This is a genomic window from Halorubrum tibetense, assembly GCF_055396225.1.
This window is the reverse complement of record NZ_AP043742.1, coordinates 563238-616854: the sequence shown is the minus strand read 5'-3', so window position 1 is coordinate 616854 and position 53617 is coordinate 563238. Positions and strand designations below refer to the sequence as shown.

Genomic DNA, 53617 nt, shown 5'->3' with positions numbered 1-53617 from the left:
GAGAAAACCGGCGATCAGCTCGCGGGGGTCGCCGCCGGCTCCGAGTCCGAACGCGTCGCGGCCAAACGGGCCCTCGCGGAAACCAGGCTGGAAACGCTCCGTGAGAACCCGGTGGTCCCCTACGAGGACGACGAGGTGACCCGCGTCATACAGGACGCGGTTCGCGAGCCCATCTACGACCGGATCCGCGACTGGACGGTGGCGGAGTTACGGGAGTTCCTCGTCGACGGGGCGACGACCGACCGGGAGATCAAGGCGATCCGCCCGGGGCTCACGAGCGAGATGATCGCGGCCGTCACGAAGGTCATGACCAACGTGGACCTGGTGTTGGCCACGTCGAAGATGACGGTGACCGCGCGGTGTAACAACACCGTCGGCACCGACGGCTCGCTCTCGTTCCGGCTCCAGCCCAACGACCCCGCGGACGACGTCGACCGGATCCTCGATTCCACCCGTGAAGGGCTCTCCTACGGCGTCGGCGACGCCGTGATCGGGATCAACCCGGTCGAGGACGGTGTCGGGACGGTTACCGACGTCCTGGAGGCGACCCACGAGTTCATCGAAGAGTGGTCTATCCCCACTCAGAACTGCTGTCTCGCGCACGTCACGACACAGATGGAGGCGATCCGTGACGGCGCGCCGGCGGACCTGCTGTTTCAGAGCCTCGCCGGGACGGCGGCGGGAAACGACGAGTTCGGCGTCGACGTCGACCTCCTCGACGAGGCGCACGAGCTCGCCCAGCGACGGTCGACCGCGTCGGGGCCGAACGTCACCTACTTCGAGACGGGACAGGGGTCGGAGCTCTCCGGCGACGCGCACGAGGACGTCGACCAGCTCACGCTTGAAGCCCGGTGTTACGGCCTCGCGAAGCGGTACGACCCGTTCCTCGTCAACACCGTCGTCGGCTTCATCGGCCCGGAGTATCTCTACGACGGCCGGCAGGTGATCCGCGCCGGGCTGGAGGACGTGTTCATGGGCCAGCTTCACGGGATCCCGATGGGGATCGACGCCTGTTACACGAACCACATTCAGGCCGACCAGAACGACATCGAGAACCTCGCGGTCCTTCTCGCCGCCGCGGGCGCGAACTTCTTCATCACGGTCCCGATGGGTGACGACGTGATGTTGAACTATCAGTCCAACAGCTACCACGATGCCGCCGCGCTGTGGGAGGTGTTCGATCTGGGGCCCGCGCCGGAGTTCCGCGAGTGGCTCGCCGACGTCGGGATCTGGGCGGACGGGCAGCTGACCGAACGCGCCGGCGACCCGACGAGGTTCTACTGATGAGCCGGAACGACGCCGGCGGAGACTCCGACACCGACGCCACGATCGAGACTGACGCCACGAAAGACACGGAGCCCCTAACCGACGGAGGAACGGGAGCGAACGGCGGAGCGGACCCGGATCGACGGGACCACGATCCGGATCGCCCGGACCCGCCGAGAGTAGGAGTGAGGGATCCGGTCGACGCGGACGCGCTCGATCGGATCGTCTCACGGAGCCCGTCACGGCTCGGCGTCGGGCGCGCGGGGCCGCGTCCGACGACGGACACCCTCCTCCGGTTCCGCGAGGACCACGGGGTGGCCCGCGACGCGGTCACGAGCCGGGTCGACGAGGGTGTGATCGACGAGCTGGGACTCGTCTCCGTTCGCACCCTCGTCGAGGACCACGAGCAGTTCCTGGCGCGTCCGGACCTCGGCCGGGAGATCGACGACGAGACCGCCGACTACCTCCGCGAACGGTGCCGGGTCGGCCCGCAGGTCCAGCTGATCGCCAGCGACGGGCTGAGTTCGACGGCCGTCGAGGCGAACCTCCCGGACCTCCTGCCGGCGCTGCTCGACGGGTTGGCGGCGCGTGACCTCGACGTCGGCACGCCGGTGTTCGTCGAGTTCGGCCGTGTCGACGTGATGGACGCCATCGGCGAGGTGCTCGACGCCGACTGCTGTGTGATCCTCATCGGGGAGCGGCCGGGGCTCCGCACCGCCGAGAGCCTCAGCGCCTACATGGTGTACGGCCCCGAGCGAGGGACGCCGACCGCGCGCAAGTCCGTGATCTCGAACATCCACGACGGGGGGCTTCCCGCCGCCGAGGCCGGTGCCGCGATCGCGGACCTGCTGGCGGAGATGTGCGAGCAGGAGGCGAGCGGGCTCGACCTCCGTGAGGACGACCGTGACTTCCAGAAGTAGCGTCGAGGAGAGGGGAACGGAAGACGGCGGAACGGGCGAGGCGAACGACGGAGTCAGCCGCCGAACGCGAGCGTCTTGACGACGACGGGGACGGCTTCGCGCCCCGCGAACGGCTTCCCGACGTCCAACCGCACGCCCGCCCGCAGGCGGAGTTCGTCGATCACGGGCACCGGCTCGTCCAAGCGGGCGGCGAGGAGCTGTCCGAGCACGTTCGCGCAGTTCTCCCGGGTAACGACCACGACCGGCACCGACCGTGCCGTCGATCGGTCGAGCGAGCGAAGCGCGGCCGCGATCCCGTCCGCCGTCTCCCCGAGGTCGTCGTACGCGAGCGAGCCGACCTCCGGGAGGTACAGCGCGAGCCCGGACACGTCGTCAACGTCGTAGAGCGCCCGAGCGGACCCGATCGCCCGTTCGAAACGGTTACGGGGAGCCTCCGGCGGCTCCGGCGACTCCGATGAGCGGGTCGCCCCCGGTGGATCCACCACGACGACCGGCACGTCACGCAGCGGGAGCCGGTCGGTCGGAAGCCAGACGGTCCGCCCGCTGAACGTGGTCGATTCGGTGCCGACCCCGACGACGGTCGCCCGTAGGTCCTCCGAGAGCGTCAGCGGCCGGTCGGGGAGGTCGGCGTGCCCGCGGAGCGTTCGCCGAAGCGACGCCGCCAACAGCGGCCCGAGATCGTCGAAACGGAAGGTATCGACGCTCCGGTCGTCAACGGTGTTCGCCAGCGATCCCACGCCGCCCGTGAGGACGACGTCGTCGAGACGGACCGGGCGCTCCGGGAGCGGACCGATCGCGAGCGACTCGACCACGTCGTCGAACGGCGGCCCGACGAGCGCGTCGGCGATGGCGGCCGCGGCGGCGTCGGCGAGCGATTGGAGTCCGGACGGGGTCGCGGGACCGCCGACGGCGACGTCGAGCCCGTCGACCGCGATCAGCCGCTCGGCGGCCGGCGAGAGGTGGGATATCCGGCTCGTGTCCGACCTCGTTCGCTCGCCGTCGTCGGCCGCATTCGCGCCGTCGTCGCCGTCGCCCGCACCGTCGTCCACGTCCGCCTCCCCGCTATCCCCGCCCACGTTCGCCCTCGCCCGCCCCTCGACTCGGACGATCCGCGCCCCCACGTCGATAACGCGGGTGTCGACGAGCGTGTCGCCGGCGAACACGGCGACGTTGGTCGTCCCGCCGCCGACGTCGACGTTGGCGACGACCCGCCCGGTCCGGGCCGCATGGTCGGCCGCACCCGACCCGCGGCCGGCGAGGACCGCCTCTAGGGCTCCGCCGGCGGCCGCGGCCACGAACTCGCCGGCGTCGTCCGCGATCCGGCGGACGAGCGGTTCGGCGTTCCGCCGCTTGGCCGCCTCCCCGGTCACGATCACCGCTCCCGTGTCCACGTCTCCGGGATCGATCCCGGCCGACGCGAAGGCGTCGACGACGATCCCCGCCACGCCGTCGATGTCCACGGTCGCGGCGTCGACGAGGGGGGTCTCGTGGACCCGTCCCCGGTAGACGACTTCGCGGTCGCGGATCTCGGGTGCGGCCGCGCCGTCGTGCGTCGGCGACGACACCCGAAGTCGGCTCACCACGACCTGCGTGGTCGTCGTCCCGACGTCGATCCCGACGCTCGTTATCGGTTCGGGGTCCGGGTTCATACCCGTGGATCGGTGGGAGCCGATAAGTCGCTATCGCCCCGGTGTGACGGCGTCTCTCGCGGGGGAGTGATAAGAAAGGCCTTTGAGTAGTCCGAGTAAGGTATGGGGTATGACCGAGGACGAGTCCGTCGAGACGTTCTACTCCGAGGAGCGGTGGCAGAACTGGCTCGACAGGGTAGCCGAGGAAGAGCTCGACCCCGAAAACGAGGACGCAGCGCGGCTCCTGTTGAACTTACAGGACGATGCGGCCATCGCGGTCGCGAAGGTTCTCGCCGCGCTAGAGGAGGACCGGATCGACGAGGAGCGCGCGGTCGAGGAGATCCGGTCAGTGAGCGATATCGTCCTCGCCGAGGTCGCGCTGGACGACGAGGACAAGGAGATGCTCATCGACGGCGTCCAGACCTCGCTCGTTCCCGTCTTCTACGCCGCCGAGGAGTACGTCGTCGGCGGCGTCGTCGACGGCGACGTTACGGAGTTCGTCCGGGCCGCGGCCGACGCCGAGGCCGAGGAGGACCTCGACGCCGCGCTCGGCTACGTCGTGCAGGCTGGCACCCGCGTCATCGACGGCGAACGGCTCGATATCGAGCTCGTCGAGGAGATGGAGTACGGACTCGTCTCCGAGTGGGTCAACGGGCTCGACTCCCTGCAGTCGGCCATCGAGGACCCCGAGGTCGTTGAAGAGGACTGAGCGACGACCGGTTCCCGGAGCGAACGACTCCCGTTACGCGGCGACGGAGAACAACACCAGGTTGTGGACGGCCGGCCCGAGCCCAACTGCAGCGACGAACCCCAACAGCAACAGCCCTTCACCCGGCTCCTCACGGACGTACGGCCCGAAGACGTGAACGAGGAGGCCCGCCACCGCTAGTTTGAGCAGGAGGAACGCCCACCCCTCCCCGACCACCGGGAGAGAGGGGAGCCCGCCGAGTTCGAGGATCGCTCTGGAGAGCGGCGTTCGCTCGCCGAACCCGAGCTGTGTCACGCCGACGGCCGTCGAGACCCCGTCGAGCGCGTGCCCGAACACGGCGAGCACGCCGACTCCCCCGGTCACCCCGGCTTCGGGACTGATCCGTCCGAGCACCCACCACACGGCACCCGTGACCGGAACCGACAGGACGAGTGCCACGGCCGACCACCGGACGCCGGCCGTCGAGACGCCGCCGCCACCCGCCGCGACGAGCGTCGGAACGAGGAGGGCCGCTCCGGCGACCGCGAGGACGCCCGGGACGCGATCGGGGGCCACGAGCGAGTCGGCCGCGTCGGCCCCGTCGACCTCGCCGACCGCCGTCCGCCGTCCCGTCGACGCGGCGGCGTCGGCGACGACCCACACCGCGGCGGCGAGCGTCCCGACGACGAGATACACGGTCGGCGATCCGCCGAGCGGGGCGACAAAAGGCGGGAGGGCGTCGACGACGTACAGCACGTGAAATCCCGCGCCGAGCGCGATCCAGGGCACGAGTGCGAGGACGTGTCGGCCGGTGACGCGGGGTCGCTGCCGGCGGACCGCAACGGCGACACTCACTGCCGCGAGGAGCACCGCGACGAGGTACGGCAGCGGAGGGATCGCCGTTCCGTCGGGAACCAACGGGAGGCCGTCGAGCATCACCGAATCGACGGGCCGCTCGGCGTGAAAGCGTTTCGGGTCGCGGCGGGCGACAGTGCCCTACCCGTTCGATCCCTTCGATCCGTTCGATCCCTTCGATCCGCCGCCCGCCCGGCTACCCGCGAGCTCACACCGAAAGCACGGGCTGGCTCGCGTACAGGAGGACGTACTCCGCGGCCTTCTCGAGCACCGCGCCGGGTTCGCCCGTGATCGGTTCGCGGGGGACGACGATGAAGTCGGCCGCGATCTCTTCGGCCGTGTCGAGCACGACGCTCCCCGGGTGGACCGTTTTCACTTTCGTCGAGAACCCGTACGCGATGGAGTTGCTGTGGGCGACCCCGGCCGCCTCCGCTCGGCGCGCGACCGAATCGGTGAACGACTGCGTGTCGTCGGCGACGTCCGCCTCGTCGAGCTCGCCGGACTCCAGCGAACGAACGACGTCCTCGTCGAGGACGTAGAGGGCATGGACTCGCGCGTCGTACTCGCCCGCGATCGCGATCGCGTACTCGACCGCCTCGTGGGAGGCCTCGCTCCCGTCGACCGGGGCGAGGACGAGATCGATATCGTGTGCGGTCATGGAAGGTCCGACGGCGGGGGAGCTCAAAAAGCCCGACGGAACCCGCCGTGGCGATCACGGTCAGGCCCTCGCCCCGCGATCACTCCTCCGTGAGCCCCACCTAGCGATCACTCCTCCGTGAGCCCCACCTAGCGATCACTCTTCGGTGAACGTCGACAGGGAGCGCTGGTCGTCGCCGCGCCGCTCGGACGCCGGGACGCTCGTCGCGATCACCTCGTCGACGGCGTCGCGGTTGTCGGCGTCGCTGTTGATCGCGCGGACCGCGTCCACCGTGTCGACGTCGAGCCCCGCCTCGGTGTACGGTTCGTACATCACGCCGCTGTTGCTCAGGACGACGTGGACGCCGCGGTCGACCAGCGTCGTCGCGGCGTCGAGCAGCCGCCGCTGGTCGTCCCGATCGAACCCCTCGGCGCTGTACTCCGTGAAGTCCGCGGTCGGGCTCAACGGCTCGTACGGGGGGTCGAAGTAGACGAGGTCGCCGGGGTCGGCCGCGTCGAGCACGTACGCGAAATCGCCGTTGCGGATCTCGACGTCGGCGAGCGCCTCGCTCGCGCGGCGGATCCGGTCGCGGTGCACCCAGTCCGGGTTCGCGTACCGGCCGATCGGGACGTTGAACCCTCCGTCGGCGTTCTCGCGGTAGAGCCCGTTGTAGCAGGTCCGATTGAGGTAGACGAACAGGGCGGCCTCTTCTAGCGGATCGAACGACCCGGTGTACGGACGGTCGTTGAACCGCGCGCGCTGCTGGTAGTAGTAGGCGTCAACGTCGCGGCCGCGTTGGGTCGTCTCGGCGTACGGGAGCGACGGGTCGGGGTCGGCGTCGGGGTCGTCGAACCGCTCCAACCGGTCGATGAGTCCCTCCGGATCGTCGCGAACCGTCTCGTACAGCGAGACGAGCCGCGGGTTCGCGTCGTTGATCGTGGCGGCGTCGGGCTCCAGATCGAAGAAGAGCGCGCCGCCGCCGACGAACGGTTCGTGGTACCGGTCGTACGACTCGGGGAACCGGGCGTACAGCGCGTCGAGCAGCTGCCGTTTGCCGCCGGCCCACTTGAGGATCGGCTCCGCCATTCGATGTCGGCCGTCGACCGCCGCCGCGTATAAACGTCCCGGGACTCCGTCCCGACGCCTGGGTCCGCCCGTCCCGACGTTCGAGCGCATTCGTTCGGACGCCTATGCGGATCCCCTCGGACGCCTCGTTCGTGCGCATCGGTTCGTGCGCAGCTTCATACACTCGGGACGCGTTGAGTCGGTATGACACGCAAAGTCGAGCTGAACCGGGTCGACACCGTCCTCTCCACGCTGGAGTACCCCATCACCCCCGCCGAAGTCGAACACGACTGTGGCGACGTGACGATACAGCTGGCCGACGGCGAGGTGAACCTCGGCGAGACGGTCGGCGATTCGACCGCGACGCGGCTGGCCTCGGTCGAGGAGCTGCGGACGGAACTGTTGAGCCTGCTCCCGCGTCGAGCGGTCGGCGAGCCGTTCCAGTCCGACGGCGACGCCTGAGTCGTTCCTTTTCTACGCTCGCGGTGGATCGGGTGTCGGTTACGCCCGCTAACCGACCGGTCTACCGGTCGACCGCTCGCGAGTAGATCGTCGTCGGGTACGACTCGCCGACGACCTCGTGGCTCCCGCGTCCCGTCGCCTCGAACCCGCGCCGTTCGTAGAACCGCGCGCCCACGTCGTTGTCGGCGAACGCCTCCAACCGGACGACGTCGACGGCGTCGGGGAGGAGCGTTAGTCCACGCTCCAGTAGGCTGGTCCCGATCCCCTCCCCCCACCGGTCGGGGTCGACGTAGATCGCTTTCAGGTCTGCCTCGCCCTCGCCGACGAACGGCTTCGTCTCCGCGTCCCCCCAGCGGAGGTCGACGAACCCGCACACCCTCCCGTCGTCGACCGCGATGCGGACGCCCTCGCGGTTCTCGCGGAGCCCGGCCTCCCACCCGTCGACGGTCTCCGGGTCCGGATCGATCGGCTGGCGCTCCAGTACGTCCGGCGGGAGGATCCCGTCGTACGCCGCGCGCCAGGCGCGGCCGTGTGCCCGGATCACTCCGCGGACGTCGCTCCGGTCTTCGATCCGGCGTAGCTCCATGTCTCCGGCCTCCCGTGCCGAGTGCAAGACTCTTTGGGGGGTTCGTTACTCCGTCAGCGTCGCCTCCGTTAGCGCCACGCCGTCAGCATCACTCCGTCAGCGTCGCCTCCGTATCGATCCCGTAGGCCGCCGCGGGCGTCTCTACGTGCGCTCGGCGGACGGCGTCGTCGTACCCCTCCTCCAGCAGCCAGCGGACCCGTCGGGGAACGGTTTTCGGGCCGAGCACCATCCCCGGCTTCTCCGGGTCGTCGACGAAGTCCGTCTCCATCAGGAACGGCGCTCCCGTGTCGGCGGCGCGTTCGAGGCGGTCCTTCTCGCTCATCACGCTCGGGACCGGACCCTCCAGCCGCCCGGCCGCGTAGTGTTTCACGACGCGACCGCGGTCGAGGCCGACCGACTCCGCGAGCGCCGCGAGATCGGTCAGGTCCTCGCTCGCCTCGGTGTGTAGCTGGACCGCACAGCCGACTTCGGCCGCGCGCTCGAAGGCGGTCCGAGTCACCGCGTTCGACGCCTCCCACACCGCCTCGGTCACGTCGTAATGGGGGCGACCCGATTTCAACGCGAGCGCGCGGCCATCGGCGACGTACTCGCTTGCGACCTCGATCCCGCCGGCCATCAGCTCCCGGGCCGCGTCGGGGTCGAACCCTCGCTCGTCGACGAGCCGACTGATCAGGCCGGGATGGACGCCGAGCACGGGCCAGGCACGGCCCGGGAGCAGCTCGGTCGCGTCGGTGACCGCCCCGAGCGTCTCCTCGAACACCGCCCGGAAGTCGGCGGGGTCGTCAGCCTCAACGCCGAGGTGCCAGGAGGGTTTGTTGACGACGAGCAGGTGCGTGCCGCCGAGTCGAACGAACTCCTCGACGGCGTCCATCCCGCGACCGTGACGCGGGTCGAGGTGCATGTGGTTGTCCAACACTGGGGTGTCGAGCTCCGCGGCCATGGATCGGATCCCGGCTTCCCGTCGCATATGCGTTCCGAGCGCCAGCGGGCACGCGGTGAATCCGTGTGGCGGTCCTGGCTTCTAGTCGGTGAGATCGTCACCGGCTCCGGTCGTGATCGTCCCCGACCCGCGGCGGAAAGCCTCTTGCCGGTGGTGGTCGAACCCCCGATATGCGCCGGTTCCCCCTCGTGGTCGGGCTCCTCGTCGTCGGCGGGGTGTTGATGGCGAACCCGCTCTACCTCCCGGTGGCGTTCGACGACACGACGACCGGCTACTCCCACGCGGTCCAGCCGATCGACCGGGGGGCGATCGCCGCCGACGCCGAGGTGGTCGACCGCGCCGACTTGGAGCCCGACGCCCGGGAGGCGTTCGACCGCGCCCGCGACGCCCCCGAAGGCGGGTTCACCGTCGAGGACCCCGACGACCGGGTCGACTCCCTCCCGTACCCGGCGGAGCCGACGACCGGCGACGGGATCCTCGTCGTCACTGACGGTGACCGACACTACGAGTTCTGGACCCGAGCGGTCGACCGCGAGCCGGCGACGACAGTCCTCCAGCGGCTCGTCGTCCAGCCGGCCGGGTTCCTCCTCGGGTTCTTCGCCGTCGTCGCCGCCGTCGCAGTCACGATCCGGGGGCGGGAGGAGCGACGGGAACGGGCTCCCGGTTCTGCCAACGACTCGGCTCCCAGTGACGATCCGGCTCCCAGTGACGATCCGGCTCCCAGTGACGATCCGGCTCCCAGTGACGATCCGGCTCCCAGTGACGATCCGGCTCCCGGTGACAACCGAGGTCGGCGTTGAACACGCCCGCTTCCGCCTATCGCACTCCCGTCATCTACCCTGGCACTATCGCCCGCCCCACCTGCCCGATCCGCCCCATCGGTCCCGCCGGACACAACACCTATGACTACCGGGTCACGACGGGACGATATCGATGGGGATCCCGAAACGGTCGAGCGATCTCCGGCGGGTTCTCGCCGCGATCGTCCGCCGGGTCGCCGCCGGGACGCGCGAGCGGGTTCGGATCGATACCCGATCGCTCGCGGTGTTTCGGATCGCGCTCGGACTCCTGATCGTCGCCGACCTCCTCCTCCGATCGCGGAACCTGACGCGGTTCTACACGGATCAAGGAGTGGTCCCGGTGGAGCTAGCGGTCGCCGCCGAACCCGCCGCTGCCTACTCGGTGTACGCGTTCGTCACCTCGCCGGCGGGGGTGGCCGGCCTGTTCGCGCTCACCGCGCTCGTCGGTCTCGCCCTGGCGGTCGGCTACTACACCCGGCCGATGACGGTCGTCGCGTTCGTCCTCGTCGTCTCGCTCGACGTGCGCAACCCGTTCGTGTTGAGCTTCGCCGACGTACTGTTCGCCACGCTGCTCGCGATCGCGGTCCTCCTCCCGCTTGGGGAGCGCTGGTCGGTGGACGCGGTCGCGTCCGACCGCCCCCGCCGCGAGTCGACCGCTGGCGTCGCGACCGCCCTCCTGCTTGGCCAGGTGGTCGTGATGTACGTCGTCAACGGGTACCACAAGACGACCTCGGAGCTGTGGCGGTCCGGGGAGGCGGCGGTGCTCGTCCTCGGCATCGACGAGATAACGTTCCTGTTCGGCGACACGCTGCGGCGGGTTCCCGAGCTCCTCCAGCTCTCCGGGCTCGTCTGGGTGGGGATGCTGTGTCTCGCGTGGCTCCTCCTCGTTTTTCGGGGACGGGCGCGGTATCTGTTCGTCGCGGCGTTCGCAGTCGCGCACCTCTCGATGGCGCTCACCGTCCGCATCGGCGCGTTCTCGTACGTCTGTCTCGCCGGCCTGGTAGTGTTCGTGCAGGGCTCCGGCTGGGACGACCTCGGGCGGATCGGTCGGTGGACGCGCGCCCGACTCGACGGGCTCGCCCTCCCGCTCCACCCCCCCACCGTCCGTTTCGAAACCGTCCGGGACCGACTCGCGTCGATCGCGCAACGATTCCCTCGCCCGACCGCCACGGCCCCCTCGCGAACGCTCGCCGCCGTCCGGAGGCGGCTCCCCGATCCGCTCGCGCCGCACGCGCTCGTCGTCGTCGCGGTCGCCGGCGTCGTCGGGGTTCTCGTCGTCGCCGGTGGGCTCTCCGCCGCGGGCGTTCTCGACGACGACACGCCCCGCTCCGAAGTCGAAAGCGGGACCGCCGCGCTCGTCGAGTTCCAGACCGACTGGTCGATATTCGCGCCGGTCCCCAGGACGACGGACCGCTACTACGTGTTCCCCGCACGGGCCGCCGACGGAACCCTCGTCGACGCGTACTCCGACCGGGCGCTCTCCTACGAGCGCCCCCACGACGAACTCCAGCGGCAGCACGCGACGTACCGCGAGCGGTTCTACATGGTGTCGCTGTTCGATGACGGCGAGGTGTCGGAGCGCCTCGCGGGGCGACTCGCGGAACACACCTGTGCGACGTATCGGACCGAGGCGGGCGCGACGCTCACTCGTATCGAAATGTACCGCGTCACCGAGGAAATAACGCGGGAGACGATCGACGAGCCCGCCGCCCGTGACCGGTCCGCTTCGAGACTGTTCGAACACGACTGTGCAGGCGACGGCAACCGCGAGCCGCTCCCGCCGCCCTCCTTTGACTGACTCCGCTCCCGCCGCCCTCCTTTGACTGACCCCGCTCCCGGCCCGGGAGGGCCGGTTGGCTACTTTCCGGTCTCGTCCGAGTCGTCCGTGTCGTCGTCGCTGTCGTCGTCCGAGCCCTCACCGACGACCTCGTCTAACTGTTCTTCGACGGTTTCGTCAACTGTCTCCTCGACAGTCTTCTCAACAGTCTCCTCGACCGTATCCTCAACTGTCTCTTCAACCGTTTCCTCGACCGTATCCTCAACTGTCTCTTCAACCGTTTCCTCGACCGTTTCTTCGACCGTTTCGTCGACAGTCTCTTCGACGGTTTTCTTGACCGTCTCCCCGACTGTTTCGTCGACGGTCTCTTTGACGGTCTCTTCGACGGTTTCCCCGACTGTTTCGTCGACGGTTTCCTTGACAGTCTCGTCGACGGTTTCCTTGACAGTCTCGTCGACCGTCTCCTCGACCGTGCGCTCGACGTTCTCCGACACCTGCTCGACGGTCTCCTCGACGTCTTTCGTCACTTGGCCGACCTTCTCTTCGACCGTCTCCTCGACCTCCTCGGACACCTTGCCGACGCTCTCGTCGACGGCCTCCTCGACTTCCTCGGCGCGCGGCCGACGATCGACCCGCTCGTTCACCGCTTCGAGCCGGTCGATCACCTCTTCGACCTCAGTCCGGAGGGTCTCCTCGACGTTCTCGGTGACCTCCTCGGTCATCCACTCCGGATCGAACCGTGCCATCTTCCACGTCACGTGGACGACGTACGACACCAGTACGCCCAGCCCGAACGCGCCACCGACCTCGCTCCCGACGACTGCAAACAGAACGATAGAGACGAATATCAACAGCCCGTACGTCACGTCGACGAGGAAGTCGACCCGATTCGGATTCACTACAGATCCCCCGCGCGTCCGCTAGTAGTTCGGATCATCACGTACCCGCTATTTACGCCCCAGCCGCTAATACCGATCGTTTTCGATTCGCGATCACTCGGCGTCAGTGGGTCGGCTACTCCTCCCCGACCACGAGCCCGAGCGACGGGACCCCTGTGCTTCGATCGCTCGCTGGGTCGACTCGTCGACGCGCACGAGGTGACACAGCGGATTGCCGGGGTAGACGACCGGGTTCTCCAAGACGCCGATGAGCAGCCCGGTGAACGGGGCTTTCACGCCGATCGCGTCCTCCTTGAACGGGTTGGTGATCGTCGCGATCCGGTCCCCGTCGCGGACCAGTGAGCCGCTCTCGAAGTGAGTGTCGACGATCCCCCCTGCGTCCGCCCGCAGCCACGTCTTCTCGCTCGACCCGGCGACGATCGTCCGCCACCCGGGCCAGCGGACCGACTCCGTCTCCAGTAAGCCGTACTCGGCGAACACGGAGCGGACTCCCGCCAGCGCGTCGTCGATGAGGCCGCGCTGGAACCGGTGTGCCTCCCCCATCTCGATGGTTATCGTCGGGATCCTGTCGGCGGTCGCCTCGCCCCTGAGGGTGCCGCTCGGTCCCTCGCTGTCGATGACGACGCTCGACCCGAACGCCATCGCGAGCCGGTGGACCCCCTCGTCCGTCATGTCGCCGCGGACGTGGAGCATGTTCGTCCGCCCGCGGGTGGAGGTGTGGAAGTCGAGCCCGAGATCACACGGCTCGATGAAGTTCGCGTAGATCCGGTGAGCCATCCGGTTCGAGCTCGTCGACCCCGGTTTCCCCGGGAACGAGCGGTTCAGGTCCCTGTCGTACACCGGGAGGTACCGCTGTTGAGCGAGGAACCCGGGAACGTTGAGCACGGGGAGACACACGAGCGTGCCGGCCAGCGCTGAGAGGTCCCACTCGTGGGCGACTTCGCGGACCACTTCGATCCCGTTGAGCTCGTCGCCGTGGGACGCCGCGGTGAGGAAGACGGTCGGGCCGTCGCGCTCGCCGTTGACGATCGTCACGGGGATCCGGACGGGGTCGCCGAGATACGTCTCGCTGATCCCGTACCTGATGTTCTGTGTCTCGCCGGGGGCGACCGCGCCGCCGTTGTACGTGAAGGCCCGGTCGTCGTCCATGTCACACGCCAGCAGTGGCGGGGATTTATACGTGACGGCACGCCGGTGGCCGCGACGCGGACCGCCCGTCTCACGGCCTCAGATCGACTCGATCAGCTCCATCTGCATCGCCATCTTCCGCTCCTTGTAGTTCACGTCCACCGTGTCGAACTCGCCCACGTCCTCGGGCCGGAAGACGAACGTGATGTCCTCAGCGTACACGTCGCCGATCACGGCATCGTCGTCGGGTTTGAGCCGCGAGCGCTTGTCCTCGTCCTCGAACACCGCATACGAGAGGAGGCCGATGGCGTCGGCCTGGCCGAGCAGGTAGAAGTCGGCGGGGTTCGGGAGCGCCTCCTGGTTGCCGCTCCCGAGGCTGTTGTACAGCCGGGGGTTCGGGTCGCGTTCGTTGCCTCGGGCGGGCGTGAACAGCATGTCCGTCTCGTATTTGAACTCGATGTCGTAGCCGTACTCCGTGTCGACGAAGTCGCGGCCCTCGTCGTCGACCCACTTCAGTCGGCCGTCCGTGTACACCTCCAGACACCGCTCGATGAGGTCGGACTTGTCGAACCGGTCCTTCCGGCCGTTGAGCTGGTCGCCGACCGACCCGACGAGCGTCGCGTACCGGTCGATGTCTATCGCGCCGGCCAGGTCGGCGGCGTACTCCCGATCGCTGTGCATTTGTCGACCATAGAGTGATAGCGGGAATACGTCTTCCGGTCGGCGGGGTCGGCGTCGGGGTAACTATCTTCCGGGAGCGTCGTGTTTCAGTATTTATGAGTGACGAGCTAGAAGAAGAATATCCGGAGGTCGCGCCCTTCATCCGCAAAGCCGTCGAGAAACACAGCGAGGAATGGGTCATCGAGAACTATTCTCCCCAGATCACGAACTTGGGGGTGGTGATGAACGTGCCACCCGTGGAGGAACTCCCCTTCTACGACGAAGAGAAACACGATGTCCTGACTGATGAAGAGAAACGCGAACGGGCAGCGGCGTACCAAGAGTACCGAGAGAACCTCCGTGAGGGGACCAAGCCTGACGACCAGTAGCGGAGCGTACACTCGGTTCTCCGTGTGTCGGTGCTCGTCTACTCTCCCGTCGCCTCACTCCGACTGTTTTCCGAATCGGGTCGCTCGCTGTGCTCGCGACCGCTCACGGAAAACTCTCGACGGAAAAGCGCGAACTCGCTTCGTTCGTTCGCGTTCGACGACTACTCCCCCACCGCCTCCTCGGCAATCTCGATCTTCGCGCCGATCTCCTCGGCGCGCTTCTTCGTCTCCGGATAGCTTTCCAAGTCGTCGGCCACGTCGTCGACGTCGGGCAACTCGATCGCCTTCAGCCGGTCGACGAGCGAGTTCCTCTTCGTCGCCGTCTCGCGGAAGTTCGCGAAGTCGTCTGCCTCGTCGACGGCGATCAGAACACGACACTCAGACCCGTCGCTCTCGCTCGTCGTTGCGAAATGCGGGAGAAGTGGGCCGGCACGAATTTGAATCGTGGTTACGGCCACCCGAAGGCCGAAGGATACCAAGCTACCCCACCGGCCCGCATCTGAAGGAAGGCCGTTCGTTCTTTTAATCCTTCCGAAAACGGGGGCGACCGTCCCCACCGACGGCGCCGCCCTCACTCGAAGTACCGATCGCGGTGTCGACGACAGCCGGGGTTGAACGCGGCCCCGCAGTGCGGACAGGCGTCGTCGCCGTCGAGATACTCCCGAGCGGTTAGCGTTTCGCGACAGACCCCACACAGGACCGCCGGCTCGTCGAACCGGTCGCGGGGCCACGGCTCCGCCTCGTGACCGGCCACGGCGTCGTGACACGACGCACAGGGGTAGTACGTCTCACAGCAGCCGAACCGGAGGGCGACCACGTCGACCGGCGACGCCCAGTGGGCACACCGCGTCTCGGGGTCCACGTCGACCCCGCGAAGGGGGACGCGGTAGCGGTCGTCACGCCCGGGCTCGCGGCTCGTCACCCGGTCGTCGTCGGCGTCACCCATGGCTCAGTACGACGTGTAGCCGTCCGTGTCGAGCCAGTTGTGGACGACGGAGACGGTGTGGTCGGCGTGGAGGCGCTTCGGGCCGACCCGGACCCGGCGGTCGGCCGCGTCGGCGAGCAGCGACGACTCCGCGTCGGTGAAGTCGTTGTGATCCGAGAGGACGAACACCGGATCCGACGGGGGTTCGGCCTCGACGAGGGGATCCCCGTCCTCGTGGAGGTGAACGAGCGCCCCCGTGTCGGCGAGTCGGTCGAGCGTGGCGGACAGCCCCATTCGCCGCAGCTCCACGCCAGGGGAGACGTCCGCAGGCATGTGGCCGATCGCCTCGTCGCGCGCGGCGAGCGCGTCGCGGATCCGGGCGGCGACGTTCCGCTCGTCCGGATGGAGGTGGCGGAGCCGGGCGGCGTCGAAGGTGACCGTCACTTCGTCGGCACAGACCAGGTGGACACGAGCGTCCTCGCGGATCCCGTGTGAGAGGAAGACGCCGGTCGCGACGCACCGACAGAGGAGGTCGAGCCGGCCCGCACCGGGGAGATCCGACAACGAGACCGCGTCCGGGTCGGTCGGAACGTCGTGACCGACGACGACGAACTGGCGCATACGAACCCCTCCGCCCGGACGCTTATAATCCGCCCGGGTCGAGAACGCGTCATGAGTCTGACCGGGATCTGCCAGGTGTGTGAGACCGCCCGCGCCGACCACACCTGCCGGACCTGCGGCCGACAGGCGTGTCCCGAGCACTGGAACGACGCCGTCGGGGCCTGTTCCCCGTGCGCCCGCGGCCTCGATGGGGGCGGAGGGACCGACCCGGACAACTCGACCGACCATCGCCGGTAGCGATCCAACCGACGGTTACCGGTAGCGATCTAACCGACGGTTACCGGTAGCGATCCAACCGACGGTTACCGGTAGCGGTTCAGCCGTCGCTTCAGCCGCTTCGCCGCGTCGCCGGCGGCACCGAAGTACGTCTCCTCCTCGCCCGGGCGCGACGACTCCTCGCCGGCGAAGACGATCCCGCGTGAGGAGTTCACCAACCCGACGTCCACGTCGGCGTCGCCGTACGGATACGCCGCGAGACCGTGCTCGACCGCCGCCTCCGCGTCCCCGCCCTGTGCGCCGACACCCGGCACCAGGAAGGGGACCTCGGGGACGATCTCGCGGACGTCACGCAGCTCCTCGGGCGTCGTCGCGCCCACGACGACCCCCACGTCGCCGTCGGCGTTCCAGACGTCCGCGAGCGCCGCGACCCGCTCGTACAGCGGCTCTCCGGAGCCGAGCTCGAGGTCTTGGAGATCGCTTCCACCGGGGTTGGAGGTCCGACAGAGCACGAACACGCCCTTCCCCTCGCGGTCGAGGAACGGTTGGAGGGAGTCACGCCCCATGTACGGGTTCACGGTGATCGCGTCCACCCAGTCGAGGACCTCGGCGTACTGCCGGGTCGTGTTACCGATGTCGGCTCGCTTGGCGTCCAACAGGACGGGGACGTCCTTCCCGGCGGCATACGCCGCGGTCTCCCGCAGCGCCCGCCAGCCGTCGGGGTCCTCATAGAAGGCAGCGTTCGGCTTGTAGCAGGCAGCGTGCTCGTGGGTCGCGTCGATGATCCGGCGGTTGAACGCCCACCGCGGCAGGTCGGCGTCCGCAAGGAACTCGGGGATCCGGCTCGGGTCCGGGTCGAGCCCGACGGAGACGACGCTGTCCGTCCGATCGATCCGGGCCGCGAGCCGCTCGAAGAATCGCATACTCGGGGGTGTGTCGGGAACCCCGCTAAACGTTGTGTTCCGGGTCGAACGGTCGCGTGGGATGGCGTCGTAACCGGCGGAGTCGGCGCCTGTGGTTCCTCGACGGCGTCGAGAGGCGTTACTTCCCCCAGTCGGCTACGCGCTGTGGCCGGTCCGAGACCGCCATCACGTCGAGGTCGTCGCCGGCGTGGTCGATCGCCTCGAGCGCCGCCTTCGCGCTGGCGTGCGTCGAGAAGTAGGTGATCTCCTCCTCGACGGCCACTTCCAGCAGGTCGCGCTGGCGCGAGACGATGAGGTCGATCTCGCCGCGTTTCGCCGCCTCGACGAGGTCGGTCGCCGTCGACAGCTCGAAGTGTTCGGCGAACCCGTCGACCAGCGCTTCGCCCGCCTCGGTCCCGGGATCCGGGAACTCCTCGGCCGAGAGGTCGACGACCGCCGTCCCGGACTCAGGGATCGGTTTGCCGGTCGAGTCCTGCGCCTTGTCGTACGCCTTCCCGAACGACCGCGCCGTTCCCATTACCTCGCCGGTGGACTTCATCTCCGGGCCGAGGCGGGGGTCCGATCCGGGCAGCCGGTCGAACGGTAACACGACCTCCTTCACGCTTCGGTGTTTGGGGATCCGCTCGTCGACATCGAGGTCCGCGAGCGAGAGGTCATCCGTCATGACCTTCGCCGCGAGCTTGGCGATCGGTACGCCGGTCGCCTTCGAGACGAACGGGACCGTCCGCGAGGACCGCGGGTTCGCCTCCAGCACGTACACCTCGGCGTCCGCGTCGGGGTCATGGACGCCGGTCACGGCGAGCTGGACGTTCAACAACCCTTGCGTGTCGAGCGCCCGAGCGATATCCTCCGTCGCCTCGCGGACCCGCGAGAGCGTCGCGTCGTCGAGCGAACGCGGCGGGATCATACATGCGGAGTCACCGGAGTGGACGCCCGCGCTCTCGACGTGCTCCATCACGCCGCCGATCAGGACGTCCTCACCGTCGGCCACCGCGTCCACGTCGAGCTCGACGGCATCGGAGAGGAACTGATCGACGAGGATCGGCTTGTCCGGGGCGACCCGGACCGCCTCCTCGATGTAGCGTTCGAGCTCCTCATCGTCCTCGACGACGCGCATCGCACGACCGCCGAGCACGTAGGAGGGACGAACGAGGACGGGATAGCCGATCCGGTGGGCCATATCGAGCGCTTCCTCTCGGCTCGTCGCCGTGCCACCCTCCGGCTGGGCGACGCCGATCTCGTCCATCAGGACGTTGAACCGATCGCGGTCCTCCGCGAGGTCCATCGCCTCGACGCTCGTCCCCAAGATCGAACAGTCGAGTCCGCGGCGCTCGATCTCGGCTTCCAGCGGCGCGCCGACGTTGACCGAGGTCTGACCGCCGAACTGGACCATCACGCCGTCCGCGCCGGTCGTCTCGATCACGTCCGCGATCTCCTCGGCGGAGATGGGCTCGAAGAAGAGCCCGTCCGACGTGTCGTAATCCGTGGAGACCGTCTCCGGGTTGTTGTTGACGACGTGCGCGTCGATGCCGAGCTCGCGGAGCGCCCGGACCGCGTGCACCGCGCAGTAGTCGAACTCCACGCCCTGGCCGATCCGGATCGGGCCGCCGCCGACGACCACGACGCTCTCGACGTCCCGGTCGACGCGAACCTCGTTCGTTGCCCCCGCCGTGTCGGCACCCGCGAGGAACTCGGGGAGTCGCGCGGAGTAGTAGTACGGCGTCGACGCCTCGAACTCCCCCGCGCAGGTGTCGACCTGTTTGAACGTGCGGTCCGGCACCGCGTCCTCGATCTCGCTCACGCTCGCGTCCACGCCACCGCCCCCGGCGACCGCCGCGATCTCGGCGTTCGTCCGACCGACGGAGGCCGCCGGCGTGAAGTCGCCCGCCGCCGCCGCCGCGGTCGCGTTCGCGACGTTGGCGAAGCGCTCGACGTACCACCGGTGGATATCCGTGAGCTCGACGACGTCCTCGACGGAGTAGCCGCGATCGAACGCCTCGAACATCGCGTACGGCCGATCCGGGCTCGGCCGGACGAGGTACTCCGATTCCAGCTGTTCGTCGGACACCGCCGCGAAGTCGACGGCGGGGTCGTACTCCGAGGAGCGGAGCGCTTTCACCATGCTCTCCTCGAAGGTGCGACCGATGGCCATCGCCTCCCCCGTCGACTTCATCGCCGTGCCGAGCTCGAAGTCGACATCGTCGAACTTGTCGATGGGCCAGCGCGGCACCTTCGTCACCACGTAATCGATCGCGGGCTCGAAGGCGGCGGTCGTCTCACCGGTGATCTCGTTGTCGATCTCGTGGAGGCGCTTGCCGAGCGCGACCTTCGCCGTCACGCGTGCAATGGGGTACCCCGTCGCCTTCGAGGCGAGCGCCGAGGAGCGCGAGACCCGCGGGTTCACCTCGACGACGCGGTACTCCCCGCCGGGTGTGCCGTCGTCGCGCCACGCGAACTGGATGTTACAGCCGCCCTGGATCCCCAGCTCGCGGATCACGCCGAGCGCGGCGTTACGCATCTCCTGATGACCGTCGTCGGGGATCACCTGCGAGGGAGTGACGACGGTTGACTCGCCGGTGTGGATCCCCATCGGGTCGATGTTCTCCATGTTACAGATGATGATACAGGAGTCGTCGGCGTCACGCATCACCTCGTACTCGAGCTCGACCCAGCCGGCGATGGACTCCGTGATGAGCACCTCGCTGTTCCGCGAGAGCCGGAGCCCCTTGCGGACGCGCTCGACGAGCTCCTCGAACTCGTCGACGACGCCGGAGCCGGAGCCACCGAGGGTGTACGTCGTCCGGGCGATGACGGGAAGACCGCCGACCGTGTCGACCGCTTCCTGTACCCGTCCGCGGAACGCCTCCTCATCGAACTCGGTGACCGACTCCCCCTCGTCCAGCGAGATGGTCGTCGACTTCGGAACCGGCTGCCCGATCGCCTCCATGCGCTGGCGGAACAGGTCGCGGTCCTCCGTCGCGTAGATGGTGTCTAGCGGCGTGCCCATCACCTCGACGTCGTACTCCTCTAAGATCCCCTCCTCGGCGAGCTCGGCGGTGACGTTGAGGCCGGTCTGTCCACCCAGCCCGGCGATCACGCCGTCAGGCTCCTCGATCCGGATCACTTCGGCGATCGCCTCGGTGGTGATCGGCTCGATGTACACTCGGTCGGCGGTGTCCGGGTCAGTCATGATAGTCGCCGGGTTCGAGTTCACCAGCACGACACGAGCGCCTTCCTCCTGGAGGGCGCGGCAGGCCTGCGCGCCGGAGTAGTCGAACTCCGCCGCTTGTCCGATCTGGATCGGTCCGCTACCGATGAGCAGAATGGTCCGGTCCTCGGTCATTACCGCGACGGAGTACGCTCATCGTAATAAGGTCGGCGATAGAGTACGAATCTCGCAGCAGTTTTGCGATTTTCGCAAGGCATGCAGTCACGTACCACGCGCTACACCGTCGTGTCACGGACCATGTGCTACGCGCCGCCCGTCGCGTGTCGTTTCACCCACCGTGTGCTGCGTGTCCGCTTATGCGCCGTGCTCACCTTCCGGCTCAGGTGTTGAGCCGATACCGGTACGGCCGCTCCGCGATCACTTCGATATCGCCGCGCTCCGCCCAGCGGCCCAACACGGTCGCGACGCGGTGTGGACTGTCGGGCTCGTCGACGTCATCGAGCAGCGCGAGGATCTCTCGCGCCGTCAGCGGCTCGTCGGCTTCGGCGAGCACACCGCGGATACGCTCGTACTCGTGGGTGTGCATGTGTCTTACACACGTTCCCCGAACGTATATGATTCAGTGAGACAGGAGTCCGACATCCGTCGGACGCCGAGCGGCTGAAACGCTTGATATCGTTACACTCAGGCGTACGGGTCCTCGGCTTCGAGGTCGCGTTCGGCGCGGTACTGGTCGACGAACTCCTCGACGTCGAACCGCATCATCTCCGCTTCGAACCGCGAGAGGGCGTCGCCGTCCTCGGCGTGACTGACGGCGTGTTCCATCAGCTCGACGACGAGCTCGACGATGGTCTCGTGGAGTCGCCGGGAATCGAAGTCGGCCACCCACACCATCGCGTATCCTACGTCGCCGTCGCCGCTAGCGTCGTGTGTGACGACCGCCTCCGGGAACTCCTCCAACACGACGCCGAGCAGGTGAGGGGTGTCGAACTCCGGCATCTCCTCGCTCGTCGTCTCGATCGCCTCGCGGAGCACGTCGACGAGGAACTCCGGGAGGAACCGCTCCGGGGGGTGGACGTCCATCACGACGGCGTGGGTCTCACCGCAGTCACAGTCGAACTCCCGCATCCCGAGGTCGAGCTCGCCGAGACCGACGGTTTCGCCACACGCGAGCTCCAGCGTGTTGTCGTCGCCACCGGGGACGCGTGGCTGAGTCATATCACGTCTTGGCCGTTGGCTCGGTTAAAAGGCGCGGATAGGCCGGAACGCGTTCCGGCGAGACGCTACTCGTAATCCTCGTACCCAGTCTCGTCCCCCTCCAACTCAGTGTCTCCGTCGTTTTCGGTTTCCGACCCTCCGTGATCGACCGCTACCTCCGCTTCGACCTCGATCTCGACCCCACCCGCCTCGTAGGTCGCCTCGATCTCTTCGGCGTCGTCCCGTTCGATCTCGAGCTCGTCCGTGTCGACCTCGACTTCGACCTCCACGTCGACGGTAACGTCCCGGTCGGGTTCTTCGGACATACTGCTTCTGACTACGCGCCAAGCGAACAAAAAACGGCGGTCGAGGTCAGCGCGGCGGTCGAGGTCAGCGCGGCGGTCGATCGGCTACTGGAACCCGACGCGGCCGCCGGCGTCGCGAACCGTGTCGCGGCCGCCGCCCTTGAACTCGCGTTTGACGTCCTCGTAGTAGGACATGAGGTCCTCCGTGATCGTCGGACGCACAGACTCCATCGCCCGACGGAAGTGTTTCATCTCCACGTCCTCGGCCTCGTCGTCGTCGCGAAGCGCCTCGATCGCGGCCTCGCGGGCGATCCCCTCGAGGTCGGAGCCGACGTAGCCGTCCGTGATCTCCGCGACCTCCCGTAGGCTGACGTCGGGCGCGAGCGGAGTGTCCTGCGTGTGGATCTCCAGGATCCGCTCGCGGCCCTCCTGATCGGGCTGGCCGATCATCACGAGCCGGTCGAACCGTCCCGACCGGAGCAGCGCGGGATCGATCATGTCCGGGCGGTTCGTCGCGCCGATCACCATCACGTCGCCCATCTCCTCTAACCCGTCGAGCTCCGTGAGCAGCTGATTGACGACCCGCTCGGAGACGTTGTTACCCATCTCCTGGCCGCGCGAGGGCGCGAGGCTGTCGAGCTCGTCGAAGAAGATGATCGTCGGGCTCACCTGCCGTGCCTTCCGGAACGTCTGGCGGATCGCCTTCTCCGACTCGCCGACCCACTTCGAGAGGAGCTGGGGGCCGCGAACCGAGATGAAGTTCGCGTTCGTCTCGTTGGCGACCGCCTTCGCCATCAGCGTCTTCCCGGTCCCCGGCGGGCCGTACAGCAGGACGCCTTTCGGCGCTTCCACGCCCATCCGTTCGAACTTCTCTGGGGACGTAAGCGGCCACTCGACGGACTCCTGTACCTGCTGTTTCGCGTCCTCCAACCCGCCGACGTCCTCCCAGGACATCTTCGGGAGCTCGACGAGCACCTCTCGCATCGCCGACGGCTCGACCTCGTTCAGCGCGCCGCCGAAGTCGTCGCGTTTGACGATCATGCGGTCGATGAGGCTCGGCGGGATGTCCTCCTCGTCGAGATCGATCTCGGGGAGGTACCGTCGAAGCGCTTTCATCGCCGCCTCCTTGGTGAGGCTCTCGATGTCGGCACCGACGAACCCGTGGGTCTCGTCGGCGAGGTGGTCGAGGCTCACGTCGTCGGACAGCGGCATCCCGCGGGTGTGGATCTGGAGGATCTCCTTGCGACCGACCTCGTCCGGGACGCCGATCTCGATCTCACGGTCGAACCGCCCCGGGCGACGGAGCGCCGGGTCGACGCTGTCGACGCGGTTGGTCGCGCCGATAACGATCACCTGCCCGCGCGTTTCCAGCCCGTCCATCATCGTCAACAGCTGGGCGACGACACGGCGTTCGACCTCGCCGGTGACGTCCTCGCGTTTGGGCGCGATCGAGTCGAGCTCGTCGATGAAGATGATGCTCGGACTCTCCTCTTTGGCGTCCTCGAAGATCTCACGGAGCTGCTGTTCGGACTCCCCGTAGTACTTCGAGATGATCTCCGGGCCCGCGATCGAGAAGAACGACGCGGATGTCTCGTTGGCGACCGCCTTCGCTAACAGCGTTTTCCCGGTCCCCGGGGGGCCGTGTAACAGGACGCCCTGCGGGGGTTCGATCCCGAGCTTCGAGAAGATCTGCGGGTGTTTCATCGGGAGCTCGACCATCTCGCGAACCCGCTGGATCTCGTTTTTGAGCCCGCCGATGTCCTCGTAGGTGATCCCACCGCCGGTTTTCTCGAACCCGGAGATCGGCTCCTCGCGCAGTTCGACCTCGGTGTCCTCCGTGATGAGACAGACGCCGTCGGGCTCCGTCTCCACCGCGATCAACGGGATCGCTTGGCCCGGCGAGCGCATGAACGGGTGGTTCGTCGAGCTCATCACGGGGACGATGTCGCGCTCGACGACAGGCCGCTTGAGGATCTGTCGTTTCACCATTCCGGCGGCGTCCGATCCGAACTGGACGGACGCCTCCTCGGGCGGGGCCAACACCAGCTTGTCGGCCTTCTCGGCTTCCGCTTTCCGGATGGTGACGCGCTCACCGATACCGACGTCGGCGTTCTGCCGGGTGAACCCGTCGACGCGGACCGTGTCGGTGTTCCAGTCTTGCCGGTCCGCACGCCACACCTTTGCGGCAGTCGTCTCCGCACCCTCGATCTCGATGATGTCGCCGGGTGAGAGCTTGAGATGCAACAGCGTGTCGGGGTCGAGCCGGGCGATACCGCGCCCCGAGTCGTTCGGGTACGCTTTCGCCACTTCGAGTTGAACTTCGTTCATGATTCCTCGCGGGGGTTGTCCGTAACTGGACCCGGTTCGGGAATAAGCCTGTTGCCCGGTTCACCGTTGCTACCCGATCGGTCGATTCCGGAGGGCCGTCCGACTGCCCCAGAAATTCGTGTTATCATACAACATGATATCCGTTCGGCGGTTATAACCCCGTCGTAACCGCGGGTATTCTCCGTCGCCGACGGGTGCGTCAGACTGCATTCACTTTCGGGTCCAACACGGCGTACGAGACGTCCTGGACGATATTGCCGAGCACGCCGAACACGATGACGAAGACGGTCCCGCCCAGTAACACCGGGACGTCGCGGGCGTTCACCGCTTCCAGAAGGAGGAGGCCGAACCCTTCGATCCCAAACAACACCTCGATCACGAACACCGCCAGCACGAGGAGTCCGACCGCTTCGGTAAACAGCATCGAAAAGAAGGGGATTGCGGCGTTCCGGACGACGTGTTTCGCGACCCGAACCCGTGTCGCCCCTTTCGCCTCGACCAGCGTGATGAACGTCGCGGGGACGTACTCCAGCGAGTGTGCTCGCGCGTAGCTCACGTATCCCCCGAGAAGCACGGTCGCCGTGAGAACCACCGGAAGGAGCTGCTCGTACAGCAGCGGCGAGTACGCTATCACGGGATCGATCCGGTCGATGTGATCGCCCCACTGTAGCGAGAACACCATCCCGCCGACCCAGAACCCTGGGACGGCGAAGAGGAGGTACGCGATCCCGACGCCGAACCGACCCGTCCAACTACCCCGATTCATCGCGGCGTACAGTCCGATCGACAGACCGGCCCCGAACGCTACCACCAGCGCTGGAAGGACGTACGCCAGCGTCCGCCCGGTCGCACGGAGCAGAAGCGGCGCAACTGCCTCCCCGGTCGAGAGGGAGTACCCCCAGTCGAGGGTAGCCATGTTCCCCATCCAATCGACATACTGCTCGGCGATCGGTCGGTCCAGGCCCCGGGACGCGAGGTACTGCTGTGTCATCTCTTCGACCGCGGCTTCCGCTTGTGCCCCGTCACGGTGAGCGAACCGCAGGAGACCTTCCTGCCCGTCGAGCACCCAGTCGTCCGTCAACGAGAACAGCAGGAACACCGTCGTCAGTACGGTCCACGCCACGACGACGCCCATCGCGACCCGCTTCGCGAGGATCCGAAGGACGTTCACGGTCGAACCACCCTCAGCAATCGGTGTGGAGGAAGGAGCCGGAGCCACGGTCGACACTCCGCGCGATCGCGGTGACGAACGGGGGGTGTCCCGATATCACGGGACGATCTGCCGACTGCGGATGGCATACGACACCCGTGCTCGTCCGCGAACAAAAATCCCTGTGTGTTATTCACACGCGCCGTGTCGATCCGCGGGAGGAACAGCCCGGACCGGTCCTACCTCGTCGTCTCTACCATCGGCTGGCTAACCCAGCGCGTTCACCGAACCGGTCCGCTCGCCATCGCTCGCAGCTGCGCTATCGAGAAATCCCGTTCACGACTCGTCCGCAGCCAATGGGTCGGATTCGAACCGAAACAAGACGTGCTCACTTCGTTGCGCGCGACTTGCAGGGTTCGAATCCTTCCTCCCCATTGTGCGTCATTTCCTCGCTACGCTCGTCGAAAACGCTCATGGGTCGGGGCGGATTCGAACCGCCGACCTGCTCCGTGTGAAGGAGCCGTCATAACCGGACTAGACCACCGACCCGTACGGCTCTGGATTCCGCGCGTCCGAACTTAAGGGTTGCTTTGTCGCCCGGATTCAAGTGCTCTCCCGACGAGACGGGCCGTATGACCCACGAGCTCCGCACGCTCGAACGTTTCAGACGACACGTCGCCAGCGTACTCCACCTCCCCCTCTCGCTCGTCGGGCTGTACGCCGAGCGCGACACGCCTCCCGACCAGTACGCCATGACCCTGCAGGAGCCGTACCCGCACGTCGAGGCGCGGCTCCACCGGCTCGGCTTCGTCCGCAACCTCGTCTCCTCACTGAAACACCGTTCGTACGACGCCCCGCCCGAGACGACCGTCGCGAGCTGGGCGCGGTACCCGGCGGGCGCGCTCCGGAGCAGCCACCAGCTCCATCTCGGGCTGTTCGTCGGTCCCGACGAGTCGACGACGGACGTGTACGCCCACTGGGAACCCTCTTGGATCCGCCACCCGATCCGTCACTATCGGGCACGGGAGGTCGACGCCGAAGAAGGTGTTCGGCGGGTCAGGGACCTGTTCGAACGCGAAGGGGTACCGTTCGCTGTCGTCCCCGCCGAGGAACGCGTCGTCGGGAGCGACGGCGATACGTGATCACTCGGCTCGGACCGGTACGGGCCCGGGTTCGCTCGGCGGACCGACTCGCTACCCGACTCGGCTCGTCGGTCGAGTCGGCTCGCTACTCGCTCGGTTTCTCGTCTTTCCGACCCCGGTACGCCTCGATCCGTTCGCGCGCCGACGTCACGGCTTCGCGGGCCTCGCCCTCGGCGCGCTCCTCGAGCTCCTTGAGGTCGGCTTGCAGCTTGTCGAGCCGGGAGGGTTCGGGCTCCTCCTCGGGCTCGTCGCCGACGAGCTTCGAGACGCGGTCCTGAAGCGGTTCCAGTTCCTCTTTGATCCCCGCTTTCGCGTGTTCCGCCGCTCGACCCAAGTAGTACCGTGCGTCCTCGAAGTGTTTGCTCATATCTGCCCTTTAGCGAAGGACAGATATATGCTTTGCGGGAGATCTCCTCCTCCGCGGCCGTGGCGGCCGAGCTCCGTTAGTACGAGGGCGACTCCTCGGGCTCGCCGTCACGCGCGTTCGCGACCCGTCCGAGCGTGAACAGGAGGTCCGACAGTCGGTTGAGGTACGTGATCACCGACTCGTTGATCGGCTCCGCCCCCGCGAGGTTGACCACGCGCCGTTCCGCCCGCCTGACGACCGTCCGCGCGTGGTGTAACGCCGCGCCCGCCGATCCCCCGCCGGGGAGGACGAACGACTGGAGCGGATCGAGCTCCTCGTCGAACGCGTCGATACGTTCCTCCAGCTCCGTCGTGTGTGTCGGTTCCACCCGGGGATCGTCGGGATCGGGGTCGGGGTTCGCGAGGTCGGCTTGGACGACGTGGAGATGGTTCTGAACCGCTTCCAGCACGTCGTCGATGTCGGCGTACCCCGTCGGTCGCACCGTCCCTATCAGGGCGTTCGCCTCGTCGACCGTGCCGTACGCCTCGATCCGCGGGCTGGACTTCGACACGCGACTCAGGTCCCGTAGGTCGGTCTTCCCCTCGTCGCCGCGCCCGGTGTACACCGTCATGCGAGGGTCCGGTCGACGTACTCCAAGATGTTCGCGCTCTCCGACATCGTCACGCCGCGGTCCGCGTCGACGATGACCGGGACGCCACGCTGCCCACTCACGCGTTTTACCTCGTTCCGGTCGGAGTGGAGGGCGTCGACCCACGTCGTCTCGTACTCGACCTCAGCGTCGTCGAGGGCGTCGCTCACCTTCTCACACCACGGACACCCGTCCAGGGCGTACAGTCGAATGGACATACCCGATCGATCGACGCCCGCGGGCAAGAAGGTACGGCTCCCGGCGTCGTCGCCGGGGACGCTGCCGGTGGGTCGTCTCGTCTGGGTCGCTGGCCATCCGAGCTCGCCTCCCCTTCGATCCGTTCCCGGCCGTCTAAAGCCCGTGATACGACTCGATCGCGGTCCGGTACGCCTCGGGCATCGGCCGCGACGATCCGGTCTCGTCGACCGCCACCTGCACGGACTCGGCCTCGGCGACGACGCCGTCGTCCGTGCGAAGCTCGTAGGTCATCGGCACGCTCGACTCGCCGATCTCGGTGACGTCGATCTCGACATCGACCGAGTCGTCTTCGAGGTGAACCGGTCGGCGGAACGATATCGACAGCGACGCGAGCACCGTCGAGACCGAGGAGAGATCGGCGTCGAGGACGTCACGGAAGTACTCCGTTCGAGCCTGTTCCAGATAGGTGGCGTAGACGGCGTTGTTCACGTGACCCATGGCGTCGACGTCGCGAAACCGGACGGGGACCGTCGTCGTGTACGTGCTCATGGCCGAGTGTCGTCGGGGGGAAGTATGTACGCGTCGGCTTCCGACGGATCCGACGATCCGCCGCGGGTCAGCACGGTCGTTCGTCGTCGTTCTCGACCGTCAGTACAGCAGTTCGTCGTCGTTCTCGATCATGTACAGCGAACGGGCGGCGATGTTGACGGTGTGGTCACCCACTCGCTCGAGGTCACGTACCGTGAGCAACAGGCGGGAGACGTTCTCCATCGTGGCTTCGACGTCGTCGTCGTCCCGGAAGCGGTCCTCCTCGATCAGGTCGCGGACGACCAGATCGCTCGCTGCCTCGCACGCCGTGTCGAGGTCGTCGTCCATCGCGGCGACCTCGTAACACAGCTCCGAGTCGGAGTCGGCGTAGGCGGTCATCGCCGCGTCCAACATCTCCAGGGTCGTATCGCCGATCCGCTGGACGTCGACGTCGGGGAACACTTCCTCCTCAGCTTCGCCGGCGTACCGCCCGAGGTTGGTCGCCAGATCCGCGATTCGCTCGAGATCCGTGATGATCTTGAACGAGGCGGCGATGAACCGGAGGTCGCCCGCGACCGGCTGCTGAAGCGCGATCAGGTCCGTACACTCCCGTTCCAGCTCCAAGTAGAGCTCGTTGACTTCGGCGTCGCCGGTGATGACCTCCTCGCCGAGTTCGCCGTCCTGCCGTTCCAACGCGTCGAGGGCGGTCCGGAGCCGGTCCGCGACGACCTCGCTCATGTAGAGTACGTCCTCGCGGAGCCCTTCCAGTTTCGCTTGGTACTGTTCGCGTGGCATCGTCTCGGTCGTAGACCGACGGCGACGGATAAAAACACGTCGCACGCGGGACGGGTCCCTACTGGGTTCGACGTGACGAAAGGAAGTGGGTTGGGGCGGATTTGAACCGCCGGCCTCCTCCATGTCAAGGAGGTGTCATAACCGGGCTAGACTACCAACCCGCCGGGGCTTACTGACGCGTTTCGTCGTATCCGGGGGACGTAATTGAACCTTTCGGAACGGGGGCCGGCGTGGGGATTCGGCACACGTTCTCCGACTCGCCCAGCCCGTTCCGGTTTGCCCGTCCCGTCATCGGCGATCGACCGCTTTTACTGGGTCGCAGCGAGTTCTCGGGTATGGTTGATCTCGACGCGCGTGCGGACCGGTTGGACGCGTATCTCGCCGATCGCGGGCTCGAAGCCGTCTGGTTCGCGGCGCCGAACGGGTTCGCGTGGCTCGTCGGCGGCGACAACGTCGTCGACGCGGACGCGCCTCACGGCGTCGCCGCCGCCGGCTACGACGGCGACTTCCGCGTGATCACCGACGGGATCGAGGCGGACCGGCTCGCGGCCGAGGAGCTCCCCGACCGGGTCGCCGTCGAGTCGTTCCCCTGGTACGCCGACTCGCTCGCCGAGGCCGTCGCCGAACGCTCGCCGACACCCGCCGCCGCCGACTTCGACGTGCCCGGCTTCGCCGACCTCGACGTGAGCGGGCTTCGACAGCCCCTCACCGACGACGACGTCGAACGGTACCGCGAGCTCGGCCGCGAGGTCGCCGCTGCGGTCGAGACGGTCTGCCGGAACCTCGAACCCGAGGACCCCGAGTACGAGGTGGCCGCCGGGATCGACATCTCGCTGGCCTCCCGGGACGTAAACACCCCCGTCGTGCTCGTGGGCGGGGGCGAGCGCGCCCGGAAGTACCGCCACTTCACGCCGACCGACGCGACGCTGGGCGACTACGCGCTCGTCTCGGTCACGGCCGAACGCGCCGGCCTGTACGCCTCCATCACCCGGACCGTCGCGTTCGACGCCCCCGATTGGCTGGAGGACCGACACCGCGCCGCCGCCCGCGTCGAAGCCACCGCGCTCGCCGCCACCCGCGCGGCCGCGGCCGGCGAGCTCGGTGCCGGCGAGGGACCGGACACCGCCGGCGACGTGTTCGACGCGATCCGCGAGGCGTACGCCGCCGTCGGCTTCGCCGACGAGTGGAAGCGCCACCACCAGGGCGGTGCGGCCGGGTTCGCCGGTCGCGAGTGGATCGCGACCCCCGACAGCGACGAACCGGTGACTCGACCGATGGGCTACGCTTGGAACCCCACGATCCGGGGAGCGAAAAGCGAGGACACGTATCTGGTCGCGAGCGACCGCTTCGAGACGCTGACGAAGACCGGCCAGTGGCCGACTCACGAGGTGGAGTCGGTCGCTCTCGATAGCCTCCCCTCGGCCTCGTTCGAGCGACACGCACCGGTCATTCGCTGAGAGGGATACCCGCTGGAACCGAACGGGTTCACCGTCCGAAAGCCTATGTTCGGCCCCCGTGACCGGATGGGCATGTCCGACACAGCCCTCATCGGCGAGAAGCTCGAGCAGGCGGTCCGCCTGCTCCGTGAGACCGACACCGACTGCTGGCTCACCGTCGCCCGCGAGACGACCGAGATCGACGAGCCCTGTCTCCCGTTTCTGCTCGGGTTCGACGTCGTTTGGCCGACGTTCGTCGTCGTCACCCCCGAGGACGAGCGACACGTCGTTATCGGTCGTCACGACGCCCCGAACGCTGACGCGCTCGGCGAGTACACGGTACACCCGTACGACGAGTCGTTCGAACCGGCGCTCCGAACGGTGATCGATAACGTCGACCCGACGGAGATCGCGGTCAACTACGCCCGCGACGACGTAGTCGCCGACGGCCTCACCCACGGGATGTATCTCCAGCTCACCGACGCGCTCGCCGGAACCGGGTACGAGGACGCGCTCGTGAGCGCCCGTGACGTGGTCGCGCGCCTCCGAAGCGAGAAGTCTTCGATGGAGTACGACCGGGTCGCGCGGGCCGCCGACGTCACGATCGAGCTGTTCGACGAGCTCGCGGCGGCCTGGACGCCGACGTGGACCGAGGCGGACGTCTCGGCGTTCTTCCACGACCGGATGCGGACACGCGGTCTCGAGAGCGCTTGGAGCTGGGAGTACTGTCCGACCGTCCACGCCGGCGGAGACGCACCGGTCGGACACACGACCCCCGGCGACCGCACCCTCCCCCCGGGCGAGGTGCTCCACGTCGACTTCGGGGTGAAACACCGCGGCTACGCCGCGGACATCCAGCGACTCTTCTACCGACCCGCGGACGGCGACGGGGACGACGGCAAGAACGACAGCGATGGCAACGGCGACGACGGCGGCAACGAGAGTGAGGGGGACCCGACGACGCCGCCGGCCGACCTCCGGGCCGCATACGACGACGTCCGAGCGGCGATCGACGCCGCCTTCGAGACCGTTGAGCCGGGAGTACAGGGGTTCGAGGTGGACGCCGCCGCCCGGTCGACGATCACCGACCGGGGCTGGCCGGCGTACGAGCACGCCGCGGGACACAACGTCGGGCGGAACGCTCACGACGGCGGGACGCTGCTCGGTCCGCGATGGGACCGGTACGGGGAGTCGCCGGAGGGGATCGTCCGTGAAGGGGAAATATACACCCTCGAGCTCGGCGTCGACACGCAGTGGGGGTATCTCGGACAGGAGGAGATGATAGAGGTGACGGCCGACGGCGCGGCGTACTTCGTCGAGCCGCAGACCGAGTTGTACACGCTCGTGTCAGAGGAGGGTGTCGGATCCGTGGGGAACGGCCAGTGATCTCCGCTCGGGGCCTCAGTAGACGTATTCGTCCTCGCTGATCGTCACGTAGTCGCGTTTCGTCTTCCGCTTGTTCCACTTGTAGCCGAGCAGGAGCTTCAGCGACTCCCAGCCCGAGCGGTACGGCTGTGCCAGCAGCCCATCACCTGTGTCCGCCGCGAGCATCGCGTCCGCCGCCCCGATCACCCGGTCCCAGTCGGCGGGGCCGTACTCGGCGACCATGTCCGCCATCGTCACGTTCCGGACGACCTCGTCGCCGATCGCCTCCTTCCAGCGGCGGTTGTAGGCGGCGAGATCTCCGCTTGCGGCGAGCTCGCCGGCGATGGCACCCGTCCGGACGGCGACGTGGTCTCCACCCTCGTGGAACGCCGACGTCGTCCCCATCGCCCCGCCGACGACCGCGATCCCCGCCTCGGTCGGCGAGTCGATCGGTCGCGTCGAGGAGATCGGGTACGTCTCGGTTCCGCCGCGTTTGCCCGCCTCCTCGACCAGCGGAAACTCCGTTTCGATGTCGTACTCGTCGCCGAACTGCCACTCCAACAGCCGCCGGATGTACTCGCCGCCGCTCGGGATCGACTCGTCGTCCGCGTCGAGCAGCTCGTACTCCGCGGCGTCGAACGCGTCGATGTCCATCCCGATCGGCATCGTCAGCCCGATCCGACAGAGCCGATCCTCGTTCGGGAAGATCCACGGGTACGCCGTTTCGCCGGGGATAACGCCCCACCAGAAGACGATGGCGTCGTCGAACTCCGCGAACACCTCTTCGGGAACTCGCCGGTACTCCTGATAGGCGATGTGGTTGGCCTCCGGCGGCGCGAGCCGGTCGGACCCACCCGCGCCCTCCGGGAGGTACTCGTCGAGCACCCGGTTCGTCACCGTCCGTTGTGGCCCGTCGGCGAGCACCAGGAAGTCGGCCCCGACAGTCCCGCCCGACGCGAGCTGGAGGACGTGTCGCGGGCCGCTGCTCCCCTCTTCGGCCCGTTCGTTTCCTCCTGTCGGCGTTTCGTTCCCGTCCGTCCCCGTCGCCGCATCGAGGTCCGTCTCCACCCCGCGAACCGACTCGCCGACGCGGTACTCGGCGCCGGCGTTCTCGGCACGCTCGCGCATCCAATCGTCGAACCGAGCCCGCTGGAAAGTGTAGCCGAACGTGTCGTATGAGGAGTCGATCCCCGTCGAGTACAGCGTCGCTGACTCGCTCGGCCCACGGAACTCCGCCCGGTTCAGCTCCCGCTGGACGACGCCCTCGTCGAACTCGTCGGGGTGGATCCCCATAATGTCGACCCAGTAATCGAGGATGCCCGCGGCGTCCGTCGAGTCGGGACCGAGTCCCTCCCGATCCGCCCGCGGGACGCCCTTCTCCAGCAGGAGGGTCTCGGCACCGGCGCTCGCAGCCGCGTGCGCCGCGGCGGAACCGGCGGGGCCGCCACCCACGATAGCGACGTCTACGCGTTCCATGTACCGTGAGGTCGGCTTCCGTCTATTAAATTCACGGTGTTTTCACGCCCCGTGCCCCTCGTCGAGTCCGATGATCGTTCGTTTAATTACATCCGGAATAAGGGGGTTTCGAAAGACATACTTTTGTATCCGCCCCCGAGTTTTCCGACGATCATGGCACGAGAGACGTGGGCGACACGAGTCGGGTTCATCCTCGCCGCCGTCGGAAGCGCGGTGGGGCTCGGAAACATCTGGCGGTTCCCGTTCATCACTGGTCAGGAAGGCGGATCAGCGTTCCTCCTCGTGTATCTCGCCTTCATTCTTCTCATCGGCTTCCCGGCGCTGCTCGTCGAGTTCGTCGTCGGCCGCCGAACGGAGCTCAACCCGGTCGGGGCGATCCGCGAGCTCGGTAGCGGGGCGTGGCAATACGTCGGCTACCTGTTCGTCGTTACCGGCTTCATTATCCTCTCGTACTACAGCGTCGTCGCCGGCTGGTTCCTGCGGTACACCGTCATCGGCGTGACCGACGGCTACGCGGCGGGTGCCGCCAGCCCAGAGGCCGCCGAGGCGCTGTTCGGGGGCGTCGCGACCGGGCTCGATTCGCTGCTGTTCCACGCGCTCTTTATGACGCTCGTGATCGGGATCATCGCTGCGGGGATTCGCAGCGGGATCGAGGTCGCGGTGAAGGTGATGGTGCCGGCCATCGTCGTCCTCCTGATCGGGCTCGCGGCGTACGGGTTCACGCTCGACGCCTCCACGGAGGCGTACGCGTACTACCTCTCGCCCGACTTCGGCGTTATCGCCGAGAACTGGACGAGTATCCTGCCCGCCGCGGCCGGACAGGCCTTCTTCACCCTCTCGCTCGGCATGGGCGTGATGATAACGTACGCCTCCTATCTCGGCGAGGACCGGAACCTCGCGGAGGACGCCGGCGTGATCGTCGGGCTCGATACGCTCATCGCCGTGATCGTCGGCTTCGTCGTCTTCCCGTTCCTCTTCGCCGCGGGGCTGACACCCGGCGACGGCGGTCCCGGCGAGATATTCGTGAGCCTGACGAGCGCGTTCGCGGAGATCCCCGCCGGCCGGGTCATCGGCGTGATCTTCTTCGCGATGGTCGGGATCGCGGCGCTCTCCTCGGCGATCAGTATCCTCGAAGTGCTCGCGTCCTACCTGATCGACGAGTTCGGCATCGAGCGGGTTCCCGCCGCGGCCGGGCTCGGCGTCGCGGTGTTCCTCCTCGGCGTGCCCGTCACCGTAGACCTCGTCTTCCTCGACCTGCTCGACCTGTTCGCCGACAGCATCCTGCTGGTGTTGGGCGCGCTACTGCTCGCGCTGTTCGTCGGCTGGGCCGTTCCCGAGGTCGCCCGCGAGGAGCTCGAAAGAGGGATCGGCGACCTCGGCGGGCTCGGCGACCTCTGGATCTGGGTCGTTCGCATCCCAGTCGTGATCGTCGTCTTCGTCTCGCTGTACCTCGGTGTCGTCGAGTACGCCGAGTTCCTCACCGGGGACTTCGCCGAGTGGCTGGCGGCCCGGTAGGCGAAACCGATCGCCAGTCCTCCAGTCCCGCCGTGACCGACCTTTTAAAGACGGACGCGGACTAACCGTCGACAGTGAGCGATCCGATCCGGACCGGGTGTGACCCGGTCGACGAGCTGTTGGGCGGGGGGTTCGAGCGCGGGGTCGTCACACAGGTGTACGGGCCGCCCGCGGCCGGGAAAACCAACCTCGCACTCACGGCGGCAGTCGAGCTCGCGGCCACCGGCAACCGGTCGCTGTTCATCGACACCGAGGGACTCTCCATCGACCGGTTCGAACAGATCGCGAGCGCTCGGGTCGAACGACCGGACGCCGATAGCGACGTCGAGACGTTGGCCGCTCGACTGGTGATCTCGGAGGCGTACGACTTCGATGACCAGCGCGAGGCCGTTCGCGACGCCGAGGAGCTCGCGGCGGAAATCGACCTGATCGTGCTCGACTCCGCGACCGGCTTCTACCGGCTCGAACGCGCCGGCGACACCGAAGGGGGCCAGTCCCTCCGGAAGGTCGCGAAACAGGTGACGCATCTCCTCTCGCTGGCCCGGCGACACGACCTCGCCGTGGTGATCACCAATCAGGTGTTCACCGACCCCGACAGCGACCGAGACCGTGCGCTCGGCGGCAACACCCTCAACCACTGGACCGGGACGATCTTACGCGTCGACCGCTTCCGCGGCGGGAACCGTCGGGTCACGCTGGAGAAACACCGGTCGAAAGCCGCCGGCGACTCCGCCACGTTCCGGATCGTCGAGGAGGGGTTGGCGGCGGGGATGGACGAGTAGCGGCCGCCGAGTCGCCGCGGTGTTGTACGGAGCGTCGAGGCTGGATATGTGCTCGGACGTCGAAACGAAGGGCGTCGAAACGAAGGTGAATAACAGGGCCCGAACCGCGGTCGCCTTACAGCTCGCCGAGCTTCCGGAGGAGCTGGCCGCGGTACTCCTCGTCGGCGTTGACGCCTTTGATTTCGAGGACGTTGCGTTCGAGCTTGTCGAGCGCGACGTGGAACGCGTGTTCCGCACCGTACCCCTCTCCGGAGCCACCGACCTGACCTTGGTTGGTCCGGAGCCGGATCTGACACTGGATGAGCGGCGTGCCGCGGAGCTTCTCCTTGTGCTCGTGGAGCCGGACGTGTGCGTGCATCACCTGCATCTCGGCGTACTTGTCGGCGACGCCCTCGATGGACTCGACGATGTGCTCGCGGGAGACGCGGTCGAGCAAGTCGACGTTTGTGATCTGGACGTCCATCGAGTCCTCCTCGGTGAACGTGAGCGCTCGGAGCACGTCGGTTTTCGTCACCATCCCCGCGACGGTGTCTGCGCCCTCAGGGGTGACGACCAGTCCGGAGACATCGTTGTCGAACATACGGGAGACGACGGCCTTCGCCGTCTCGTCGCCAGTCGCGGTGACGACGGGGCTCGACATGATGTCGTAGACGGGGAGATCGAGCATCCGATCGATGTCGCCTGCGCGGTCGCCGCTTCCCTGTCGCTCATGATCGCGGACGACGAACTCGACGATGTCGTTCGTGGTGACGACGCCGACGAGCCCACCGTCGTCGTCCAGTACGGGGAGCCGGGAGATCCCGTTCTCGCGGAGCCGGTTGATCGCCTGTCCGACGCTGTCGCCATCGTTGATCCCGATCACGTCGGTCGTGGCGACCTGGTCGACGGTGATGGCGTCGAGGCTGTCGAGGACGGCTTCGAGGATCTGGTCGACCGTGACGATCCCGTAGAGCTTCTCACCCTCGTAGACCGGGGCGATCTTCACGTCACCCTCGACGAGGAGGCGGGCCGTCTCGCGGACGTCTTCGGTCCGCTTGACGGAGGGGGCGGGCTTCATGACGACGGAGACCTTCGTGTCGTCCTCCATGCGCGAGCGCAGGAGCTGCTTCTCGCCGACCACACCGGCGTACTCGCCGTCCTCCGTGACGACGATCCCCTTGGGGTTCTCGCGCTCGAAGATGGACCGGACCTTGGCGAGTCGCTCGTCGGCGGCGACCTCGACGTACTCCGGCACTGCGATATCAGAGATGTTCATGATCCACCCGAAGGTTCGACGCGCCGGGTATTGAAAGTGCGGGAGTCCTCGCGCACCCCCGGAACGCGGGACAACACCCGCATACTGCGACCCTACGGGAACCCGGTCGCCCGTCGAGAGATCGTGTGCGCGCTTGTCGAGAGGCCGTACGTCACCCACCGCGACCTGTATGCCGGCCCGCTCACGACTCCCGACCGTGTGTGAAACCTTTTTGCCCGCTACCGACCAAGGATAGCGAGTGTACGACGCCGTCGTTCTCGACCACGACGGGGTGATCCTCGGGCGAACCCCGTTCGACACCCTCCGCGAGGCCGCCTGGGAGGCCTTCGAGCGGCAGGGCGTGTCGGACCCGGATCTCGCACACGTCGACGACATCGCCGTCGGCGTCGATCCCGCGACCCTGAGCGACATCTGTGAGCGATACGGTCTCGATCCGGCGGCGTTCTGGCGCGTCCGCGAGGAGCTCGCTACCGACGCACAGGCGACGGCGGCTCGCGCCGGCCGCAAGACCCCCTACGAGGACATCGACGCGCTCCGACACGTCGACGCCCCGCTGGCGGTCGTCTCCTCGAACCAACAGGCTACGCTCGACGACCTGCTCGACCACTTCGGGCTCGCCGACCGCTTCGACGTCGTGTACGGTCGCGAGCCCTCGATCGCGAGCCTTTCCCGGAAGAAACCCTCGCCGTACTATCTCGAACGCGTGCTCGAAGACCTCGACGCGACCACCGCGCTGTTCGTCGGCGACAACGAATCCGACATCGAGGCGGCCGACAACGCCGGGATCGACTCGGCGTTCATCCGCCGACCACACCGCCGGTCGTTCGACCTCTCGGTCGAGCCCACGTACGAAATCGACGACCTCCACGATCTGGTCTGTCTGTGCGGCCGACGGCAGACCCCCACCCTCGACGGGTCGTGATCCGTCGGTCGACGGCCCGCGAGTAGCACCTCGATGGGCCGTAGCCGGACTGCGGTCTCCCGTCACTCTCCCGTCGTCCGATGGTATGAAACCTTTAGCGGGTCGCGACCCGACACCCCGACATGCACCTTCCCCCGGTCGGCCTCGGGACGATGGGAATCGACGACCCCGTGCCGGTCACGACCGCGCTCTCGGTCGGCTACCGCCACCTCGACACCGCCCGGATCTACGGCAACGAGAGGGTCGTCGGCGAGGGGCTTGCCGCGAGCGAGGTCGACCGCGACGCGGTGACCGTCGCCACCAAGCTCTGGATCGACGACCTCGCGGACGACGCCGTCGAACCGGCAGCCCGCGAGAGCGCCGCCCGGCTCGGCGTCGAGACGATCGACCTGCTGTACGTCCACCGCCCGCGCGGCGACTACGACCCGGAGACGACGCTCCCGGCGCTCGATCGGCTGGTGGACGACGGCGTCGTCGACGCGGTCGGCGTCTCCAACTTCGAGCCGGCCGAGCTGGACCGCGCGGCCGATGTGCTCGACGCGCCCATTGCCGCCCACCAGACGGAGCTACATCCTCTGTTCCGCCGTTCCGAGCTGGTCGAGCACGCCCGCGAGGGCGGCTACCCGCTCGTCGCCTACTCGCCGCTCGCGGGTGGGCGAGTCCGAGAGGTCGAGCCGGTCGTCGACGCGGCCGCGACGCACGACACGACGCCGGAGGCGGTCGCGCTCGCGTGGGCGCTCTCGAAGGAACCCGTCGTGACGATCCCGAAGGCGTCGAGCGAGCCGCACCTCCGGGCGAACCTCGCGGCCGCCGATCTTGTGCTCGATTCGGAGGCGGTCGCCGCGATCGATGCGATCGACCGGGAGCTGGAGCTGTTTCCCGAGTGAGGCGGGTTTGCTGATCCACGAATGTGGGTATATGCGGATCCAAATGGCGTTCGTATTGGCACCATCCCGTAGTGTTTATGCCGCTTCCGGCACCCAGCTCGGCTATGACCGAGGTCATCGACGGCGAGGCGGTCGCGGCCGACGTCCGGTCGGACGTCGCCGACTGCGTGGAGACGCTCGCGGACGCGGGCGTGGATCCGGGATTGGCGACCGTGTTGATGAGCGACGACCCTGCGAGCGAGACGTACGTCTCGATGAAACAGCGCGACTGCGAGGAGGTCGGGATCGAGGGGATCCACGTCGACGTCGACGTCGACGCCCCCGCCGAGACCCTGTTCGACACCATCGACGAGCTCAACGGTCGGGAGGACGTCCACGGGATCTTAGTCCAGTTGCCCGTACCTGACCACGTCGACACCCGCAGCGTGCTCCGACGGATCGACCCCACGAAGGACGTCGACGGGTTCCACCCGGAGAACGTCGGCCGCCTCGTCGCCGGTGACGCCCGATTCAAACCCTGTACCCCCCACGGCGTCCAGCAGCTGCTCGCGGCGTACGACGTCGAGACCGAGGGCGCGGACGCGGTGGTGGTCGGTCGTTCGGACATCGTCGGTAAACCGATGGCGAACCTGCTGATCCAGAAGTCACCCACTGGAAACGCGACCACGACGGTGTGTCACTCCCGGACCACGGATCTGGCGGCGAAGCTCGCGGACGCGGACATCGTCGTCGCGGCGGCGGGGATCCCGGAGTTCATCGACGGCTCGATGCTGAAGGCGGGCGCGACCGTGATCGACGTGGGGATAAATCGCGTGGAGGCGGACACCGAGAAGGGGTACGAATTGGTGGGGGACGTAGACTACGAGTCGGCGAGCGAGGTGGCGGGAGCGATTACCCCCGTGCCCGGCGGCGTCGGGCCGATGACGCGCGCGATGCTGCTTTATAATACGGTGAAGGCCGCCGCCCACCAGCGCGACGTCGACGTGAGTCTGGACTGAGACCGAGACGCTGCCGGGTTCGTGGGCGCTCGTGGTCTGCGTTTATATATGACCCGGAGTAATTTGTACGCGATCAGTTGCGGATCGGCGGCGAACGCCGTTAAATACCCAACTGCTCGGCGATACGTGACTGGCTCTCGAAGCACCGAGATCACTTCGGTGGGTGGGCTTCGTCCTCGCGGCAGCGACGCGCTTCGCGCCTCTGGCAGGCGGCGGCGAGGTCGCCAGCGACTGCCCCGTTGCGTCCCGCCCCGCTGAGTCCCGGCCTGCCCGACACCGCAACCGCCCCGTGCCTCACGCCTCCCCAGCCTCGCAGCGGTCGCTTATAAGCGACCGCTGCGTCCATTGAGGGGCCGAAGGCCACTCTGGCAGTCGGGCGAAGCCCGACGACCTCGCGCGTGCGACTCGCACCCTTCGGGCGCTCGTCGGCACGCGCCGACGCGTTACGTTCACCACGTTATGTTCACCACGTTACGTTTCGCCGCGTTCGTTTCACCGCGCTACGTTTATAAGCAGTCGTCCGTCGCCGAAGTCGCCCCCTCAGTCGCCGTCGGCCGCGGCGGCGCGATTCCGGATCTCGATCCGGCCCTCGATCGACGGATCGATCCCGTGCTCGCGGGCGTAGGCCGCGAGCACCTCGTACTGGATGTCGGCCTCGCCGATCCGGTGGCGCTGTTCGAGCGTCGGGAACTCGTGGTCGGAGTGGAGTAGGTACTCGGAGGTCGCGACCGTGTACGTCGTCTCCGGATCGATCGGTTCCCCGCCGACGCTCGCTTCGACGAGCGCCTCGCGGTCGGCGTCCCACACCACCCGCGCGTTCGAGACGTGGCCGTGCCACCAGTCGTCCTCGCCGAAGTCGACATCGGGTGCCGCCATCTCCCGGAGCACGCTCCGCAACGCTTCGCCGGTGAGCGAGACGAGCACCACCGGCTCCTCGAACGGGATGAGGCTGATCAGGTCGGCTTTCGTCACGTCGTCGGTCCACGGATCGCCCTGCCGGAGCCCGCCGGCGTTCGAGAGCCCGACGTCGGCGTCGTGCGCCCAGCGGAACGCGTCCGCGACGAAGTTACCGACCCGACACTCGCCGCCGTGGACGACCTCGCCGGTCCGGGGGATCGGGTCCGTCACCTGGCCGACGACCTCGTCGAGGTCGGCTTCGCGCATCCGCGCTTCGAGGGCCGACTGGAGGTCCCCGAGCGGTTCCGCGCCGTCCCGCTCGTGGAGCGTCGCGACCGGGCGAGCGTCGAGCTCGACCTCGACGACGACCTCGCCGTTCACGCCCGGCCGGACGAGCAGGGTCCCGTCGACGTACTCGTTGCGCGGGCTGTGGACGTGCCCGCCGAGCACGGCGTCGACGTCGAGCGCGCGAGCGAGCTCGTCGTCGCCGCTTCCGAGGTGCGAGAGGACGACGCGGTGGTCGACGTTCCCGACCGTGCGGTCGAGGTCGGCGAGCGCCTCCCGTGCGGCCGCCACGGGGTCGTCGAACGAGAGCGGTGCGGCCATGGGATTGAGCGAGTCTGTCGCCGGGTCGGTGACGCCGACGAACCCGACCGTCGCGCCGTCGACCTCGCGCGTCGTCCACGGGACGACTCCCTCCGCCCGGCCGAACGGCTCGCCGTCCTCGTCGCGGACGTTCGCGGAGACGAACTCGGCGGGCGCGTCGGCGACGGTTCCCCGGAGGGCGTCGGGTCCGTAGTCGAACTCGTGGTTCCCGAACGTGTCGAGCGCCGTGTCGGTCGCGGCGTAGAACTCGAGGATCTGCCGTCCGCCCGCGACGAGCGAGAGGACGCCCGGGGCGGTCGTGTCGCCGGTGGCGACGACCGCCGCGTCGGGGCCGTCGAGCGCTCGGATCCGCCCCGCGAGCCGCGCCGCGCGCTCCGGCGCGTCGAAGACGTTCTCGATGTCGGAGTAGTGAACCAGCCTGACCATCTACCGGGGAGGAGTCGACGGAGCCGGTAAAAGGGCTCGGAGTGACCGACCGGCCCCCTCCGCGGGGATCCCATGCGCCCAGCTCGCACGCCCGGGGCGCATTGAAAGCGTTTTTATGACGGCCTAGCCAACCGCAGGGTACAGCCTCTTCGGGGTCGATGATGTGCCGTTCCGATAGGGATCGACCACGGGACGGACACGCGAGCCCACGGGAGGACCATAGGTGAACAACACATGCCAGTTTACGTAGACTACGACACCCCAGCCGACCTCGCCGAGCGATCGCTCGAGGCGTTCGAGGTCGCCCGAGACACAGGAACCGTAAAGAAAGGAACCAACGAGACCACCAAATCCGTCGAGCGCGGCAATGCGAAGCTCGTCCTCGTCGCCGAGGACGTCTCGCCCGAGGAGATCGTGATGCACCTCCCCGAGCTCGCCGAGGAGAAGGGGATCCCGGTCGTCTTCGTCGACACCCAAGACGAGGTCGGCCACGCCGCGGGCCTCGAGGTCGGCTCGGCCGCCGCCGCCGTCGTCGACGCCGGTGACGCCGCCGACGACGTCGAGGACATCGGCGAGAAGGTCGCGGAGCTCCGATAACCACCCATGAGCGCAGAAGAGGGCACCGGCGACTCGACCACCGCCGAGGTGATCGAGGTCGTCGGCAAAACCGGGATGCACGGCGAGGCCATGCAGGTCAAATGCCGCATCCAGGAGGGATCGAACCAGGGACGGATCATCACGCGAAACGTCCTGGGTCCCGTCCGGCTGGGCGACGTGCTTCAGCTGCGGGAGACCCAGCGCGACGCCGACGCCATCGGAGGTCGATAACCCATGGTCGAGAGACGCACCTGTGATTACACCGGCGAGGAGATCGAACCCGGCACGGGCACGATGTTCGTGAAGACGAACGGCCAGATCCTCCACTTCGTCGACTCGAAGGCGGAGAAGAACTACTTCCTCGGCCGCGAGGCGCGCGACCTCGAGTGGACCGAGGAAGGGCGTAAGCAGGGTGGCGAGGAATGAGCCACCACGACGAGCGCACGTTCGTGATGGTCAAACCCGACGGCGTCCAGCGCGGTCTCATCGGCGAGATCGTCTCTCGCTTCGAGGAGCGTGGCCTGAAGCTCGTCGGCGGGAAGTTCATGCGGATCGACGAAGAACTCGCTCACGAGCACTACGGCGAGCACGAGGACAAACCGTTCTTCGACGGGCTCGTCGAGTTCATCACCTCCGGCCCCGTCTTCGCGATGGTGTGGGAGGGCGCTGACGCGACCAGACAGGTCCGTGCGATGGTCGGCGAGACCGACCCCGCCGAATCCGCTCCGGGCACGATCCGCGGCGACTTCGGGCTCGACCTCGGCCACAACGTGATCCACGCATCGGACCACGAGGACGAGGGCGCGAACGAGCGCGAGATCGCCCTGTTCTTCGACGAGGACGAGCTCGTCGACTACGGCCTCGACACCGCGACGTGGGTGTACGAGGACGAGGACCACTAACCGGTCCTACACGAGACGGTTTCGTTTCACGACCGCCGATAGCGGCCGCTCAGTTGACACACCGAGTTTCCGGTGAAAACCTCGCTTATAGCCTCGCTAACTGCCGTATTCAAGGATCTGACCAGACTGGATCTCCGATCGTGACCGCGACCTCACACGTCTAGCACGCGCACGACGCCAGCCTCGTCGACGACGATCACTTCCTCAACGCCGTCCCCACTGACATCGGCGAACAGCGGTCCCGCGTAGACGACGTTCGGGACGCCTCCTCGGAGTGCGCCGTCACCGTTCCGGTTCATCGCGAGCACGTCGCCGCCGCGGTTCACGGTGACGACGTTCGGCGTTCCGTCCCCGGTCACGTCGCCGACGCCGGGGGCGTTCACGCGGGTCTGGCCGCCGTACTGCTGTTTCCAGACGACCTCCCCGTCGAGCAGATCCACCGCCCAGACGTCGCCGACGCCGCCGACGTGGACCCGCCCAGCGTCGACACCGCCCACGGCGACGGGTAGGTCCTGTAATCCCACCTCGTAGCGGGCCGTCCCGTCGGCGGCCTCGAGCGTCTCCAGGTTGCCGTTGGTTCCGCCGAGCGCGAGCACGGGGCCGCGCCGCGTCGCCGCGGCGGTCCAGCTCGTCGCGGTTACGGAGGGGGTGACGCTCCAGCGGGCGTCGCCGGCGGGGTCCAACAGGGTTACCGTCCCGGGGTCGGTGCCGGCGGTCGTCACCGCGATCCCCCCCGCAACGGGGTCGCTCCGACCGTCGGGATCCGGGTCCCCGTTGACGACGAGGGGGCGTCGATCGACGCTTCCCGCCACCGACGTCTCGAACACCGTCTCGCCGGCGGCGTCGACCGCGATGACGCTCCCCGCTTCGGTGACCGCGGCGACGACGGCGGCGGGTTCGTCGCCGGTGCCGTCCGTCGGGTCCCCGATCGCCGGGGCGACGCCACTGGTGTCGCCGAGATCCACCGCGAACCGCTCCGAGCCGTCGGCGGCGTCGAGGACGACCAGCGTCCCGGGCTCGGTCGTCAACGCGACGACCGGGTCGCCGCCGAGCGATCCGGTCGTGAGGGCGCTGATATCGATCGGCCCCGTGTCCCCGTCGGCCGTCCCGTTCGTCTCCGCCGATCCGACCGTCACCGGCGTCGTCCACACGACGCCGCTGCCCGGTTCGACGGCGCGGACGGCGCGCTCGCCGTCGTCGAGAGTGGCCTGAAGGACGAGCGTGTCGCCGTCGACGGTCGCGGTCGCGGCCCCGCTCCCATCGTCGCCGTCGGCGGAGTCCGACTCCCAGATGACGGTCGCGTCGGGAGTCGGATCGTCGAGACCGACGAACGCGAACGTGGCGACGCCGACGCCCGCCGCGCCGCCGGCAAACAGGATGAGGGTCGCGAATAGCACGCGGCGGTCCATTGGGTTCGATTCGGCTCCCGACGCCATACGGCTGTCGGATGCGGATCGGTCGGTGCGGAGGTCACAGCGGTCGCCGCGGCTGTAGTAGCGCGGCGGTCGGGCGGTTGGGGTCGAACGCCCCGCGACTCGGGGCACGTTGCTCGTGGCTTCGGGACTTTCGGCTCCGGGACTTTCGGCTCCGTGGTTCGCGGCTCCGGCGGCTACTCGCCCGCGAGAAGGGTCCCGACGTGATCGGTTCGGTCGGGCCCGACGAGCTCGCGAAGGCTGTCGGGGTCGCGGTCGCCGTTGGCGTTCACGAGGTAGGCCGCGCCGTCGCGTTCGCCGTACGCCCCGTGGAAGTCGTAGACGAAGCCGTACACGTCCGCACCCGCCGCGTCGGGGTCCCCCGTGGCGAACGAGACCTGCTCGTGGACGTTGTACTCGACCAGCCGGTTCCGCAGCGTCGTATCCGCGTCGCCCTCGACGACCGCCGGATCCGTCGTCCCTTCCTCCACGATCGGAACGAGCTCCTCCACGTCGGCCCTGACGCCCGCCTCTGCGGGGTACTCACCCGTTTCAACCGCGTGTAACGCCGCGCCGACCGCGCCGCAACCGGTGTGGCCCACGACCGCGAGGACGTTCGTCTCGGTGTGTCCGAGCGGGTACGCGGCGCTGCCTTCGAGGACGCGCTCGCCGTCCTCGGTGACGTCGATCACGCGGTTACCGATGTTGCCGGCGGTAAAGAGGTAGCCCGGCCCGTCGACGGACCACATCCCCTCCTGAGAGACGCGGGAGTCGGAACAGCAGACGGAGACGACCGGTGGACGCTGAACGTCCCGCTTGTCAGCGAACGCGCCGCGGTCGAGGGCCGCGACGTGGGCGTCGTTGCGGTCGAGCAGCTCCGTGAGTCGATCACGAGTCATATCCGGTTTCCCCGTCGAAGGGGCAAAACCGGATCGCTTCGGGCAACCGGGGAACGACCGTCAGATGACGAGTCCGACCGCCTGATACAACAGGCCGAGGACGAACACGCCGATGAGCGCCGCCGTCGCGACCACGACCGCGGGCGCGAGCATCTCGTCTTTCTCGTCGAGGATGATGCTTTCCATGGAGGTGGGGTGGTCGGGACGGGATTTGAACGCTTCGCTCGGGGCTCACACGCGGCGGGAGGGGAAGCTTCATGTAGCTCTCGCCGGACTCTCGATCCGGATGAGTCACGGAGGGCGACCGACGGCCGACCCCCTGCGAGGTGCCGATGTCGAACCGTGACGCGGCCGACGCCGCCTCACCCGAGGCGAGCGGACAACCGACGGGAGAGGACCCACCTGCCTCCGGATCGGTCCCGGACGAGGCCCCCACGACCGAGGGGCCGATCACGACGGACGGACCACCGGCGACCGAGCCGGACGGACCACCGGCGACCGAGCCGGGCGACGGATCGAAACCGGACGACACACACGGGTCGTCCACACCGTCCGGCTCGGAGGCGGACCCTGGCAAACTCGTCGTCGTTTGCGGGCTCCCGGGCGTCGGTAAAACGACCGTTGCGAAGCGGATCGCCGACCACGTCGACGGCGAGATCCTCCGAACCGACGTGATCCGCAAGGAGCTCTTCCCCGACCCGACGTACGCCGACGAGGAGACCGAAGCGGTGTACGACACGCTGATACAGCGCGCCCGCGAGCGCGTCGTCGACGGCGACGCCGTCGTCCTCGACGCCACCTTCGCGGACGAGCGGTTTCGCCGCGACGTTCGAGGGATGGCCCGGGACGCGGCCGACACCTTCGATCTCGTGAAAGTCGAGTGCGACGAGACGGTCGTGAAACGACGGATCGAACAGCGTGACGGGATAAGTGACGCGGACTTCGATATCCACCTCCGGTTCAAGAAGCTGTTCGACGGGATCGACTCCGACCACCGCGTCGTCGACAACTCCGGCGGTGAGGCGGCGACGTTCGACCAGGTCGACGACGTGTTCGACTGAGCGACGGAAGCGGTCGGCAGGTGGCCGGCAAGCGGTCGGCAGGTGGCCGGCAAGCGGTCGGCATGGCGTCCCGGAGCCGGGTGATACCCGCCCGGTACGCGTCTCGTCGGCCCCGGTCAGCGTGAGAAAACGTCACACGACGAACGGTCACACGCGTCTCCAATCACTTATACGGCCGCCCGTTCTACCGACGGACGTGAGCGAAGAATCCGGGCGTCGGAACCTCCGAATGCCCTCAGATGACGAAGTGTTCGCCGTCGTGACCGAGCACCTCGGCGGTAACCACGTCCGCCTGCGCTGTGTGGACGGAGAGACGCGACTGGGCCGTATTCCGGGCCGTATGAAGTATCGTACGTGGATCAACGAGGGCGACGTCGTCCTCGCTGAGCCGTGGGACTGGCAGGACGAGAAGGCGAACGTCGAGTGGCGGTACACCGACGAGGACGCCGACCAGCTGCGCCGCGAAGGCCACATCCAGTAGCCGACCGATCGGGTACCGCGGAGCGAGCGCTTCTCCGACGACGGTTCCGATAGCGACCGCCACGGATCGGTCGGTACGGGACCGGCCCCTCCGATGACGCCGGTTATATACCCCGATCGGGCTTCGTTTTATTTTGAATCCACTTCTCGGCGATACCGTCGTTCGAGATCTCCATCTCTCGTGGTCCGATCGGCGTCTCCGCGATAGACCCGTCTCGGTTATATAGGTGATTTCGGGAGACCGGTCCGTTCCGACGCGTAGTGGTATTTACCTAGGCGTTCGGGCACGCTCCGTCTCAGCCGGGCGGTTCCCGTCTCTATTCCACACGCTCGCGCGCGGCGGCAACGAGCAGGGGGAGCATGACGGTCGCGTCACCGTAGACGGAGGCGTTCCGCGCGTCGCGCTCGAGTTTTCCCCACGAGCGCGCCTCCTCTAACGTGGCTCCGGAGAGCCCGCCGGTCGCTTCGGGGTCCATCGTCACCTGCACCGCGTAGTCGTAAGCGCGCGGGGTGACGAGCATCGTCTGGAGGGTGAAGTTCTTCGGGACGCCGCCGCCGACGAGGAGACACCCGGCGTCGTCGGCCGCAAACGCCAGGTCCGTGAGCTCCGTCATGTCCGCGAGCGCGTCGAGCGTGAAATCGGCCGTCTGCCCGTACATCCACGCCTGCAACCCCAACACGGAGTCCTGTACCGCCGGACAGTAGATCGGCACGTCGGCCTCGTAGGCGGCCGCGGCCACGCCGGCGTCCTCGGCGATCCCCTCGCGTTCGTTCACCTCGGCGTTCGCGCGACCGAGCGCCGTACAGAGCTCCGCGATCGAGACGGCTCCCTCCCCGTCCAGGTCGGGGAACACCTCCGCACGGAGGTGGCCCTCGAACTCGGCGAAATGCTCCTGGGGTAAGTAGACGTTGTAGATGCGGTCGACCTCCTCGTCGCGGAGCCCCTCGTCGTGTTCCCGTGGGCTCTTCTCCGGGTCGTGTGTCCGCCCGTGGTGGTGTTTCCCGCCGATCGCCTCGATGGTGTCGTGTGTGAGGTTCGCGCCGGTCGTGACGAGCGCGTCGACGTACCCGTCGCGAATCAGGTCCGAGACGACCCGCCGCATTCCTGCCGGGACCATCGCGCCCGCGAGCGAGAGGAAGACGGTACAGTCCTCGTTACCGAACATCTCCGCGAGCACGTCCCCCGCCTCGTGGACGTCGGCCGCGCCGATCCCCGCGTCGCCGTACGCCTCCACCAGCTCCCCGACGGTCATCCCCGCGCTCGTCCGCGTGTGACCGACCGGGTCCTCGGAGAACTCCTCGCGGCAGGGGTGGTGTCCCCCCTCGTCGTGGTCGTCGCTCATGCCCGTCACTGTGGCGCGGGCGCGTTTGAAACGACCGATCCGAGCGAGCCCGCGTTCAGCCGCCACTCACGGGCGGGAACAGCGCCAGCTCGTCGCCCGGTTCGAGCACCGTCGACAGGCCGTCCTGATGCTGGACGTTCCCACCGTTCCGCAGCAGGTTGATGTGGTCGGCGAGCTCGCCGTTATCGAGCACCCGCTCGCGGAGGTCAGGACGTGCCGCGAGCAGGGCATCGAGCGCGTCTCCCACGGTGTCACCGGGGTCGGCATCCACGTCGATCACCCGGTCGCCGGCGATCTCGGCGAGGTCCGCGAACAGCTTCCACTCCATACGGTCCCCTCCCGGGTGACGGGTAATCAGCGTTGTGTCCCGTCCGTGTCGGCCGACTCCGATCCCGCAGCGTCCGCGACCCGCGGTTCCTCGTCGGTGTGACGCGCCCCCGAGTCGGGTCCCTCGGAGTCACCGGCTCCCGAGTTCGGTCCGTCACCGCCGTCGGCGTCTACTCCCGGTTCCGGGGAGTGTTCCACTGCAGCCGCCTCGAACCGACGGATCGCGTCCGGCCGGCCGACGAGAAACACCGTGTCGCCGGAGGCGAACGTGTACGCTCGCGGCGGGATCGGCTGGACCGCTCCCCCGTCGGACCTGACGGCAGCGACCACGGTGGTCACGCCGCCGACGGCGGTTCCGACGAGGTCGCTTTCGGCTTTGACGGTCACGGTCGCCATCGTCTCGTCGGCGTTGCGCAACAGGGACGCGAACTCCCGGTCCGCCTGTGGCTCCGCCGGCAACGTAATCAGTCGATAACCGCCCTCAACGGAGAGTTCAGCGGCGTCACCGTCGTCGAGCGCGACCGTCGCGACGTCGTCGGCCACCCCGCGGAGCTCGCCGGTCGCGACGCGTTTCGGCTCTGGCTCGGTCCGCCATATCTGGACCATGTCGCCGGCGGTCGCGTTGTTCGCGGGGTCGGCCGAGAGCGCGACCGCAACGCGGCCGGGCGCGAGCGTCGGCCCGAGACCGGTCATCCGTGACCCGACCGCGAAGTACTCCACCGTGCCGTCGCCCGTGAGGTCCACGTCGACGTAACCGACCCCGAAGTCGGTTTTCACGCGCTCCACCAGCCGGTCGCGCAGCTCCTCGACCGTGAGCTTCCGGGGAAACACCAGCGTTTTCTCGGCCATCTCGGCCTTCTTTTCCAGGGACACCGGCTCGTAAGTGTCCATGTCCTCGATCTCGGCCGCCGCCGGGAGCGTCACCGGCGTTCGCCGGCCGAGCGTGCGGACGAACCGGCTCATCTCCCCCTCGATCCCTTTGACTCCTGAGAGCGCGAACACGTCGACTGCGAGTCGGTCGCCGCCGTACCGACCCAGCGGCGAGACGGCGGCGGCCAGCCCGAGCGCGACGACGTTGAACACGACGCCGTCGACCGTGAGCAGCTCGGGGTCCTCCGCGCCCGCGAGCGCGCCGAGCGACGTCGTGTTGAGATAGAGCGCGACGACGGAGACCCCGAGGATCATCGCGACACCGTCGGGGATCTCGGTGCGGAAGTACCACCGGTACGTGAGCGACCCCGCGCCGGCGATGAGCGTCGCGAGGGCCGCGAACGTCAGGAGAGTGATCGCGGCGGCTCGCGGCTGGGCGAACGTGACGCCGCCCGCGGCGCCGATCGCACCGAGCGCGTCCAGTACGCTGCCCGCGCTCGCGCTCATTTCGCCACCTCGTCGAACCGATCGATGGCGTCGCGCGTGCCGACGACGAACAAGTCGTCGCCCGCGGCGAGCGTCTGTCCCCCCCGAGGCGCCACCGTCCAGTCGTCGTCGTGTCGGGCCGCTAGAATCGCGACGTCGTACGTCTCACGGACGCCGACGTCGCCGATCGTGTGCCCGTCGAGCGGGCCACCGGGAACGACGCTCACCCGACGGAACCGCTTCCCGGCCCGGCGCAGCAGAGACGTGAGCTCGAACTCCCGACGCGTTCCCCGCGAGAGGACAAGCACCCGGCCGCGCCCAGCGCGCAACAGCGTCGCGGCCTCGGATCGGTCGACCGCGACCGTCACCCGTCCCTCGCCGCCGACTGTCGTCGCGGTCGCCGGTGCCGGCGCGGGTTTGGGCTCGCCGCCGTCGGTCGCTGGTGTGCTCCCACTGGTGGCGGGGGGATCCGGTTTCTTCTCCTCCTTCTTCCCTCCCGACTTGGCGGCCAGGAGGACCCCTTCGACGGTGACGTCGTTCGTCACGACGCGGACGACGTCGCCGCGCGCGAGCCCGGTCGGGACGAGCGCCGGGACCGACACCGCGCGTTTTCCCTTCGGGACGCGCTTCGATAGTCCCCCCGTCGGCGGCGCGGCGGAGACGGTCGCACGCGCCTCCTCGTCGATGCTCACGGTGACGTCCGCGAGCTCGAGCTCCGTCGTCAGCCGCTCGGCGAACCGCCGCTCCAACTCGGACAGCGGGAGCTCCGCCGGAAACGTCCACTCCCCTTCGCCGATCGCCTTCCGCGTCTCGGCGGGCAGCGGCGGGTACCCCTCCATGTCGCCGACCTCGCCGACGACCGAGACGCGGACCTGTCCGCGCCCGCCGACGAGCTCAACGACGTCCGTCGAGAGCGTTCGTTCGCGCAGCTGCTTGAGCGAGACCCGCTTCGGCACGCTCGCGCCGAGCTTGTCGCCTTGTGCGTGCGCGTACAGCGAGAGCATCAACACGACGATGATCGCGGTGAGGATCGCTGGTGCGCGCTCCGAGCTCCGGATCGTCTCGTCGTTGAGCGCGAGCAGCCCGCCGTTGATCCCCGCGATCGCCAACGCGAGGACGACGACACCGAGCCCCGGGATCGTCACCCCAGTGAAGTATTTGAAAATGAACCCGAGTATCCCGGCGATCAACGCGGGGACGATCCCCGTGAGTATCCCGAGATAGATGCCGAAGAGGATCTCGACCGGTAGCGCCATACCCCCACCAACACAGGACTAGTTAAATCAGTACTGCCATCGGTGACGGGCAGTCGCCGTATCGACAGCGTGTCCGGCGCTCCGTCAGCCGCCCCCTCACCAGCGATCCGATCACCGGCGATACGTCACCGCCGTTTCGACTCCCGTCCCCACGTCCTCGGGAGGTTTAAGTTAGCGCTCGGTCACCGGGGCGGTATGGAGTGGAGTCGCGAGTGGGCGTCGGCACGCGCGTCCGTTGTCCTGACGTTCGCCGTTGCCGTCCTCTCGATCGTCGTCGGCCTGTTGCACATCGGCGGGTTCGGGGTCGAAGGACCGCTCACCCCGTACGTCCCCGATCTCGTGTTACGGACGGTCGGCTTCACCGGCACGATCACAGGGTTCGCGATGCTCGGCAGCGGGTTCGCACTGAAACGCGGCTATCGTGTCGGGTGGTACTCGACGGCAGTACTGCTCCCGCTGACCGCGATCCAGGGACTGATGCAGGCCTCGGTGTTCTCGCTCCCCCTCGTAATCCTCTCAGTCGTCTCCGTGCCCGCGCTGGTGGTCAACCGGGGGCGGTTCGACCGCGACTTCACCCCGTCCCCGACCCAGCTCGCGGCCGGCGCGGCGCTCGGGACCGCCATCGCGTACGGTACGGTTGGGTCCTACGCCCTCCGCGACGAGTTCGACGGTATCGAGACGATCGTCGACGCGTTCTACTTTACCGTCGTGACGGCCTCCACGGTCGGTTACGGCGATATCACCCCACAGACCGGTGCGGCCTCCGACATCGCGCAGCTGTTCGTCCTCTCCTCGCTCGTGATGAACGTCGCGGCGTTCGCGGTCGCGCTCGGGGTCCTCCTCACGCCCGCCATCGAGGCGCAGCTCTCCAAGGCACTCGGAAAAATGACAGAAAAACAGTTCGACCTCCTCGACGGCCACGTCCTCGTGTTAGGCTATGGGGACCTGACGGAACCGATACTCGAAGAACTCACCGACCGCGGCGGCGTCGACTTCGCGGTCATCACGACCGACGAGGCCGCCACGCGACGGCTCAGCGAGCGGGACATCCCCGTGCTCACTGCGGACCCGAGCGACGTCGAACCGCTCCAGCGAGCGCATATCGAGGACGCCCGCGCGGTCATCGTCGCGACCGACGCCGACGCCCGCGACGCGCTCGCGATCCTCACCGCCCGCCAGCTCAATCCAGGGGTCCGGATCGTCGCCGCCGCGACCCAGCGAGAAAACGTCAACAAGCTCCGGCGTGCCGGCGCTGATCAGGTTATCTCCCCCTCGACGCTCGGGGGACACATCCTCATCGACTGCGCGTTCGGTGCCGACAGCGACGATGCGACCGCGGACTCGCTCGGGGAGTCGTTCGGGTTGAACGAGTAGCCGTCCCGGTCACGACGTAGCGGACATCAGCGGCTCCGCCGACCCTTCGTCTGCCGATAGTCCCGGCTCAACACGTTCTCACGGAGGTGATCTCGAAAGGCGTTCGCCGCCGCGTCCGTCATCGTTCCCGGGTCACGCATCGGGACGAGCTCGAAGCCACGGCCACGGATCGTCGTCGCGTGTTCCGCCTCGATGTCGAACGAATCCGGTGATCGGGTCGTGTACTCGACGGCGAGCGATCTGAGAACCCGTTCGCCGACCGGAACGATGATCTGTGGGTTGATCATCCGTACTTCGGCGTTGAAGAAGGGCTCGCAGGTGACGATCTCTTCGTCTGTCGGCTCCCGTTCAGGGTGTCGACAGCGCGTGAGGTTCGTAAAAAAGACGTTCTGTACGTCGGGTTCGGCTGCATCCGGCTCGGACCGGACGAACCCGAGGTCCGCGAAGATCGACTGAACCCGTTCGCCGCCGCCCGCCCCGGTGAAGGGGACGCCGTTAGCCTCCGCGGCTGCTGTCGGGCGCTCTCCGACGACGAGGAACTCCGCGCCCACGTCGCCGTACCCGTGTACGACCGTCTCACGGACCGAACACAGGCCGGGACAGTTCTCACAGTCCGGGTCCATCCCGAACGGGTTCGCGAACTCCGTCTGGTTTGCGTCCACGACTTTACTGGGGCGGTCGTTGACCTAAACCCTACGGCGAGGCGTGAGAAATTGAGACGACGGACCGACTAGGTCAGGGTGTACGCGTCGCCGTCGCGGTCGATCATCCCCTGCTTTCGCAGGGTCTTCAGAATGCTGTACAGCGATATCTTCTTCATCCCGAGCGAGTCACACATGTCCGCCACCGTGGC

General features: G+C 67.8%; 59 protein-coding genes and 3 tRNA genes (2 of these 62 only partly in view). 23 read left to right on the top strand and 39 right to left on the bottom strand.

Annotated features, from left to right (window positions below):
* Positions 1 to 1284, top strand: the 3' portion of a protein-coding gene (locus ACZ5TV_RS03075; protein ID WP_379781501.1) for an ethanolamine ammonia-lyase subunit EutB. It extends 78 nt beyond the left edge of the window; the window shows 1284 of its 1362 coding nt (coding positions 79-1362); its start codon lies beyond the left edge, outside the window; it ends in the stop codon at positions 1282 to 1284.
* The gene (gene eutC, locus ACZ5TV_RS03070) at positions 1284 to 2186 is read left to right on the top strand and encodes an ethanolamine ammonia-lyase subunit EutC (protein ID WP_379781503.1); all 903 of its coding nucleotides are present in this window, start codon (positions 1284 to 1286) and stop codon (positions 2184 to 2186) included. The genes ACZ5TV_RS03075 and eutC overlap by 1 nt, the downstream gene beginning before the upstream one ends.
* Positions 2187 to 2239: 53 nt before the next feature.
* Here the strand turns inward: eutC and ACZ5TV_RS03065 are convergent, their stop codons facing one another.
* Positions 2240 to 3835, bottom strand: a complete 1596-nt coding sequence (locus ACZ5TV_RS03065; protein ID WP_464384087.1) for an ethanolamine ammonia-lyase reactivating factor EutA — start codon at positions 3833 to 3835, stop codon at positions 2240 to 2242.
* A gap of 109 nt (positions 3836 to 3944) precedes the next feature.
* On the opposite strand from ACZ5TV_RS03065, the gene ACZ5TV_RS03060 reads away from it, so the two are divergent.
* A complete protein-coding gene (locus tag ACZ5TV_RS03060) occupies positions 3945 to 4523 on the top strand; it encodes a DUF2150 family protein (protein WP_379783687.1) in 579 nt (192 codons plus the stop codon).
* 33 nt (positions 4524 to 4556) lie between these two features.
* Here the strand turns inward: ACZ5TV_RS03060 and ACZ5TV_RS03055 are convergent, their stop codons facing one another.
* The 3 genes from ACZ5TV_RS03055 to ACZ5TV_RS03045 form a co-directional block, all read right to left on the bottom strand.
* Positions 4557 to 5438: a DUF63 family protein gene (locus ACZ5TV_RS03055; RefSeq protein ID WP_464384086.1), complete on the bottom strand. Its 882-nt coding sequence runs from the start codon at positions 5436 to 5438 to the stop codon at positions 4557 to 4559.
* 127 nt (positions 5439 to 5565) lie between these two features.
* The gene (locus ACZ5TV_RS03050) at positions 5566 to 6015 is read right to left on the bottom strand and encodes a universal stress protein (RefSeq protein WP_379781819.1); all 450 of its coding nucleotides are present in this window, start codon (positions 6013 to 6015) and stop codon (positions 5566 to 5568) included.
* Between the two features lie 135 nt (positions 6016 to 6150).
* On the bottom strand, positions 6151 to 7080 hold the full coding sequence (locus ACZ5TV_RS03045; protein ID WP_379781817.1) for a DNA adenine methylase: 930 nt from the start codon (positions 7078 to 7080) through the stop codon (positions 6151 to 6153).
* A gap of 183 nt (positions 7081 to 7263) precedes the next feature.
* On the opposite strand from ACZ5TV_RS03045, the gene ACZ5TV_RS03040 reads away from it, so the two are divergent.
* The gene (locus ACZ5TV_RS03040) at positions 7264 to 7521 is read left to right on the top strand and encodes a DUF5789 family protein (protein ID WP_379781815.1); all 258 of its coding nucleotides are present in this window, start codon (positions 7264 to 7266) and stop codon (positions 7519 to 7521) included.
* Between the two features lie 61 nt (positions 7522 to 7582).
* Here ACZ5TV_RS03040 and ACZ5TV_RS03035 read toward each other — a convergent pair whose 3' ends face one another.
* The gene (locus ACZ5TV_RS03035; RefSeq protein WP_379781813.1) at positions 7583 to 8107 is read right to left on the bottom strand and encodes a GNAT family N-acetyltransferase; all 525 of its coding nucleotides are present in this window, start codon (positions 8105 to 8107) and stop codon (positions 7583 to 7585) included.
* 88 nt (positions 8108 to 8195) lie between these two features.
* Entirely contained in the window at positions 8196 to 9047 is an 852-nt protein-coding gene (locus ACZ5TV_RS03030; RefSeq protein ID WP_379781811.1) for a TatD family hydrolase, read from the bottom strand.
* Positions 9048 to 9217: 170 nt separating this feature from the next.
* Here ACZ5TV_RS03030 and ACZ5TV_RS03025 point away from each other — a divergent pair, with 170 nt between their 5' ends.
* Together ACZ5TV_RS03025 and ACZ5TV_RS03020 are read left to right on the top strand one after the other, a co-directional pair.
* On the top strand, positions 9218 to 9847 hold the full coding sequence (locus tag ACZ5TV_RS03025) for a DUF7979 domain-containing protein (protein WP_379781809.1): 630 nt from the start codon (positions 9218 to 9220) through the stop codon (positions 9845 to 9847).
* 133 nt (positions 9848 to 9980) lie between these two features.
* Complete coding sequence (locus ACZ5TV_RS03020) at positions 9981 to 11645, top strand: HTTM domain-containing protein (RefSeq protein WP_464384085.1); 1665 nt, start codon at positions 9981 to 9983, stop codon at positions 11643 to 11645.
* Between the two features lie 59 nt (positions 11646 to 11704).
* Here ACZ5TV_RS03020 and ACZ5TV_RS03015 read toward each other — a convergent pair whose 3' ends face one another.
* The 3 genes from ACZ5TV_RS03015 to ACZ5TV_RS03005 form a co-directional block, all read right to left on the bottom strand.
* The gene (locus ACZ5TV_RS03015; RefSeq protein ID WP_379779433.1) at positions 11705 to 12523 is read right to left on the bottom strand and encodes a hypothetical protein; all 819 of its coding nucleotides are present in this window, start codon (positions 12521 to 12523) and stop codon (positions 11705 to 11707) included.
* 93 nt (positions 12524 to 12616) lie between these two features.
* Positions 12617 to 13672 (bottom strand): succinylglutamate desuccinylase/aspartoacylase family protein, encoded by a 1056-nt coding sequence (locus ACZ5TV_RS03010; RefSeq protein WP_379779431.1) that lies wholly within the window; start codon positions 13670 to 13672, stop codon positions 12617 to 12619.
* 78 nt (positions 13673 to 13750) lie between these two features.
* The gene (locus ACZ5TV_RS03005) at positions 13751 to 14332 is read right to left on the bottom strand and encodes a hypothetical protein (RefSeq protein WP_379779429.1); all 582 of its coding nucleotides are present in this window, start codon (positions 14330 to 14332) and stop codon (positions 13751 to 13753) included.
* A 95-nt stretch (positions 14333 to 14427) separates the two neighbouring features.
* On the opposite strand from ACZ5TV_RS03005, the gene ACZ5TV_RS03000 reads away from it, so the two are divergent.
* On the top strand, positions 14428 to 14700 hold the full coding sequence (locus ACZ5TV_RS03000) for a DUF8110 family protein (RefSeq protein ID WP_379779427.1): 273 nt from the start codon (positions 14428 to 14430) through the stop codon (positions 14698 to 14700).
* Between the two features lie 161 nt (positions 14701 to 14861).
* Here the strand turns inward: ACZ5TV_RS03000 and ACZ5TV_RS02995 are convergent, their stop codons facing one another.
* From ACZ5TV_RS02995 to trmY, 4 genes are all read right to left on the bottom strand, one after another.
* Entirely contained in the window at positions 14862 to 15158 is a 297-nt protein-coding gene (locus tag ACZ5TV_RS02995) for a hypothetical protein (RefSeq protein WP_379779425.1), read from the bottom strand.
* Positions 15123 to 15195 (bottom strand) — tRNA-Pro (locus tag ACZ5TV_RS02990). Before ACZ5TV_RS02990 ends, ACZ5TV_RS02995 begins: the two co-directional genes overlap by 36 nt.
* Positions 15196 to 15271: 76 nt before the next feature.
* On the bottom strand, positions 15272 to 15646 hold the full coding sequence (locus ACZ5TV_RS02985) for a CHY zinc finger protein (RefSeq protein WP_379779423.1): 375 nt from the start codon (positions 15644 to 15646) through the stop codon (positions 15272 to 15274).
* 3 nt (positions 15647 to 15649) lie between these two features.
* Positions 15650 to 16246, bottom strand: coding sequence for a tRNA (pseudouridine(54)-N(1))-methyltransferase TrmY (trmY, locus tag ACZ5TV_RS02980; protein ID WP_379779421.1), 597 nt, complete (start codon positions 16244 to 16246; stop codon positions 15650 to 15652).
* Between the two features lie 51 nt (positions 16247 to 16297).
* Here trmY and ACZ5TV_RS02975 point away from each other — a divergent pair, with 51 nt between their 5' ends.
* Positions 16298 to 16483 (top strand): hypothetical protein, encoded by a 186-nt coding sequence (locus ACZ5TV_RS02975; RefSeq protein WP_379779419.1) that lies wholly within the window; start codon positions 16298 to 16300, stop codon positions 16481 to 16483.
* A gap of 65 nt (positions 16484 to 16548) precedes the next feature.
* On the opposite strand, the gene pyrF is transcribed toward ACZ5TV_RS02975, so the two are convergent.
* The 8 genes from pyrF to ACZ5TV_RS02935 form a co-directional block, all read right to left on the bottom strand.
* Complete coding sequence (gene pyrF, locus ACZ5TV_RS02970) at positions 16549 to 17385, bottom strand: orotidine-5'-phosphate decarboxylase (RefSeq protein ID WP_379779417.1); 837 nt, start codon at positions 17383 to 17385, stop codon at positions 16549 to 16551.
* Between the two features lie 118 nt (positions 17386 to 17503).
* Positions 17504 to 20728: a carbamoyl-phosphate synthase large subunit gene (gene carB / locus ACZ5TV_RS02965; RefSeq protein WP_379779415.1), complete on the bottom strand. Its 3225-nt coding sequence runs from the start codon at positions 20726 to 20728 to the stop codon at positions 17504 to 17506.
* Between the two features lie 205 nt (positions 20729 to 20933).
* Complete coding sequence (locus tag ACZ5TV_RS02960; RefSeq protein WP_379779413.1) at positions 20934 to 21140, bottom strand: hypothetical protein; 207 nt, start codon at positions 21138 to 21140, stop codon at positions 20934 to 20936.
* Between the two features lie 98 nt (positions 21141 to 21238).
* Positions 21239 to 21772 carry a DUF5815 family protein gene (locus ACZ5TV_RS02955; protein WP_379779411.1) on the bottom strand — a complete coding sequence of 178 codons (534 nt, stop codon included), beginning with the start codon at positions 21770 to 21772 and terminating at the stop codon, positions 21239 to 21241.
* A 65-nt stretch (positions 21773 to 21837) separates the two neighbouring features.
* Positions 21838 to 22077 carry a hypothetical protein gene (locus ACZ5TV_RS02950; protein WP_379779409.1) on the bottom strand — a complete coding sequence of 80 codons (240 nt, stop codon included), beginning with the start codon at positions 22075 to 22077 and terminating at the stop codon, positions 21838 to 21840.
* An 84-nt stretch (positions 22078 to 22161) separates the two neighbouring features.
* Positions 22162 to 24384 (bottom strand): CDC48 family AAA ATPase, encoded by a 2223-nt coding sequence (locus ACZ5TV_RS02945; RefSeq protein WP_379779407.1) that lies wholly within the window; start codon positions 24382 to 24384, stop codon positions 22162 to 22164.
* Positions 24385 to 24583: 199 nt separating this feature from the next.
* Positions 24584 to 25555, bottom strand: coding sequence for an ABC transporter permease (locus tag ACZ5TV_RS02940; RefSeq protein WP_379779405.1), 972 nt, complete (start codon positions 25553 to 25555; stop codon positions 24584 to 24586).
* Between the two features lie 453 nt (positions 25556 to 26008).
* Positions 26009 to 26083 (bottom strand) — tRNA-Val (locus ACZ5TV_RS02935).
* A gap of 83 nt (positions 26084 to 26166) precedes the next feature.
* Between ACZ5TV_RS02935 and ACZ5TV_RS02930 the strand changes: the two genes are divergently transcribed.
* The gene (locus ACZ5TV_RS02930; RefSeq protein WP_379779403.1) at positions 26167 to 26676 is read left to right on the top strand and encodes a hypothetical protein; all 510 of its coding nucleotides are present in this window, start codon (positions 26167 to 26169) and stop codon (positions 26674 to 26676) included.
* Positions 26677 to 26761: 85 nt separating this feature from the next.
* Here the strand turns inward: ACZ5TV_RS02930 and ACZ5TV_RS02925 are convergent, their stop codons facing one another.
* The 6 genes from ACZ5TV_RS02925 to ACZ5TV_RS02900 all read right to left on the bottom strand — a co-directional run bounded on the left by ACZ5TV_RS02925 (position 26762) and on the right by ACZ5TV_RS02900 (position 29353).
* Complete coding sequence (locus ACZ5TV_RS02925; protein WP_379779401.1) at positions 26762 to 27043, bottom strand: DUF7553 family protein; 282 nt, start codon at positions 27041 to 27043, stop codon at positions 26762 to 26764.
* A 76-nt stretch (positions 27044 to 27119) separates the two neighbouring features.
* The gene (locus tag ACZ5TV_RS02920) at positions 27120 to 27653 is read right to left on the bottom strand and encodes a cob(I)yrinic acid a,c-diamide adenosyltransferase (RefSeq protein ID WP_379779399.1); all 534 of its coding nucleotides are present in this window, start codon (positions 27651 to 27653) and stop codon (positions 27120 to 27122) included.
* The gene (locus tag ACZ5TV_RS02915; protein ID WP_379779397.1) at positions 27650 to 27889 is read right to left on the bottom strand and encodes a glutaredoxin family protein; all 240 of its coding nucleotides are present in this window, start codon (positions 27887 to 27889) and stop codon (positions 27650 to 27652) included. The genes ACZ5TV_RS02920 and ACZ5TV_RS02915 overlap by 4 nt, the downstream gene beginning before the upstream one ends.
* A gap of 133 nt (positions 27890 to 28022) precedes the next feature.
* A complete protein-coding gene (locus ACZ5TV_RS02910) occupies positions 28023 to 28418 on the bottom strand; it encodes an acyl-CoA thioesterase (RefSeq protein ID WP_379779395.1) in 396 nt (131 codons plus the stop codon).
* Positions 28419 to 28517: 99 nt separating this feature from the next.
* Complete coding sequence (gene phoU, locus ACZ5TV_RS02905; protein WP_379779393.1) at positions 28518 to 29192, bottom strand: phosphate signaling complex protein PhoU; 675 nt, start codon at positions 29190 to 29192, stop codon at positions 28518 to 28520.
* Positions 29193 to 29278: 86 nt separating this feature from the next.
* Positions 29279 to 29353, bottom strand: a tRNA-Val gene (locus tag ACZ5TV_RS02900).
* Positions 29354 to 29527: 174 nt separating this feature from the next.
* Between ACZ5TV_RS02900 and ACZ5TV_RS02895 the strand changes: the two genes are divergently transcribed.
* Complete coding sequence (locus ACZ5TV_RS02895) at positions 29528 to 30649, top strand: M24 family metallopeptidase (protein WP_464384084.1); 1122 nt, start codon at positions 29528 to 29530, stop codon at positions 30647 to 30649.
* Positions 30650 to 30721: 72 nt separating this feature from the next.
* Positions 30722 to 32014: a M24 family metallopeptidase gene (locus ACZ5TV_RS02890; protein WP_379781051.1), complete on the top strand. Its 1293-nt coding sequence runs from the start codon at positions 30722 to 30724 to the stop codon at positions 32012 to 32014.
* Between the two features lie 15 nt (positions 32015 to 32029).
* Here the strand turns inward: ACZ5TV_RS02890 and ACZ5TV_RS02885 are convergent, their stop codons facing one another.
* Positions 32030 to 33469 carry an NAD(P)/FAD-dependent oxidoreductase gene (locus ACZ5TV_RS02885; RefSeq protein WP_379781049.1) on the bottom strand — a complete coding sequence of 480 codons (1440 nt, stop codon included), beginning with the start codon at positions 33467 to 33469 and terminating at the stop codon, positions 32030 to 32032.
* Positions 33470 to 33622: 153 nt separating this feature from the next.
* Here ACZ5TV_RS02885 and ACZ5TV_RS02880 point away from each other — a divergent pair, with 153 nt between their 5' ends.
* Together ACZ5TV_RS02880 and radB are read left to right on the top strand one after the other, a co-directional pair.
* Positions 33623 to 34984 carry a sodium-dependent transporter gene (locus tag ACZ5TV_RS02880; protein ID WP_379781047.1) on the top strand — a complete coding sequence of 454 codons (1362 nt, stop codon included), beginning with the start codon at positions 33623 to 33625 and terminating at the stop codon, positions 34982 to 34984.
* Positions 34985 to 35058: 74 nt separating this feature from the next.
* A complete protein-coding gene (gene radB / locus ACZ5TV_RS02875) occupies positions 35059 to 35766 on the top strand; it encodes a DNA repair and recombination protein RadB (RefSeq protein ID WP_379781045.1) in 708 nt (235 codons plus the stop codon).
* A gap of 115 nt (positions 35767 to 35881) precedes the next feature.
* On the opposite strand, the gene ACZ5TV_RS02870 is transcribed toward radB, so the two are convergent.
* Complete coding sequence (locus ACZ5TV_RS02870) at positions 35882 to 37021, bottom strand: CBS domain-containing protein (RefSeq protein WP_379781043.1); 1140 nt, start codon at positions 37019 to 37021, stop codon at positions 35882 to 35884.
* Between the two features lie 238 nt (positions 37022 to 37259).
* Between ACZ5TV_RS02870 and ACZ5TV_RS02865 the strand changes: the two genes are divergently transcribed.
* The 3 genes from ACZ5TV_RS02865 to ACZ5TV_RS02855 all read left to right on the top strand — a co-directional run bounded on the left by ACZ5TV_RS02865 (position 37260) and on the right by ACZ5TV_RS02855 (position 39828).
* Complete coding sequence (locus tag ACZ5TV_RS02865; protein WP_379781041.1) at positions 37260 to 37943, top strand: HAD family hydrolase; 684 nt, start codon at positions 37260 to 37262, stop codon at positions 37941 to 37943.
* Between the two features lie 122 nt (positions 37944 to 38065).
* Positions 38066 to 38830, top strand: a complete 765-nt coding sequence (locus tag ACZ5TV_RS02860; protein WP_464384083.1) for an aldo/keto reductase — start codon at positions 38066 to 38068, stop codon at positions 38828 to 38830.
* Between the two features lie 104 nt (positions 38831 to 38934).
* Positions 38935 to 39828: a tetrahydrofolate dehydrogenase/cyclohydrolase catalytic domain-containing protein gene (locus tag ACZ5TV_RS02855; protein ID WP_379783683.1), complete on the top strand. Its 894-nt coding sequence runs from the start codon at positions 38935 to 38937 to the stop codon at positions 39826 to 39828.
* Between the two features lie 540 nt (positions 39829 to 40368).
* Here ACZ5TV_RS02855 and ACZ5TV_RS02850 read toward each other — a convergent pair.
* Complete coding sequence (locus ACZ5TV_RS02850; RefSeq protein WP_464384082.1) at positions 40369 to 41757, bottom strand: bifunctional metallophosphatase/5'-nucleotidase; 1389 nt, start codon at positions 41755 to 41757, stop codon at positions 40369 to 40371.
* A 234-nt stretch (positions 41758 to 41991) separates the two neighbouring features.
* On the opposite strand from ACZ5TV_RS02850, the gene rpl7ae reads away from it, so the two are divergent.
* The 4 genes from rpl7ae to ndk are packed head-to-tail and all read left to right on the top strand — an operon-like array spanning position 41992 to position 43256.
* Positions 41992 to 42354, top strand: coding sequence for a 50S ribosomal protein L7Ae (gene rpl7ae / locus ACZ5TV_RS02845; RefSeq protein ID WP_379783418.1), 363 nt, complete (start codon positions 41992 to 41994; stop codon positions 42352 to 42354).
* Between the two features lie 6 nt (positions 42355 to 42360).
* On the top strand, positions 42361 to 42585 hold the full coding sequence (locus ACZ5TV_RS02840; RefSeq protein WP_066417357.1) for a 30S ribosomal protein S28e: 225 nt from the start codon (positions 42361 to 42363) through the stop codon (positions 42583 to 42585).
* Between the two features lie 3 nt (positions 42586 to 42588).
* On the top strand, positions 42589 to 42780 hold the full coding sequence (locus tag ACZ5TV_RS02835) for a 50S ribosomal protein L24e (protein WP_379783415.1): 192 nt from the start codon (positions 42589 to 42591) through the stop codon (positions 42778 to 42780).
* Positions 42777 to 43256 (top strand): nucleoside-diphosphate kinase, encoded by a 480-nt coding sequence (gene ndk / locus ACZ5TV_RS02830; protein ID WP_379783413.1) that lies wholly within the window; start codon positions 42777 to 42779, stop codon positions 43254 to 43256. The genes ACZ5TV_RS02835 and ndk overlap by 4 nt, the downstream gene beginning before the upstream one ends.
* A 152-nt stretch (positions 43257 to 43408) precedes the next feature.
* On the opposite strand, the gene ACZ5TV_RS02825 is transcribed toward ndk, so the two are convergent.
* The 3 genes from ACZ5TV_RS02825 to ACZ5TV_RS02815 form a co-directional block, all read right to left on the bottom strand.
* Complete coding sequence (locus tag ACZ5TV_RS02825) at positions 43409 to 44665, bottom strand: outer membrane protein assembly factor BamB family protein (RefSeq protein ID WP_464384081.1); 1257 nt, start codon at positions 44663 to 44665, stop codon at positions 43409 to 43411.
* 200 nt (positions 44666 to 44865) lie between these two features.
* Positions 44866 to 45567, bottom strand: coding sequence for a carbonic anhydrase (locus ACZ5TV_RS02820; RefSeq protein ID WP_379781876.1), 702 nt, complete (start codon positions 45565 to 45567; stop codon positions 44866 to 44868).
* Positions 45568 to 45627: 60 nt separating this feature from the next.
* Positions 45628 to 45753, bottom strand: coding sequence for a hypothetical protein (locus tag ACZ5TV_RS02815; RefSeq protein WP_379781878.1), 126 nt, complete (start codon positions 45751 to 45753; stop codon positions 45628 to 45630).
* 146 nt (positions 45754 to 45899) lie between these two features.
* On the opposite strand from ACZ5TV_RS02815, the gene ACZ5TV_RS02810 reads away from it, so the two are divergent.
* Both ACZ5TV_RS02810 and eif1A read left to right on the top strand, forming a co-directional pair.
* Positions 45900 to 46628 carry a P-loop nucleotide/nucleoside kinase family protein gene (locus ACZ5TV_RS02810; RefSeq protein ID WP_379781880.1) on the top strand — a complete coding sequence of 243 codons (729 nt, stop codon included), beginning with the start codon at positions 45900 to 45902 and terminating at the stop codon, positions 46626 to 46628.
* 196 nt (positions 46629 to 46824) lie between these two features.
* Entirely contained in the window at positions 46825 to 47109 is a 285-nt protein-coding gene (gene eif1A, locus ACZ5TV_RS02805; protein ID WP_379781882.1) for a translation initiation factor eIF-1A, read from the top strand.
* 316 nt (positions 47110 to 47425) lie between these two features.
* Here eif1A and ACZ5TV_RS02800 read toward each other — a convergent pair whose 3' ends face one another.
* The 4 genes from ACZ5TV_RS02800 to ACZ5TV_RS02785 are packed head-to-tail and all read right to left on the bottom strand — an operon-like array spanning position 47426 to position 51390.
* A complete protein-coding gene (locus tag ACZ5TV_RS02800; protein ID WP_379781884.1) occupies positions 47426 to 48451 on the bottom strand; it encodes a deoxyhypusine synthase in 1026 nt (341 codons plus the stop codon).
* A gap of 55 nt (positions 48452 to 48506) precedes the next feature.
* A complete protein-coding gene (locus tag ACZ5TV_RS02795) occupies positions 48507 to 48779 on the bottom strand; it encodes a ubiquitin-like small modifier protein 1 (protein ID WP_379781886.1) in 273 nt (90 codons plus the stop codon).
* Between the two features lie 26 nt (positions 48780 to 48805).
* On the bottom strand, positions 48806 to 50155 hold the full coding sequence (locus ACZ5TV_RS02790) for a cation:proton antiporter regulatory subunit (RefSeq protein WP_464384080.1): 1350 nt from the start codon (positions 50153 to 50155) through the stop codon (positions 48806 to 48808).
* Positions 50152 to 51390: a potassium channel family protein gene (locus ACZ5TV_RS02785; RefSeq protein WP_464384079.1), complete on the bottom strand. Its 1239-nt coding sequence runs from the start codon at positions 51388 to 51390 to the stop codon at positions 50152 to 50154. The genes ACZ5TV_RS02790 and ACZ5TV_RS02785 overlap by 4 nt, the downstream gene beginning before the upstream one ends.
* 195 nt (positions 51391 to 51585) lie before the next feature.
* Here ACZ5TV_RS02785 and ACZ5TV_RS02780 point away from each other — a divergent pair, with 195 nt between their 5' ends.
* Positions 51586 to 52764, top strand: coding sequence for an NAD-binding protein (locus ACZ5TV_RS02780; protein ID WP_379782595.1), 1179 nt, complete (start codon positions 51586 to 51588; stop codon positions 52762 to 52764).
* Between the two features lie 26 nt (positions 52765 to 52790).
* Here the strand turns inward: ACZ5TV_RS02780 and ACZ5TV_RS02775 are convergent, their stop codons facing one another.
* Both ACZ5TV_RS02775 and ACZ5TV_RS02770 read right to left on the bottom strand, forming a co-directional pair.
* Positions 52791 to 53426, bottom strand: a complete 636-nt coding sequence (locus ACZ5TV_RS02775) for a uracil-DNA glycosylase (protein WP_379782597.1) — start codon at positions 53424 to 53426, stop codon at positions 52791 to 52793.
* Between the two features lie 68 nt (positions 53427 to 53494).
* Positions 53495 to 53617, bottom strand: the 3' portion of a protein-coding gene (locus ACZ5TV_RS02770) for a TrmB family transcriptional regulator (protein WP_379782599.1). 105 nt of this gene lie beyond the right edge of the window; only the last 123 of its 228 coding nucleotides appear in the window; its start codon lies off the right edge, out of view; it ends in the stop codon at positions 53495 to 53497.

Bases quoted from the DNA above. Each gene is read 5' to 3' on its own strand.
- rpl7ae (WP_379783418.1), top strand. From the start codon at position 41,992: ATGCCAGTTTACGTAGACTACGACACCCCAGCCGACCTCGCCGAGCGA.
- ACZ5TV_RS03010 (WP_379779431.1), bottom strand. From the start codon at position 13,672: ATGGACGACGACCGGGCCTTCACGTACAACGGCGGCGCGGTCGCCCCC.
- ACZ5TV_RS02850 (WP_464384082.1), bottom strand. From the start codon at position 41,757: ATGGTCAGGCTGGTTCACTACTCCGACATCGAGAACGTCTTCGACGCG.
- ACZ5TV_RS02960 (WP_379779413.1), bottom strand. From the start codon at position 21,140: ATGCACACCCACGAGTACGAGCGTATCCGCGGTGTGCTCGCCGAAGCC.
- ACZ5TV_RS03040 (WP_379781815.1), top strand. From the start codon at position 7,264: ATGACACGCAAAGTCGAGCTGAACCGGGTCGACACCGTCCTCTCCACG.
- ACZ5TV_RS02835 (WP_379783415.1), top strand. From the start codon at position 42,589: ATGGTCGAGAGACGCACCTGTGATTACACCGGCGAGGAGATCGAACCC.
- ACZ5TV_RS02925 (WP_379779401.1), bottom strand. From the start codon at position 27,043: ATGAGCAAACACTTCGAGGACGCACGGTACTACTTGGGTCGAGCGGCG.
- ACZ5TV_RS02895 (WP_464384084.1), top strand. From the start codon at position 29,528: ATGGTTGATCTCGACGCGCGTGCGGACCGGTTGGACGCGTATCTCGCC.
- ACZ5TV_RS03065 (WP_464384087.1), bottom strand. From the start codon at position 3,835: ATGAACCCGGACCCCGAACCGATAACGAGCGTCGGGATCGACGTCGGG.
- ACZ5TV_RS03060 (WP_379783687.1), top strand. From the start codon at position 3,945: ATGACCGAGGACGAGTCCGTCGAGACGTTCTACTCCGAGGAGCGGTGG.
- ACZ5TV_RS03000 (WP_379779427.1), top strand. From the start codon at position 14,428: ATGAGTGACGAGCTAGAAGAAGAATATCCGGAGGTCGCGCCCTTCATC.
- ACZ5TV_RS02870 (WP_379781043.1), bottom strand. From the start codon at position 37,021: ATGAACATCTCTGATATCGCAGTGCCGGAGTACGTCGAGGTCGCCGCC.
- ACZ5TV_RS02915 (WP_379779397.1), bottom strand. From the start codon at position 27,889: ATGTCCATTCGACTGTACGCCCTGGACGGGTGTCCGTGGTGTGAGAAG.
- ACZ5TV_RS02885 (WP_379781049.1), bottom strand. From the start codon at position 33,469: ATGGAACGCGTAGACGTCGCTATCGTGGGTGGCGGCCCCGCCGGTTCC.
- ACZ5TV_RS02920 (WP_379779399.1), bottom strand. From the start codon at position 27,653: ATGACGGTGTACACCGGGCGCGGCGACGAGGGGAAGACCGACCTACGG.
- ACZ5TV_RS03030 (WP_379781811.1), bottom strand. From the start codon at position 9,047: ATGGCCGCGGAGCTCGACACCCCAGTGTTGGACAACCACATGCACCTC.
- ACZ5TV_RS02930 (WP_379779403.1), top strand. From the start codon at position 26,167: ATGACCCACGAGCTCCGCACGCTCGAACGTTTCAGACGACACGTCGCC.
- carB (WP_379779415.1), bottom strand. From the start codon at position 20,728: ATGACCGAGGACCGGACCATTCTGCTCATCGGTAGCGGACCGATCCAG.
- ACZ5TV_RS03020 (WP_464384085.1), top strand. From the start codon at position 9,981: ATGGGGATCCCGAAACGGTCGAGCGATCTCCGGCGGGTTCTCGCCGCG.
- trmY (WP_379779421.1), bottom strand. From the start codon at position 16,246: ATGCGCCAGTTCGTCGTCGTCGGTCACGACGTTCCGACCGACCCGGAC.
- ACZ5TV_RS02985 (WP_379779423.1), bottom strand. From the start codon at position 15,646: ATGGGTGACGCCGACGACGACCGGGTGACGAGCCGCGAGCCCGGGCGT.
- ACZ5TV_RS02815 (WP_379781878.1), bottom strand. From the start codon at position 45,753: ATGGAAAGCATCATCCTCGACGAGAAAGACGAGATGCTCGCGCCCGCG.
- ACZ5TV_RS02950 (WP_379779409.1), bottom strand. From the start codon at position 22,077: ATGTCCGAAGAACCCGACCGGGACGTTACCGTCGACGTGGAGGTCGAA.
- ACZ5TV_RS02820 (WP_379781876.1), bottom strand. From the start codon at position 45,567: ATGACTCGTGATCGACTCACGGAGCTGCTCGACCGCAACGACGCCCAC.
- ACZ5TV_RS02795 (WP_379781886.1), bottom strand. From the start codon at position 48,779: ATGGAGTGGAAGCTGTTCGCGGACCTCGCCGAGATCGCCGGCGACCGG.
- ACZ5TV_RS02975 (WP_379779419.1), top strand. From the start codon at position 16,298: ATGAGTCTGACCGGGATCTGCCAGGTGTGTGAGACCGCCCGCGCCGAC.
- ACZ5TV_RS03050 (WP_379781819.1), bottom strand. From the start codon at position 6,015: ATGACCGCACACGATATCGATCTCGTCCTCGCCCCGGTCGACGGGAGC.
- ACZ5TV_RS02860 (WP_464384083.1), top strand. From the start codon at position 38,066: ATGCACCTTCCCCCGGTCGGCCTCGGGACGATGGGAATCGACGACCCC.
- ACZ5TV_RS02790 (WP_464384080.1), bottom strand. From the start codon at position 50,155: ATGAGCGCGAGCGCGGGCAGCGTACTGGACGCGCTCGGTGCGATCGGC.
- ACZ5TV_RS02800 (WP_379781884.1), bottom strand. From the start codon at position 48,451: ATGAGCGACGACCACGACGAGGGGGGACACCACCCCTGCCGCGAGGAG.
- ACZ5TV_RS02910 (WP_379779395.1), bottom strand. From the start codon at position 28,418: ATGAGCACGTACACGACGACGGTCCCCGTCCGGTTTCGCGACGTCGAC.
- phoU (WP_379779393.1), bottom strand. From the start codon at position 29,192: ATGCCACGCGAACAGTACCAAGCGAAACTGGAAGGGCTCCGCGAGGAC.
- ndk (WP_379783413.1), top strand. From the start codon at position 42,777: ATGAGCCACCACGACGAGCGCACGTTCGTGATGGTCAAACCCGACGGC.
- ACZ5TV_RS03035 (WP_379781813.1), bottom strand. From the start codon at position 8,107: ATGGAGCTACGCCGGATCGAAGACCGGAGCGACGTCCGCGGAGTGATC.
- ACZ5TV_RS03005 (WP_379779429.1), bottom strand. From the start codon at position 14,332: ATGCACAGCGATCGGGAGTACGCCGCCGACCTGGCCGGCGCGATAGAC.
- ACZ5TV_RS02945 (WP_379779407.1), bottom strand. From the start codon at position 24,384: ATGAACGAAGTTCAACTCGAAGTGGCGAAAGCGTACCCGAACGACTCG.
- ACZ5TV_RS02855 (WP_379783683.1), top strand. From the start codon at position 38,935: ATGACCGAGGTCATCGACGGCGAGGCGGTCGCGGCCGACGTCCGGTCG.
- pyrF (WP_379779417.1), bottom strand. From the start codon at position 17,385: ATGCGATTCTTCGAGCGGCTCGCGGCCCGGATCGATCGGACGGACAGC.
- eutC (WP_379781503.1), top strand. From the start codon at position 1,284: ATGAGCCGGAACGACGCCGGCGGAGACTCCGACACCGACGCCACGATC.
- ACZ5TV_RS02810 (WP_379781880.1), top strand. From the start codon at position 45,900: ATGTCGAACCGTGACGCGGCCGACGCCGCCTCACCCGAGGCGAGCGGA.
- ACZ5TV_RS03055 (WP_464384086.1), bottom strand. From the start codon at position 5,438: ATGCTCGACGGCCTCCCGTTGGTTCCCGACGGAACGGCGATCCCTCCG.
- ACZ5TV_RS02780 (WP_379782595.1), top strand. From the start codon at position 51,586: ATGGAGTGGAGTCGCGAGTGGGCGTCGGCACGCGCGTCCGTTGTCCTG.
- ACZ5TV_RS02890 (WP_379781051.1), top strand. From the start codon at position 30,722: ATGTCCGACACAGCCCTCATCGGCGAGAAGCTCGAGCAGGCGGTCCGC.
- ACZ5TV_RS02955 (WP_379779411.1), bottom strand. From the start codon at position 21,772: ATGACTCAGCCACGCGTCCCCGGTGGCGACGACAACACGCTGGAGCTC.
- ACZ5TV_RS02840 (WP_066417357.1), top strand. From the start codon at position 42,361: ATGAGCGCAGAAGAGGGCACCGGCGACTCGACCACCGCCGAGGTGATC.
- ACZ5TV_RS03025 (WP_379781809.1), top strand. From the start codon at position 9,218: ATGCGCCGGTTCCCCCTCGTGGTCGGGCTCCTCGTCGTCGGCGGGGTG.
- ACZ5TV_RS02825 (WP_464384081.1), bottom strand. From the start codon at position 44,665: ATGGACCGCCGCGTGCTATTCGCGACCCTCATCCTGTTTGCCGGCGGC.
- ACZ5TV_RS02785 (WP_464384079.1), bottom strand. From the start codon at position 51,390: ATGGCGCTACCGGTCGAGATCCTCTTCGGCATCTATCTCGGGATACTC.
- ACZ5TV_RS03045 (WP_379781817.1), bottom strand. From the start codon at position 7,080: ATGGCGGAGCCGATCCTCAAGTGGGCCGGCGGCAAACGGCAGCTGCTC.
- ACZ5TV_RS02880 (WP_379781047.1), top strand. From the start codon at position 33,623: ATGGCACGAGAGACGTGGGCGACACGAGTCGGGTTCATCCTCGCCGCC.